General features: G+C 69.8%; 42 protein-coding genes and 7 pseudogenes. 28 read left to right on the top strand and 21 right to left on the bottom strand.

The genetic code is table 11. The features are described 5' to 3' along the window. Positions 1-998 (bottom strand): annotated as a pseudogene (locus tag QQM72_RS32610) (hypothetical protein); the annotation flags it as partial. Between the two features lie 450 nt (positions 999-1,448). Here QQM72_RS32610 and QQM72_RS32605 point away from each other — a divergent pair. Together QQM72_RS32605 and QQM72_RS32600 are read left to right on the top strand one after the other, a co-directional pair. After that, positions 1,449-2,432, top strand: coding sequence for a helix-turn-helix domain-containing protein (locus QQM72_RS32605; RefSeq protein WP_054243255.1), 984 nt, complete (start codon positions 1,449-1,451; stop codon positions 2,430-2,432). 71 nt (positions 2,433-2,503) lie between these two features. Then, positions 2,504-2,986 (top strand): DUF456 domain-containing protein, encoded by a 483-nt coding sequence (locus QQM72_RS32600; RefSeq protein WP_314224424.1) that lies wholly within the window; start codon positions 2,504-2,506, stop codon positions 2,984-2,986. Positions 2,987-3,090: 104 nt separating this feature from the next. Here QQM72_RS32600 and QQM72_RS32595 read toward each other — a convergent pair whose 3' ends face one another. The 5 genes from QQM72_RS32595 to QQM72_RS32575 form a co-directional block, all read right to left on the bottom strand. After that, on the bottom strand, positions 3,091-3,603 hold the full coding sequence (locus QQM72_RS32595; RefSeq protein ID WP_314224423.1) for a methylated-DNA--[protein]-cysteine S-methyltransferase: 513 nt from the start codon (positions 3,601-3,603) through the stop codon (positions 3,091-3,093). Further along, positions 3,600-5,105, bottom strand: a complete 1,506-nt coding sequence (locus QQM72_RS32590) for a bifunctional transcriptional activator/DNA repair enzyme AdaA (RefSeq protein WP_314224422.1) — start codon at positions 5,103-5,105, stop codon at positions 3,600-3,602. The genes QQM72_RS32595 and QQM72_RS32590 overlap by 4 nt, the downstream gene beginning before the upstream one ends. Positions 5,106-5,603: 498 nt before the next feature. Further along, the gene (gene rsgA, locus QQM72_RS32585) at positions 5,604-6,749 is read right to left on the bottom strand and encodes a ribosome small subunit-dependent GTPase A (RefSeq protein WP_314224421.1); all 1,146 of its coding nucleotides are present in this window, start codon (positions 6,747-6,749) and stop codon (positions 5,604-5,606) included. Between the two features lie 781 nt (positions 6,750-7,530). Continuing rightward, positions 7,531-9,027 carry a cellulose-binding domain-containing protein gene (locus QQM72_RS32580; protein ID WP_314224420.1) on the bottom strand — a complete coding sequence of 499 codons (1,497 nt, stop codon included), beginning with the start codon at positions 9,025-9,027 and terminating at the stop codon, positions 7,531-7,533. A gap of 341 nt (positions 9,028-9,368) precedes the next feature. Next, a complete protein-coding gene (locus QQM72_RS32575; RefSeq protein WP_314224419.1) occupies positions 9,369-10,688 on the bottom strand; it encodes a radical SAM protein in 1,320 nt (439 codons plus the stop codon). 149 nt (positions 10,689-10,837) lie between these two features. On the opposite strand from QQM72_RS32575, the gene QQM72_RS32570 reads away from it, so the two are divergent. From QQM72_RS32570 to QQM72_RS32515, 12 genes and pseudogenes are all read left to right on the top strand, one after another. Beyond that, complete coding sequence (locus tag QQM72_RS32570) at positions 10,838-12,082, top strand: FAD-binding protein (protein WP_314224418.1); 1,245 nt, start codon at positions 10,838-10,840, stop codon at positions 12,080-12,082. A gap of 149 nt (positions 12,083-12,231) precedes the next feature. After that, a complete protein-coding gene (locus tag QQM72_RS32565; RefSeq protein ID WP_314224417.1) occupies positions 12,232-13,485 on the top strand; it encodes an ROK family transcriptional regulator in 1,254 nt (417 codons plus the stop codon). 270 nt (positions 13,486-13,755) lie between these two features. Beyond that, entirely contained in the window at positions 13,756-13,944 is a 189-nt protein-coding gene (locus QQM72_RS32560; RefSeq protein WP_314224416.1) for a hypothetical protein, read from the top strand. 291 nt (positions 13,945-14,235) lie between these two features. Further along, positions 14,236-15,492: an ABC transporter substrate-binding protein gene (locus QQM72_RS32555; RefSeq protein ID WP_314224431.1), complete on the top strand. Its 1,257-nt coding sequence runs from the start codon at positions 14,236-14,238 to the stop codon at positions 15,490-15,492. Positions 15,493-15,512: 20 nt separating this feature from the next. Continuing rightward, positions 15,513-16,478: a carbohydrate ABC transporter permease gene (locus QQM72_RS32550; protein ID WP_314224415.1), complete on the top strand. Its 966-nt coding sequence runs from the start codon at positions 15,513-15,515 to the stop codon at positions 16,476-16,478. After that, on the top strand, positions 16,475-17,371 hold the full coding sequence (locus QQM72_RS32545) for a carbohydrate ABC transporter permease (protein WP_314224414.1): 897 nt from the start codon (positions 16,475-16,477) through the stop codon (positions 17,369-17,371). The genes QQM72_RS32550 and QQM72_RS32545 overlap by 4 nt, the downstream gene beginning before the upstream one ends. Positions 17,372-17,383: 12 nt before the next feature. Then, positions 17,384-17,656 (top strand): annotated as a pseudogene (locus QQM72_RS32540) (hypothetical protein); the annotation flags it as partial. 190 nt (positions 17,657-17,846) lie between these two features. Beyond that, positions 17,847-18,842, top strand: a complete 996-nt coding sequence (locus QQM72_RS32535; protein ID WP_314224413.1) for an ABC transporter ATP-binding protein — start codon at positions 17,847-17,849, stop codon at positions 18,840-18,842. Then, positions 18,842-19,645 (top strand): ABC transporter permease, encoded by an 804-nt coding sequence (locus tag QQM72_RS32530; protein ID WP_314224412.1) that lies wholly within the window; start codon positions 18,842-18,844, stop codon positions 19,643-19,645. The genes QQM72_RS32535 and QQM72_RS32530 overlap by 1 nt, the downstream gene beginning before the upstream one ends. After that, positions 19,645-20,451 carry an ABC transporter permease gene (locus tag QQM72_RS32525; protein WP_314224411.1) on the top strand — a complete coding sequence of 269 codons (807 nt, stop codon included), beginning with the start codon at positions 19,645-19,647 and terminating at the stop codon, positions 20,449-20,451. The genes QQM72_RS32530 and QQM72_RS32525 overlap by 1 nt, the downstream gene beginning before the upstream one ends. Continuing rightward, positions 20,448-21,095 carry a hypothetical protein gene (locus QQM72_RS32520; protein ID WP_314224410.1) on the top strand — a complete coding sequence of 216 codons (648 nt, stop codon included), beginning with the start codon at positions 20,448-20,450 and terminating at the stop codon, positions 21,093-21,095. The genes QQM72_RS32525 and QQM72_RS32520 overlap by 4 nt, the downstream gene beginning before the upstream one ends. Positions 21,096-21,297: 202 nt before the next feature. Continuing rightward, positions 21,298-22,626: a jacalin-like lectin gene (locus QQM72_RS32515; protein ID WP_314224409.1), complete on the top strand. Its 1,329-nt coding sequence runs from the start codon at positions 21,298-21,300 to the stop codon at positions 22,624-22,626. Between the two features lie 18 nt (positions 22,627-22,644). Here QQM72_RS32515 and QQM72_RS32510 read toward each other — a convergent pair. After that, positions 22,645-22,863 (bottom strand): annotated as a pseudogene (locus QQM72_RS32510) (antibiotic acetyltransferase); the annotation flags it as partial. Positions 22,864-23,345: 482 nt separating this feature from the next. Here QQM72_RS32510 and QQM72_RS32505 point away from each other — a divergent pair. Then, the gene (locus tag QQM72_RS32505; protein WP_314224408.1) at positions 23,346-23,951 is read left to right on the top strand and encodes a TetR/AcrR family transcriptional regulator; all 606 of its coding nucleotides are present in this window, start codon (positions 23,346-23,348) and stop codon (positions 23,949-23,951) included. Between the two features lie 5 nt (positions 23,952-23,956). Here the strand turns inward: QQM72_RS32505 and QQM72_RS32500 are convergent, their stop codons facing one another. Next, entirely contained in the window at positions 23,957-24,793 is an 837-nt protein-coding gene (locus tag QQM72_RS32500) for an isocitrate lyase/PEP mutase family protein (protein WP_314224430.1), read from the bottom strand. 265 nt (positions 24,794-25,058) lie between these two features. Here QQM72_RS32500 and QQM72_RS32495 point away from each other — a divergent pair, with 265 nt between their 5' ends. Beyond that, a complete protein-coding gene (locus QQM72_RS32495; protein ID WP_314224407.1) occupies positions 25,059-25,439 on the top strand; it encodes an antibiotic biosynthesis monooxygenase family protein in 381 nt (126 codons plus the stop codon). 261 nt (positions 25,440-25,700) lie between these two features. On the opposite strand, the gene QQM72_RS32490 is transcribed toward QQM72_RS32495, so the two are convergent. Beyond that, positions 25,701-26,072, bottom strand: a complete 372-nt coding sequence (locus QQM72_RS32490) for a VOC family protein (RefSeq protein WP_314224406.1) — start codon at positions 26,070-26,072, stop codon at positions 25,701-25,703. A gap of 211 nt (positions 26,073-26,283) precedes the next feature. Here QQM72_RS32490 and QQM72_RS32485 point away from each other — a divergent pair, with 211 nt between their 5' ends. Then, complete coding sequence (locus QQM72_RS32485; RefSeq protein ID WP_314224405.1) at positions 26,284-27,669, top strand: hypothetical protein; 1,386 nt, start codon at positions 26,284-26,286, stop codon at positions 27,667-27,669. On the opposite strand, the gene QQM72_RS32480 is transcribed toward QQM72_RS32485, so the two are convergent. Continuing rightward, positions 27,614-29,365 (bottom strand): DUF2264 domain-containing protein, encoded by a 1,752-nt coding sequence (locus tag QQM72_RS32480; RefSeq protein WP_314224404.1) that lies wholly within the window; start codon positions 29,363-29,365, stop codon positions 27,614-27,616. The two genes, QQM72_RS32485 and QQM72_RS32480, sit on opposite strands and share 56 nt — an antisense overlap. 90 nt (positions 29,366-29,455) lie before the next feature. Continuing rightward, a complete protein-coding gene (locus tag QQM72_RS32475; RefSeq protein ID WP_314224403.1) occupies positions 29,456-30,502 on the bottom strand; it encodes a rhamnogalacturonan acetylesterase in 1,047 nt (348 codons plus the stop codon). A 191-nt stretch (positions 30,503-30,693) separates the two neighbouring features. On the opposite strand from QQM72_RS32475, the gene QQM72_RS32470 reads away from it, so the two are divergent. Beyond that, positions 30,694-32,376 (top strand): rhamnogalacturonan lyase B N-terminal domain-containing protein, encoded by a 1,683-nt coding sequence (locus QQM72_RS32470; RefSeq protein ID WP_314224402.1) that lies wholly within the window; start codon positions 30,694-30,696, stop codon positions 32,374-32,376. A gap of 6 nt (positions 32,377-32,382) precedes the next feature. Here the strand turns inward: QQM72_RS32470 and QQM72_RS32465 are convergent, their stop codons facing one another. Continuing rightward, positions 32,383-33,795: an RICIN domain-containing protein gene (locus tag QQM72_RS32465; protein WP_314224401.1), complete on the bottom strand. Its 1,413-nt coding sequence runs from the start codon at positions 33,793-33,795 to the stop codon at positions 32,383-32,385. 511 nt (positions 33,796-34,306) lie between these two features. Here QQM72_RS32465 and QQM72_RS32455 point away from each other — a divergent pair. The 3 genes from QQM72_RS32455 to QQM72_RS32445 all read left to right on the top strand — a co-directional run bounded on the left by QQM72_RS32455 (position 34,307) and on the right by QQM72_RS32445 (position 38,131). Then, positions 34,307-36,511, top strand: coding sequence for an autotransporter-associated beta strand repeat-containing protein (locus QQM72_RS32455; protein ID WP_314224400.1), 2,205 nt, complete (start codon positions 34,307-34,309; stop codon positions 36,509-36,511). Positions 36,512-36,645: 134 nt separating this feature from the next. Continuing rightward, positions 36,646-37,587, top strand: coding sequence for a homocysteine S-methyltransferase (mmuM, locus tag QQM72_RS32450; RefSeq protein WP_314224399.1), 942 nt, complete (start codon positions 36,646-36,648; stop codon positions 37,585-37,587). A 67-nt stretch (positions 37,588-37,654) separates the two neighbouring features. Further along, complete coding sequence (locus QQM72_RS32445) at positions 37,655-38,131, top strand: LacI family DNA-binding transcriptional regulator (protein ID WP_314224398.1); 477 nt, start codon at positions 37,655-37,657, stop codon at positions 38,129-38,131. Positions 38,132-38,292: 161 nt separating this feature from the next. Here the strand turns inward: QQM72_RS32445 and QQM72_RS32440 are convergent, their stop codons facing one another. The 3 genes and pseudogenes from QQM72_RS32440 to QQM72_RS32430 form a co-directional block, all read right to left on the bottom strand. Beyond that, positions 38,293-39,975: a carboxylesterase/lipase family protein gene (locus tag QQM72_RS32440; protein WP_314224397.1), complete on the bottom strand. Its 1,683-nt coding sequence runs from the start codon at positions 39,973-39,975 to the stop codon at positions 38,293-38,295. Positions 39,976-40,070: 95 nt separating this feature from the next. Continuing rightward, positions 40,071-41,014: pseudogene (locus QQM72_RS32435) on the bottom strand (alginate lyase family protein); the annotation flags it as partial. Positions 41,015-41,062: 48 nt separating this feature from the next. Then, positions 41,063-41,876: pseudogene (locus QQM72_RS32430) on the bottom strand (Ig family protein); the annotation flags it as partial. 552 nt (positions 41,877-42,428) lie between these two features. On the opposite strand from QQM72_RS32430, the gene QQM72_RS32425 reads away from it, so the two are divergent. Continuing rightward, a complete protein-coding gene (locus QQM72_RS32425) occupies positions 42,429-43,442 on the top strand; it encodes a hydroxyacid dehydrogenase (RefSeq protein ID WP_314224395.1) in 1,014 nt (337 codons plus the stop codon). Between the two features lie 209 nt (positions 43,443-43,651). Beyond that, positions 43,652-44,746, top strand: coding sequence for a LacI family DNA-binding transcriptional regulator (locus QQM72_RS32420; RefSeq protein ID WP_314224394.1), 1,095 nt, complete (start codon positions 43,652-43,654; stop codon positions 44,744-44,746). Between the two features lie 454 nt (positions 44,747-45,200). On the opposite strand, the gene QQM72_RS32415 is transcribed toward QQM72_RS32420, so the two are convergent. Next, the gene (locus QQM72_RS32415; RefSeq protein WP_314224429.1) at positions 45,201-45,671 is read right to left on the bottom strand and encodes a hypothetical protein; all 471 of its coding nucleotides are present in this window, start codon (positions 45,669-45,671) and stop codon (positions 45,201-45,203) included. Positions 45,672-45,767: 96 nt separating this feature from the next. On the opposite strand from QQM72_RS32415, the gene QQM72_RS32410 reads away from it, so the two are divergent. Beyond that, complete coding sequence (locus tag QQM72_RS32410) at positions 45,768-46,814, top strand: IS701 family transposase (protein ID WP_314224393.1); 1,047 nt, start codon at positions 45,768-45,770, stop codon at positions 46,812-46,814. A 277-nt stretch (positions 46,815-47,091) separates the two neighbouring features. Next, a pseudogene (locus QQM72_RS32405) lies at positions 47,092-47,690 on the top strand (ABC transporter substrate-binding protein); the annotation flags it as partial. 31 nt (positions 47,691-47,721) lie between these two features. On the opposite strand, the gene QQM72_RS32400 reads toward QQM72_RS32405, so the two are convergent. Both QQM72_RS32400 and QQM72_RS32395 read right to left on the bottom strand, forming a co-directional pair. Continuing rightward, positions 47,722-48,129, bottom strand: coding sequence for a VOC family protein (locus QQM72_RS32400; RefSeq protein WP_314224392.1), 408 nt, complete (start codon positions 48,127-48,129; stop codon positions 47,722-47,724). Between the two features lie 8 nt (positions 48,130-48,137). Continuing rightward, positions 48,138-48,437: pseudogene (locus tag QQM72_RS32395) on the bottom strand (transposase); the annotation flags it as partial. 344 nt (positions 48,438-48,781) lie between these two features. On the opposite strand from QQM72_RS32395, the gene QQM72_RS32390 reads away from it, so the two are divergent. Together QQM72_RS32390 and QQM72_RS32385 are read left to right on the top strand one after the other, a co-directional pair. After that, positions 48,782-49,843 carry a LacI family DNA-binding transcriptional regulator gene (locus QQM72_RS32390; RefSeq protein ID WP_314224391.1) on the top strand — a complete coding sequence of 354 codons (1,062 nt, stop codon included), beginning with the start codon at positions 48,782-48,784 and terminating at the stop codon, positions 49,841-49,843. Between the two features lie 38 nt (positions 49,844-49,881). Further along, positions 49,882-50,094, top strand: coding sequence for a hypothetical protein (locus QQM72_RS32385; RefSeq protein WP_314224390.1), 213 nt, complete (start codon positions 49,882-49,884; stop codon positions 50,092-50,094). 246 nt (positions 50,095-50,340) lie between these two features. Here the strand turns inward: QQM72_RS32385 and QQM72_RS32380 are convergent, their stop codons facing one another. The 3 genes from QQM72_RS32380 to QQM72_RS32370 form a co-directional block, all read right to left on the bottom strand. Further along, positions 50,341-50,598 (bottom strand): hypothetical protein, encoded by a 258-nt coding sequence (locus QQM72_RS32380; RefSeq protein ID WP_314224389.1) that lies wholly within the window; start codon positions 50,596-50,598, stop codon positions 50,341-50,343. Further along, entirely contained in the window at positions 50,595-51,458 is an 864-nt protein-coding gene (locus QQM72_RS32375; RefSeq protein ID WP_314224388.1) for an isocitrate lyase/PEP mutase family protein, read from the bottom strand. The genes QQM72_RS32380 and QQM72_RS32375 overlap by 4 nt, the downstream gene beginning before the upstream one ends. A 168-nt stretch (positions 51,459-51,626) precedes the next feature. Continuing rightward, a complete protein-coding gene (locus QQM72_RS32370; protein WP_314224387.1) occupies positions 51,627-52,280 on the bottom strand; it encodes a ThuA domain-containing protein in 654 nt (217 codons plus the stop codon). A 405-nt stretch (positions 52,281-52,685) separates the two neighbouring features. Here QQM72_RS32370 and QQM72_RS32365 point away from each other — a divergent pair, with 405 nt between their 5' ends. Then, positions 52,686-53,318: a VOC family protein gene (locus tag QQM72_RS32365; protein WP_314224386.1), complete on the top strand. Its 633-nt coding sequence runs from the start codon at positions 52,686-52,688 to the stop codon at positions 53,316-53,318. Positions 53,319-53,501 lie beyond the last annotated feature (183 nt).

Here is a 53,501-nt window from a genome sequence, read left to right as displayed (position 1 = left end):
GTCGTCGGCGGTACGAGCGGGGTCGACGGCGGCGCGGGCGGGGTGGCCGGCGCCAGAGGTTCGGGGGCGTCGGGGGGCGTCTCCGTCGGCGCCAGGCCGCCGGTGGTGGAGGGGGCGGGGTCGTGGGGCGGCCGCTCGGCGAATCCCGGTGGCAGCGGGCGGGGCGGGAAGTCCGCAGGACCGGCGGGTGTGTCCGACGGCGGCTCCCAGGGAGCGCGGTGCCGCCCCGACGGGCCGGCGCTCCGCTCCGTCCTCACGGCGCCAGTACCGACGCCGACCTCACGCTCGGCGACCTCGCGCCCTGGACTGCGCCCGATACCGTCCCGCGCTGCGTTCCGTCCGGAGTCCCGTCCGGAATCCCGTCCGCCGCCGCGCCCGCCGTCCCGCCGGAAGTCCGGTCCGGAGTCCCGTCCGATGCCAGGCTCGGCATCGCTCCTGCCGTCGCGCTCGTCGCCGTCATGTCCGACACCAGCACCAGCACCAGCACCAGCACCAGCAGTCTGCTCGGGATCCTGCACGGCATCCGGCACGGCATCCCACGGGGTGTCCCGCCCCGCGTCCCGCCCCGGGGCGGACTCGGCGGCGGATCGGTTCCCGGGCGGCGGAACGGTGGTCTCCGGGGACGATGGCGCCCCTGCCGTCGTGGCGGCCGACGAGGACCACCAGTCGGTCCGCCCTGCGGAACCGGGCCGCTCGGCACGGGGTGCCGGCACCGGTCCGGCGCCGCCGGGCGCGTCCGCGCCGCCCGCCTGGCCCCCCGTGTCGCCCGCGCCCTTCGGGTGCCGCGGGGCCGCCGTGGATCCGGGGCCGCCGACGTCGTCCGGCGTACCCGCGCTCTCCGCCGCACCGCCGGAGCGCACCGCTCCGGCGGCCGAGGCGAAACGGTCGTCCAGGGAGTCCGCGGTGCGCGCGGGCCCCGCGTCCTCGGTGGTGTCGTCGTACAACTGCCCCCACCAGTCGTCCTCGTGACCGGTGGGCCTTCCCCCCTGCTGGCTCATGCCCCCGATTGTCCACTGCGCGGGCCGGATGAAAACGGGGCATCCGGAAAATGCGCCACCGCACGTGTGTCGAACAGCGGGCCGAGTGACGTCCTGAACGCCAGTGCGAAGCACGGTGCGACAAAGGTCGCCGGGCGGTTCCACCCCCCACGGGAGAACCGCCCGGCGACATGGGGTGACCCAGACTCATATCCCCTATGCGCCCCTGCGCGTCATGAGCCCGGATCACGTTCTCGAAAGATTTCCGCGCCGCGGTGTCGTGGCCGACCGGCCCGAGTCTGCACGGCGCTCCTGGACCTCCGCTGTGGATGATCAGTGGATGATCACGTGTTTCCGCCGTGGCCACACCTTGGCAGAGTGACCGGCGGTACGGCGATGATGTGCGGCGGCGGGTTTACGCCGTGGCTGTTTCCCGCCATTCACGGGACGTCAGAAGGAGGGAAGCACCCGATGCTGGGAGCGATAGGGCTGGACGGGACGCACGAGTCGGCGTACCGGGCGCTGGTTTCCGTGGGCGCAGCCGACGTGCCCGACCTGGCGCGTCGACTGGCCCTCGGCGAGCACGACACCGAACGCGCGCTGCGCCGGCTGGAGCGGCACGGTCTCGCCGCGCAGTCCTCGGGTCGCCCCGGCCGCTGGGTCGCCGCGCCTCCGGGCGTCGCCCTGGGCGCGCTGCTCACCCAGCAGCGGCACGAGCTGGAGAAGGCGGAGCTGGCGGCGGCCCTCCTCGCCGAGGAGTACCGGGCGGCGGCCGCCGAACCGGCGGTGCACGACCTGGTCGAGGTGGTGACGGGCGCCGCCGCCGTCTCCCAGCGCTTCCTCCAGATCCAGCTCGGGGCGAGCGAGGAGGTGTGCGCGCTGGTCACCGGCACCCCGGTGGCCGTGACCGGCGGCGAGAACGACGCCGAGGAGCGGGCGACGGCCCGCGGGGTCCGCTATCGCGTCGTACTGGAGCGGGCGGTGCTCGACCAGCCGGACGGCATGGCGGAGCTGACCGCCGCGCTGGGCCGGGACGAACAGGTGCGGGTGGTGGACCGGGTGCCGACGAAACTGGTCGTCGCCGACCGCTCGCTCGCCCTGGTGCCGCTGACCGGCCGCTCGGCGGAGCCAGCCGCCCTGGTGGTGCACGCCAGCGGGCTGCTGGAGCTGCTGTCGGGCCTGTTCGAGTCGGTGTGGCGGGAAGCGCTGCCGCTGCGCCTCGGCGCGGCCGGCGTGGTCGAGCAGGCCCCGGACGGTCCCGACGCCACCGACCTGGAGATCCTGTCCCTGCTGCTGGCCGGGATGACCGACGCGAGCGCGGCCAAGCAGCTCGACCTCGGGCTGCGGACCGTACAGCGCCGGGTGAAGGGGCTGATGGAGCTGACGGGAGTGACGACCCGGCTGCAACTGGGCTGGCACGCGTACGAACGGGGGTGGGTGGCCCGGGAGCACTGACCGTACGCGTCAGCGGCCCGAGGCCGTATGGCTGACCTGCGGGTTCTCCCTGACTCGGGCACCCTGGGCAGATGGGAGTGGGTCAACTCCTGCTGGTCGCAGTGGTCATTCTGCTCGGCCTGTGCGGAGTGCTGGTGCCCGGTGTGCCGGGGTCGTGGCTGGTGTGGGCCGCGGTCCTGTGGTGGGCGCTGGAGGATCCGCAGCCGGCCGCCTGGCTCGTGCTGGTCGGTGCCACGGTCACGCTGTTCCTGTCGCAGGTGGTGCGCTGGACGCTGCCGCCCCGTCGGCTGCGGGAGAGCGGCGCGACCCCCCGGATGGCGGCGTACGCGGGACTCGGCGCGTTCCTCGGCTTCTTCCTGCTGCCCGTGATCGGCGCGATCCCGGGCTTCATGGGCGGCATCTATCTCTCCGAACGTCTCCGCCTGGGCCGTCACGGCGAAGCCCGGGCGGCCCTGCGGACGGCGATGCGCTCGGGCGGCTCCAGCGTCCTCACGGAGCTGTTCACCTGCCTGTTGATCATGGGGGCGTGGCTGGGGACCGTCCTGTGGGGATGACCGTTGCGCGGGAATGACGGCGCTTCGGGGACGGCGCTTCGGGGACGACGGTTGCGGGGGTGACGGTTGCGGGGCTGCCGCACCGCCGACGGGCGGCCCCTCGGTCAGGCGGGAGTTTGGGACCGCTCCTCGAGCGAGCCCTCCAGCGAGAGCAGCCGCACCTTGCGCTCGAGCCCGCCCGCGTATCCCGTCAGCGAGCCGTCGGCGCCGATCACCCGGTGGCAGGGACGCACGATCAGCAACGGATTCGCCCCGATCGCCCCGCCGACGGCCCGTACGGCCATCCGCGAGGCGCCGACGCGGGCCGCGATCTCGCCGTAGGTCGTGGTCGCGCCGTAGGGCACGGAGTCGAGGGCGGCCCACACGCGCTCGCGGAACTCGGTGCCGTCACTGCGCAGCGGCAGCCGGAACTCCTTCAGTTCGGCGGCGAAATAGGCGGCGAGCTGCTCCTCGGCGGAGCGGAAGGGTCCGGGGTCGTGCCGCCAGCCGTCCTGGACGGTCCGTCCGCCCTTCTGTCCGGGCACGGAGAGGGAGGTCAGCGTGTCGTCGGCGTCGGCGGTGAGCAGCAGAGGGCCGAGCGGGCTCTCCACGCTGGTCCAGTACGTCAGGTCGGTCATCGTTCCTCCGCGGCGCGCAGGTGGTGCAGGGCGTAGGTGCGCCAGGGGCGCCAGGTGTCGGGGACGTCCACGCCGGGCGGCACGACGTCGGGGTCGCCGAGGGCCCGGGCACGGATCTCCGCGATCGTACGGGCGTCCAGCCCCGGCAGCGCGAGCAGCGCCTCCTGGGCGTCGTCCCGGTCGACGCCCGGGTCCAGCCGTACGGTGCCGTCGGCGAGAGCGGCGGTGAGGACGCCCAGCGGGCCCTCGGACCCGGCACCGGGCCCGGACCCGCACTCGGATCCGGACTCGGATCCGGACTCGGATCCGGACTCGGACACAAACCCGGATCCGGACTCGGACACAGACCCGGATCCGGACTCGGGCACAGACCCGGCCTGCGCCAGGACGGCCGGCTCGGGAAAGAGGTGGGTGAGGGTCCCGCAGGGCGCGTCGAGGGCCTTGCCATAGGCGCGAACGAGCCGCTCGGCCGCCGCCCGCCCCACGACCGCCCGCACCGCGTACTCCTCCGGGTCGGCGGCCCCCGGCGCACGCAGGCCGGGCCGGTCGGCGACCAGCGGGGCGAGCCGCGGATCGGCGCCGAGCCGCTCGTCGACGGCGTACGGGTCGGAGTCGAGGTCGAGCAGCCTCCGCAGCCGCTGGACGGCGGTGGTGAGGTCGCGGGGGTCGGTGAGATGCAGCCGGGCGTCGAGCCACCCGCCGGGGTGCACGGCCGAGGCCCGGGCCGGGGCACCCGCCCGCTCGTCCACGGCGACGATCCCGGTGCCGTACGGCAGCCGCAGCGTACGGCGGTAGGTGCGCCCTCCGGGCGGCCCGCTCACCTCCTCCACCCCGGCCACGGCCTCCCGTTCCAGCAGGTCGAAAACGGCGCCCGCGTGGTACGGACCCCGGTGGGCGAGCCGCAGCGGGATCCCGGCGGACGGGGTGGCGGTGCGGCGGGTCGCACGGACGGCGGCCCGCAGTCCGGTCGGGGTCGTCGCGTACACGGTCCTGACGGTGTCGTTGAACTGGCGCACGCTGGCGAACCCGGACGCGAAGGCGATCTCCGTGACCGGCAGGCCCGTGGTCTGGAGCAGGACCCGCGCGGTGTGTGCGCGCTGCGCCCGGGCCAGAGCGACCGGTCCCGCGCCGAGCTCGGCGGTGAGCTGCCGCTGCACCTGGCGGGCGCTGTAGCCGAGCCGTACGGCGAGCCCGGTGACGCCCTCCCGGTCGACGACTCCGTCACCGATCAGCCGCATGGCCCGGCCGACGACGTCGGCACGCGCGTTCCAGTCGGCCGATCCCGGCACGGCGTCCGGGCGGCACCGTCGGCAGGCCCGGAAACCCGAGCCCTGTGCGGCGGCGGCCGTCGCGAAGAAACGCACGTTGCGGCGTTTCGGCGTCACGGCGGGGCAGCTGGGCCGGCAGTAGATGCCGGTGGTCTCGACGGCGAAGAAGAACTCGCCGTCGAACCGGGCATCCCTGCTGCGGACCGCCTCGTACTGCGTGTCCTGGTCCGTCATGGACTCCAGTCTTGGCGCCCGGAAGAAACCGTGCTGGCGGAAATCGGACGTGACATTGGACCGGAAACGGGTTGCCGGTCAGGTAGGTGTTGCCGGACCACATGTGCGTAACCGGGACCGGAAAGCGCTTCCGGAAACGACGCGCGTTACCGGACCGGCACGCGTTACCTGGACGCGGGCCTGGGCCTGGGCCTGGGCCTGGGCCTGGGCCTGGGCCTGGGCCGGCAAGCCTTACCGGACCACGCACGCGTTAACCGGACCGGCAAGCGTTTCCGGAACATGCGCGCGCGGCCGGACCGGCAAACGTTACCGAAACAAGCATGCGTCTCACGACTCGCAAGCGTTACGGGAACAGCCAGGCATTTTCCGGAACAAGCGCGCCTTACCAGACCCGACAGGCGTTACCGGACCGCGCGCACGCAGCACCGGACCGCCTAACGCCGTGCCGGACCGCCCACACCGTGTCGGTCCGGCAAGCGTTACCGAGACAGGCACGTGTTACCGCGGAGGGGCGGGTCGCCACGGCCCGCGCCCTCGCTTCGCCTCCCCGGCGGCCCGGCCGGCGGCCTGCTTGCGCTTCCAGTCCTGGCGGATGTCGGCACGCATGCGGGCGTCGGACTTGGCGACGATCCACTGGTTCTCCCGGACGAGCTTGTGGTAGCTCTCCAGACGGCGCGTGGGCAGTTGCCCGTCCTCGACGGCCGCCCGCACCGCGCACCCGGGCTCGGACTCGTGCGCGCAGTCGTGGAACCGGCAGTTCCGGGCGAACTCCTCGATCTCCGCGAAGACCTGTCCGACCCCGGTGCCGGCGTCCCAGAGGCCGACGCCGCGCAGTCCGGGCGTGTCGATGAGGACGCCCCCGCCGGGCAGCGGCAACAGGTTGCGGGTGGTGGTGGTGTGCCGCCCCTTGCCGTCCATGTCGCGGGTGGCCTGGACGCCCATCACGTCCTCGCCGACGAGCGCGTTCGCGAGCGTCGACTTGCCCGCGCCGGACGCCCCGAGCAGCACGGAGGTGCCCCGCCCGAGGAGCGCGGCGAGTTCCTCGACGCCGTCGCCGTCGCGCGCGCAGACGGTGAGCACGGGCACGCCGGGCGCGCTCGCCTCGACGTCCTCGACGAGGTAGGACAGCGCGACCGGGTCGGGCACCAGGTCGGCCTTGGTGAGCACGACGACGGGCTGGGCGCCGGACTCCCAGGCCAGCGCCAGGAACCGCTCGATGCGGCCGAGGTCGAGTTCGACGGCCAGGGACATCGCGACGACGGCGTGGTCGACGTTGGCGGCGAGGATCTGGCCCTCGGACCGCTTGGAGGAGGTGGAACGTACGAAGGCCGTACGGCGCGTCAGAAGTGTCTGTACGTACCGCGGATCGGCTTCCTCGGGGTCGACGGCGACCCAGTCGCCCGTGCACACGACCTTCAGCGGGTCACGGGGAACGACGAACTCGGTGTCGGCGCGCACGATGCCCGCCACCGTGACGACGTCGCACAGCCCACGGTCGACCCGCACCACGCGGCCGGGCAGCAGGCCCCGCTCGGCATGGGGGGCGAACTCGGCTTCCCGGTCGGCGTCCCAGCCGTACGCGGCGAGCGGCAGCGGCGAAGCCGAGGAGGAGACGGAGGTGGAGGAGACGGAGGAGAAATGCAAGGGGGACCCTTCACAGGGGCGGCCCCGGCAGCGCTCGCGTACGCGAGGCGGAAGAAGTGGTCAGCCGGAGACCGCGGAGGTGGAGTGAACGAACGTCTGGTCGCTGCGAACAGCACCCTTCTCGGCGACAGTCATCGGTCACACCTCCCGTTCCTCAGGTTCCTCACACGACTGACGGCGCGGCCGTCGGCCCCGCCCAAAGCTCACTCAGGATAGGGGCGCGGGAAGCCGGTTGCCACCTATTTCCGGCCCACTCACCGACGTCGCTACGCGCGCGTGGCCGACGCGGCTGGGCGCCCTGCCCGGATCACCCCTGCTCAGGCCGGCAGGATGCCTGCCTCCCCGCCATCGGCGAGGAGGCTCGTGCCGGTGACGTAACCGCTTGCGGGACCGGCGAGGAAGGCGACGATCTCGGCGGTCTCGTGTGGGCTCGCCCGCCCGGCCCCGCCCGCCGACCCGGTCCGGCAGCGCGACCTGGCCGCCGAGCGCAGCAGAGGACCCGGCCCGTCCGCGGACCCGGCCCGTCCGCGGGGCCGTCCCGTCCGCGGGGCCGTCCCGTCCGCGGGGCCGTCCCGCCCTCCGGGCAGCCGCTGCCGAGGGGGTTCTCTCGGCAGCGCCCGTCGTGGGCGGCACCGCTGTTCCCGGCGGCGGCCGACGCCGGGAAGACCCCCGGATCGCCCTTCGCGCAAGGGTTCTCACGCACCCGGAGCGGGGGCGGGAATCCCGCCCCCGCTCCGTCCTGCGCTCCGCTTCCGGCCGCGCCCGGTTCAGCTCTCGTACGTCAAGAGCTCGTGCACGTCTGCCCGTTGAGGGTGAACGCGTACGGCGCGCTGTTCTTGTTCTGCCAGGAGGCGAGGAAACCGAAGGTGAGCGTGCCGTTCGCGGAGACGGACCGGTTGTAGTCGGCGGCGGTCGCGGTGACCCGTGAGCCGTTCTGGGCAAGGCTCGCGTCCCACATCTGGTCGACCTTCTGGCCGTCGCGGAAGGACCAGGCCACGCGCCAGGCGTCGAGCGTCACGGCGGTGGTGACGGTGACGGTGGCCTGGAAGCCGTCGGGCCACTGGTTGACGAGGTCGTAGGTGACCTCGCAGGCCGCCGTCTCCTCGCCTCCCCCGGCACCGGCGGTGGCCGAGGACGTGCCCTGGGGCTCGGGGTCGGGCTTCCCGGCGTCGTCGCCGCCCGTCACCGAGGGCGAACCGCTCGCGGACGCCGCCGGGCGGGACGAGGACGGCGCGGCGGAGGTGCCGGGATCCGCGGACGGCAGGACGGAGCCGGGGCCGGCAACCGGGGTGCTGTCCGCGGGGTTGCCCTGGGCGACGTTCTCGCCGCCGCTGCCGCCGGTGTCGCCGGGCATCATCGACACGGCGAGTGCCACCACGGAGACCAGGACGGCGGCGGCGAGCATGCCGCCCCGCAGCACGCGCGCCCTGCTCGCGGCGACCTGTTCCGCCGCGCCCTCGGCGTCCGGCGCGTCCGGACGGCCGGCGCCGAGGCGCACCTCGGCGGCCCGGCGGCGGCGCTCCAGGTAGGCCAGGCCGCCCCAGCCGATGACGCCCTGGGCGAGGGCGGCGGGCAGGCCGCCCCCGTGCAGCCGCAGACAGGCGGCGGCCTCCGCGCACTCCACGCAGGTGGCGAGGTGGCGGGAGAGATCGGGGGGCGTGTCGGCGGCGGGCGAGCGGGTGACGGCGTCCAGGAGCCGGACGTAGCTGCGGCACTCCGCGTCCATCGGCGTGTCGAGATGGTTGCGGTGGCAGCGGTCCCGGAACAGTCCGCGGACCTGGTTCAGTTCCTCCACCGCGGCGGTCGGGTCAAGACCCTGCCTGCGGACGACGGCGTGCAGCGGCAGCGCCTCCACCTCCGCAAGCCACAGCAGAGCGGCGTCCGGTTCCTGCATGTCACGCAGTCCGCGCAGGGCGATGGGGCGGCTCAGGGGCGGTCCGACGTAGCGCGCGGCCTTGCCGGAGTTGAGCCACAGGCGCAGATCGGGGTCGAGTTTGTGGCCCTGTCCCCGGGCCTCCCAGGCGGCGGCCGTGGTGCGTACGGCGGTCAGCAGCAGCGGGATCCGGGGCAGCCGGGACGAGCGGCGGCCGGCACCTCGTGCGGTACCGTCCTCGGCGGCGCGGGCCTCGCGTATGCCGAGTGCGAACGCCTCACGGGCCAGCTGGTTCGCCGCGGTCGAGCCGGACGTACACAGATCGGCGTACGACAGGACGGCGTCCCAGCACTCGGAGAACAGCGCGGCCTCGGCGGCGTCCTTCGGGGTCGGCAGGTCGGGCATGAGTCTCCTGCATCCACAAGCGAGGTCAACTCACCATGACGGCAATGGAGTTGGGGGGAACCTCGCGGCAGGGGCAGAGCTTTTCACGTTTCCAACACAACTGACAAGCGCCCTGTTCAGATGTCATGTCAGGACAGCAGGACAGACAGCTGAACGGGACGACGAGAAGGCGGCCGCGCCCGGTACTCCGGCCTCCAGTACGGACGCGGACCGCCCTGCGTTCACTGCCGACGCCATGTTTCGACATCGGTTTCGCGAACCTTTTTCGCGGATTGCTTCGTGGGGTGCCGCGCGGAGTGCTCCGTGGGCTGCTCCGCGGACCCCGGTGACCGTTGCGCGGACTATACGGTCGCCGGGTCCTCTGCCGGAAGGCTGTCCATGAAGGAGCTGACGGAGAACACCGCGCGGCCGGGTCCGGGCAGTCCGTAGCCGGGAGGCGAGGAGAGACCGAACTCGTCCATGGTGGCGCGGTAGGCCTCCAGCAGGCGGATGTGGTATTCCAGTGGCGCACCCTGGGGGTTGGCCTTGCCCAGCGGGGTGGTGGGCTCCGGGCACCAGGTGGTGAAGCGCGGCGTGATGCCCTGCGACATGAAGAAACGCAGGCCCTCCGTGGTGGAGGCGATGGCCTCGTCCACGGTGGTGAAACCGAACGGCTCGGCCATCTCCACCCCCGCGACGAAGTTGGGGATCACGTTGCGCGCGCCGAAGATCTCCGCCGAGTCGAGGATCCGCTTGTGCCACTCGTCGCGGCCCACGTAGCGCTCCTTGCCCGGGCAGTACAGCTCGAACAGCCGGCGGTCCCACACCTCGTAGTTGGGGTGGTAGATCTGCACCCCGTAGTCCTTGAAGCGCTGCACGTCGTCGCGGGGCAGCGCCTGGGCGACGACCTTGCCGATCCAGCGGCCCGGGAAGCGCTGCTCGATGGCCTTGGCGTAGTGACCGTAGAAGTCGGCCTCGTCCCGGCCGGCGACGGTCTTGGTGATCGCGCCGCCGGTGAGGGTGTAGGCGGTGGACGCCTTCTGGGTGTCGTACCGGTCGATGATCTCCAGGGCCTCGAGGACCTCCTCGACGTCCTTCACGCCCGTGTAAGGCCGGCCGGCCGCCTTGTGCTGGCGCCAGTTGTGGTTGATGTCGCAGTACTGGCACTCCTCCTTGGCGCCGAAGTACTGACACACGCGGAAAACGGTCAGATAGATCAGGTAACCCCACTGGATGGTCGGAGCGACCTCCATGACGGACTTCCCGTTGGAAAGCTTGTGCCGGTAGTACTCCGGCATCGGCGGCACGCCGACGTCGGCGATGCGCTTTCCGTCGAGGTAGAGCCCGAGCAGACCTTCGTCGTCCGCCGCGACGCGGTACGGGGAGGACGGATTCACCCGGACCGAGACGACCGTCCGGCGCAGGTCGTAGGGGCCGCCCGTGAGGATGATCTCCTCCGGCGGGCGGCGCAGCGCCGCCTCGCCCAGCTCGGGCAGGGTGCCGTGGTCGAAGGAGAAGATGAAGTAGGACTTCGGTTTGACCTCGCCCCCCTCGTTGTCGCTGAGGGCGGAGGGGTCGAAGGCCACGCCTCCGCGCAGCAGGTCCTCCTTGAAGACGGCCTCCCGCGGAACATGCGGAAACCGCTCCATCAGATCCTCGACCAGCGCGGTACGGCTGTCCATCCGTCTCTCCTCCCGGCTCAGGCGTACGACTCCTCACGGTATGCCCCCGGCCGCGCCGGGGTGGGGGCGGGGGCCTCGTGTTGCGGGCAAGGTAGGTTCCACCTGGGAATTCCGGGTTCTCGATCTCCTCGGGAGGGGCGAGCAGTCGCATGACCGAAACCGTTACCAACTGGGCCGGCAACATCACCTTCGCCGCCGGCGAACTGCACCGTCCGCGCTCTCTCGACGCGCTCCGCTCGCTGGTGGCGGGGAGCGGGCGGGTGCGGGTGCTGGGCAGCGGGCACTCGTTCAACGAGATCGCCGAGCCCGGCGTCGACGGGGTGCTGCTGTCGCTGGGCGCGCTGGCCGGTGACGTCGACGTCGACACGGCGGCCCGGACCGTGCGGGTCGCGGGCGGGGTCCGGTACGCCGAGCTGGCGCGCCGCGTGCACGAGCACGGGCTCGCGCTGCCGAACATGGCTTCCTTGCCGCACATCTCGGTCGCCGGGTCGGTGGCCACCGGCACCCACGGTTCGGGGGTCGGCAACGGCTCGCTCGCCTCGGCCGTCCGCGAGGTGGAGATCGTCACCGCCGACGGCTCCACCGTCGTCATCGGACGCGGCGACCGGCGGTTCGGTGGGGCCGTCACCTCGCTGGGCGCGCTCGGGGTGGTCACCGCGCTCGTCCTCGACCTGCAGCCCGGCTATGAGGTCGAGCAGCGCACGTTCACCGAACTGCCTCTGGACGGGCTGGACTTCGAGACGATCGCGGGGGCCGCGTACAGCGTCAGCCTGTTCACCGACTGGGACGCGCCCGGCTTCCGGCAGGTGTGGCTGAAACGGCGCACGGACGAACCGCTCACCGACTTCCCGTGGGCCACGCCCGCCGTGGAGGCGCTGCATCCGGTACCGGGGATGCCGGCGGTCAACTGCACCGAGCAGTTCGGGGTGCCGGGGCCGTGGCACGAGCGGCTGCCGCACTTCCGGGCGGAGTTCACCCCGAGCAGCGGGAACGAGCTGCAGAGCGAGTATCTGCTGGCGCGCCGGCATGCGCTCGAGGCGCTGTATGCGATCGACGGTATCCGGCAGACGGTCGCCCCCGTGCTCCAGGTCTGCGAGGTCCGTACGGTGGCCGCCGACGAACAGTGGCTGAGTCCCTCCTACGGGCGGGACACCGTGGCTCTGCACTTCACCTGGGTCGAGGACACGGCGGCCGTGCTCCCGGTGGTGCGGGCGGTGGAAGCCGCGCTGGAGCCCTTCGAGCCGCGGCCGCACTGGGGCAAGGTGTTCGAGGTGCCGGCCGCCGTGGTGCGCGGACGGTATCCCCGGATCGACGACTTCACGGCCCTCGCACGTGTGCTGGATCCGGCCGGGAAGTTCACCAACGCCTTCGTGCGGGACGTCCTGGCAGGCTGAGCGCGCGACTCCGGGCGACTTTATAAAGCCCCTTTCCTAACCCCTTGTCGAACGGTTCGGCAGCCCATAGCCTGGCGCGGCGCCGGTGCCGTCGCAGTGCGGGCCCGCCCGCCACGGAAAGGCACGGAAGGGATGAGGGGGCACGCTGCATGAAGCGCGGCACATCACGGGACATCCGCACCGCGAACCGCTACGAGGTGCTGCGTCAGATCATCGCCGCCTCGCCCACCTCCCGGCAGGAGCTCGCGGCCGCCACCGGTCTCTCGCTCGCCACCGTCGCCACCCTCGTCGGCGAACTGCTCGACCTGCGCATGATCACCGAGGTCGGGTTCGAGGACTCGGCGGGTGGCCGCCCGCGGGGCCTCGTGGCCGTCAACGCGTCGGGGGGCGCGTTGATCGGCGTGGACATCGCGGAGACCTACGTCCATGTCGAGCTCTTCGACCTCGCGCTGAACGTGCTGGCGCGGGCCGAGGAGAACATGCGGCCCGGCGAGAGCCGCCCCGAGCAGGTGGTCGGCCATGTCGCCGCGGCCGCCGGTTCGGTGGTCGCGCAGGCCGGGGTCGAGGCCGCCCGGGTGCTCGGCGTCGGGGTGAGCGTGCCGGGGCAGGTGGACCGGGCCACCGGCATCTCCGAGTACGCGCCCAACTGGGACTGGCACGATGTGCCGTTGCTCGACCTGCTCTCCGAACACATCGCGTATCCCCTGTACTTGGACAACCCGCTGCGGGCGGGCGCGGTCGCCGAGCTGTGGTTCGGGGCGGCCCGCGGGCACGGGGACGCCGTCGTGGTCAACCTGGGCACGGGCGTCGGGGCCGGTCTCGTTCTCGGCGGCGGGCTGCACCGGGGCGTCAGCAACAGCGCCGGCGAGTGGGGGCACACCACGCTCGTGCTCGACGGGCGGCTGTGCCGCTGCGGCAATCACGGCTGTGTGGAGACGTACGTCGGCGCGCCCGGCATCATGCAGAACCTGCGTGAACTCAGCCCGCGGAGCCCGCTGTTGCATCCCGACGACCAGACCGCCACCATCGACGCCCTGGCCGCCGGGGTCGCCGCGAACGACCCGGTCGCCGTCAAGGTCGTCCGCGACACCGCCCGCTACCTCGGCGCGGGCATCGCCAACCTGGTCAACGTGCTCAACCCCGAGGTGGTCGTCCTGAGCAGCTGGGTCGCCGCGCGGCTCGGCGAACCCCTCCTCGACGAGGTGCGGGAGGCGGTCGCCCGGCACGCGCTGAAACGGCCGCTGGCCGCCAGCCGGATCGTCCTCTCCCCCATCCCCACCGACCCGGCCTGTCTGGGCGCGGCGACGTTCGCGCTCGAAGGGGCGTTGCAGTCGGTGGGTCAGAGAAACGCCAAGCGCACCGTTTTCGCAGGTGCGCGGAGCCGTACCGCACCACCCGCATGAACCATGCGGAACCGCACCACCTTCACGACGACGGAAGGGATGCAGTGTTACGCGCACCGACAACGGCGCACGCCCTCTGCCCGAGGAAACTCCGAGAAACCCGGCGATTCGCCTGCCGTGACGGAGCACTTGCCGGAAAGCGTTCTCGTAATCCGCTGCCCGCCGACGCGGCCGGCGGCGCCGGCATCCCCGTTCGAGCGGCAGCGAGCGGCAGACCTGTCGTACGACGCGCAGCAGGCGTCCGGGGCGCCACCACACGGCCACCGGCCGGTGGCCGAAGCGACCGTCGTGCCCGCCGGTGACGGCCTCCTGCGCCGGTTGCCGACCGCCGGCGGACAGCGCGCCGACCGGACGAACGGAGAGCACTCCGGCGTCCGCGGCCGGGCGGTCGTCGACGGCTCGAAAGTGATCCCGCACGGCCGCACCCGCGAGGCCGACAGGGCCGCGACCAGGCGATAGCCGCCGGGAGCACCCCACTGACCGAGGGCCGCCGGCCCTGACACCGGCGGCCCTCAACCTCCCTGCCACGCACCCGCGTTACCCCTGCGGCCGCCAGGTCACACCCTTTGCAGCGGCCGCTCTCGTTCGCCATGCCGAACCGATCACAACGCTTCGAACAGACTTCGTCCAACCCCTTGCCGAAGGCTTAGCCGAAGGTTAACGTCCCGCTCCGCGACAGGAATTGAGCCACCTGCGCCGAGCCACAGAGCCGTAGCCGCACTTCGAGACAAGGACGTCGCCATGTCGGCAATGAGCAACAGCAACTGGTCCCGCAGGTCCCTCTTCCGAGCCGCCGCGGGCATGGCCGCCGCCGGCACGCTCGCCGCCTGCGGCGGCAACAACGGCCGCGGTGGCGGATCCGGTTCGGGCGTCGGCCTCACGCAGTACTTCCACGCGTACGGCGAGCAGGGCACCGAGCAGGCCATCAAGAAGTACGCGAAGGCCTACGACAAGGCCGACGTGACCACGCAGTGGATCACCAGTGCCGACTTCGAGAGCAAGCTCTTCGCGACCCTGCTCACCAAGAACGCGCCCGACCTCTTCGAGTTCCACCCGCAGATCCAGCTGATCAAGAGCGGTCAGGTGGCGGACCTGACCGACATCGTCACGCCCGTCAAGGACGACTTCAACCCGGCCGACATCAAGTCGCACACGGTGGAAGGCAAGATCTACGGCGTCCGTATGATCGACGACCCGCAGTTCTTCTTCTACCGCAAGTCGATGCTGGAGAAGGCCAAGGTCGAGGTGCCGACCACCCTCGACGAGCTGGCGGAGGCAGCCGCCAAGCTCACCACCGGCAAGGTCAAGGGCCTGTACATGGGCGACGACCTGCACAGCGTCATCGACACGATGATCTGGTCGGCCGGCGCGGATCACCTCAACGCGAAGAACGAGATCGCCTACCACACCCCCGGCGTCATCGAAGGCATCAAGAAGATGCGCAAGCTGTTCACCAGCGGCGACCTCCTCCTCGGTGCACCGACCGCCTCCTGGGACCCCTCCTCGCTCAACCAGGGCCTGTGTGCCATCCAGTTCTGTGGCATGTGGGCGATGCCGGCGATCCAGCAGGCGCTCGGCGACGACTGGGGTGTCTTCCCCTTCCCCAAGACCGTCGACTCTGGCAAGCAGTCGGTCTACAACGGCGGTTGGTCGATGTTCGTCAACGCCAAGGGCGAGAACGTCGAAGCGGCCAAGGAGTACGTCAAGTGGCTGTGGATCGACCAGAAGAAGTACCAGGAGGAGTGGGCCACGTCCTTCGGCTTCCACATCCCGCCGCGCACCTCGATCGCGCAGACGGCCACCAAGCTGAAGTCGGGCAACGCCGCCGAAGGCGTGCGGCTCTTCAACGAGTTCGGCCACTTCGACAACATCGGCTGGACGCAGGCCATGCGCACCTCGCTCGAGGACGTCTTCGCCAACAGCGTCCGCAAGGACATGGACCCGGAGGCCGCGCTCGACAAGGCCGACACGGCCGTCAACCGCGAACTCAAGAAGCTGTTCGGATAGGCCGCGGGACGGAACACGACATGTCGACGACCAAGACGCGCGACCTCGCGCGCCCCGCCGCGGCGAAGGCCTCACCGGCCAGGCCGCGGCGGGCTCTGCGGGGCAGCCCCACCTTCAACTTCTGGCTCTTCACGGCGCCGTTCCTCATCGGCCTGGCGGTCTTCGTCTACGCGCCGATCCTCTGGAGCCTCTGGCTCAGCTTCTTCGAGGCCCGCTTCACCGTCACGCCCGACAAGTTCGTCGGCTTCGAGAACTACACGTACATGCTGACGAACGACGACTTCGTCGGCTCGCTCGGCACCTTCACCGCCTTCGCCGCGTTCATCGTGCCCACCACCTGGGCGCTCTCCCTGGGCCTCGCCCTGCTGGTGAACCGGCTGCGCTTCATGCGGGCGTTCTTCCGTTCGGTCTTCTTCCTGCCGACCGCGTGCAGTTACGTGGCCGCCTCGCTGATCTGGAAGATGTCCATCTTCAGCGGGGTCCGCTTCGGCATGATGAACACGGTCCTCGGCTGGTTCGGGATCGAGAACATCGCCTGGCTGGTCGACCCCAACCCGCCCTGGTACTGGCTCGTCATCGTCTCGGCACGGCTGTGGCTGCAGTCCGGCTTCTACATGATCCTGTTCCTGGCCGCGCTGCAGAACATCCCGGGCGAGCTGTACGAGGCCGCCGCCATCGACGGCGCCAAGCCGGGCTGGCAGACCTTCCGGTACATCACCCTGCCCCAGCTGCGCGCCACCTCCACCGCGGTGATCCTGCTGCTGCTCATCGCCGCGTACCAGGCCTTCGACGAGTTCTACAACCTGCTGTCGAAGACCACGTGGGGTCGTCCGCCCCTCGTCGAGCTGTACTACAAGGCCCTGGGCGAGAGCCAGGACTACGGCGCCGGCAGCGCGGGCGCGGTCATCCTGACCGTGCTGATCTGTGCCGTGACCCTGCTCCAGGGCAAGTTCCTGGGCTTCGGAAGGGGTGAGGAGTCCAAGTGACCACCACGTTGCCCGAGGCACGGGAATCCGCGCCGCCGCAGGACAGGCCCCGCCGCGACAGTCGTGGCCGCGGCGTGATGAGCTCCACCGGCCTCTACATCGCCACCGGGATCGCCGGCTTCTTCTTCCTGGTCCCGTTCTACCTGCTGATCCGCAACGCCCTCTCCACCGACGCCGACATCACCGGAGAGAACTGGAAGTTCTTCCCCACGGACCTCCAGTGGGGCAACATCAGCGAACTGTTCACCGACGAGACGGTGCCGTTCGGCCAGTCCCTGTGGAACTCCGCGGTCGTGGCCACCCTGCACACCGCCGGTGTCCTGCTGGTGTGCTCGCTCGCGGGCTACGGTCTCGCCCGCATCCCCTACCGGCACGCCAACAAGGTCTTCTACGCCGTCCTGGGCACCCTGATGGTCCCGACGGCGGTCACCTTCGTCCCGAGCTTCGTCCTGGTGTCGTCGCTCGGCTGGGTGGACACCTACCGGGGTCTCATCATTCCGGGCCTGTTCAGCGGTTTCACGTGTTTCCTGTTCCGGCAGTACTTCCTGGGGTTCCCCAAGGAACTGGAGGAGGCGGCGCGGGTGGACGGACTGGGCTACTGGGGTGCGTACTGGCGCATCGTGGTGCCCAACTCGCTGAACTTCTTCGCGGCGATGGCGACCATCACCTTCATCAACGGCTGGAACTCCTTCCTGTGGCCGCTGGTCATCGGCCAGGACCCGAGTTCGTGGACCGTCCAGGTCGCTCTCTCCAACTACATGACCAACCAGACCGTCGTCTTCCATCTGATCTTCATGGCCACCGCCTTCTCCATCCTGCCCCTGGTGTTCGTGTTCCTCTTCCTCCAGCGCTGGCTGGTCCAGGGGATCGCGCAGACCGGCATCAAGGGCTGACCCAGGAGACCGATGTCCTTGCGCGCCACGGCCGTCGGCTACGTCGAAAACGTCTCGCCGGGCAGCGGGGCCCTTCCGCCCCGCGCCCGGTACGCCTCCTCGGACGCGAAGTCACCCGCGCTGAACGGACGTTGGCGTCTGCGCGTGTCGGCGACCGCCGACGCCGAGGACGACTCGTTCGCCGAAGACGGTTACGACGCCGAAGGCTGGGCCGAGGTCGCGGTGCCGGGCCAATGGGTCCTCCAGGACGACGGAGCCTTCGGCTCGCCCCTCTACACCAACCATCCCAGTCGTGCGGCCCGGGCCCGCTCCCGCGGTACTTCCTGAACGCCGAACCCGTCGCGTTCTCCTTCGTGTTCTCGGAGATCGATTAATTGATTGACCGTTTGATCGACATTCCGACACGGTGATGACGTCTCCCGCGACAGGCCGGCTCCCCCAGCCGGCCGGCCGCGCTTCACTGGAGGTTGAACTGGTGATCGGCAGCATCGAGGTACGCGATCTCTCCCGCACCTTCCACACCACCGTCCGCCGGCCCGGCCTCGCCGGCGGACTGCGCTCCCTGGTCAACCCGGAACGGGTCGCCAAGCACGCCGTCTGCGACATCACCTTCGATGTGGCCGCCGGCGAACTTCTCGCCCTGCTCGGCCCGAACGGCGCCGGCAAGTCCACCACCATCAAGATGCTCACCGGCATCCTCACCCCGACCTCCGGCGAGGCACGCGTCGCCGGCGTGGTGCCGTACCGGGAACGGGAGCGAAACGCCCGCAACATCGGCGCCGTGTTCGGGCAGCGCACCCAGCTGTGGTGGGACCTGCCGGTGCGCGAGTCGTTCGCCATCCTGCGGGACATCTACGAGGTACCGAAGGCCGAACATGCCACCCGGCTGAAGGAGTTCGACGCCCTTCTCGACCTGTCCTCCTTCTGGGACACCCGCGTGCGCCACCTCTCCCTCGGCCAGCGCGTGCGCTGCGACCTCGCGGCGGCGCTGCTGCACGACCCACCCGTCGTCTTCCTGGACGAGCCGACGATCGGGATGGACGTGGTGGTGAAGGAACAGGTCCGCGAGTTCCTGCGCCACCAGGTCGAACAGCGCGGCCGGACGGTCCTGTTGACCACGCACGACATGACGGAGGTCGAACGGCTCGCCGAGCGCGTGGTGCTGATCAACCACGGACGACTGGTCCTGGACGGCACCCTCGACGAGATCCGTCGCACGTTCGGCTCGACCTGGCAGGTGCGGGCCACCCTCGCCGACCCGCACGCCGAGGTCGTGGCCCTGCCGGGAATCGCGGTGCTGCGACGCGACGGATCCCGCGTGGTGTTCGGACCGGACGGACCCGGCGCGCCGACGGTGCACCAGGCGCTGAAGTCGGTCATCGAACGGTACGAGGTCACCGACATCGCCCTCGACGAGGCCGAGTTGGAGGACGTCATGCGGGCCGCGTACGTGCAGGCCGGGGACGCTTGATGGCGGTCCTGAGCGCCTGGCGCACGGCCCGGGTGACCCCGCTCGGCGAGTTGCACACCCCGCCCCGGATGACGGCCGCCCTGCTGCGACTGGCCGTCCAGGTGGTACTGGTGGCGTCGCTGTGGCACGGCCTGTACGCCCAGACGGGAACCACCGCGGGAATGACCCGAGACCAGGCGGTCACCTACGCCGTGCTGGCCGTACTGGCCTCCCGGCTGCGGGAGTTGGACCAGTACGCGGCCCGGGACACCGTGATCCAGCACATGCACTTCGGCACCATCGTCTACTGGTACCTGCGCCCGTTGTCGCCTCAGCGCTACTACGCCCTGCGTGCACTGGGCGAGCAACTGTACGGCCTGGCATGGGCGTTGACGGGCTACGTCGTCTGCCTCGCCGCCGGGGTGGTGGAGCCGCCCGGGTCGGCCGCCGTGGCGGCGGTGTTCGCGCTGAGCCTCCTGCTCGGCCAGTGGATCCTGTACTACGTCATGCTGGCCATCGACCAGCTGTGTTTCTTCACCCTGCGCAACAACGCGGCGATGCTCATCCTGATCTTCGCGCAGAACCTGCTGTCGGGGGTGTACGCGCCGCTGTGGTTCTTCCCCGACTGGTTCGTCACGCTGAGCGGTTTCCTGCCGTTCCAGGCCACGCTGAGCGTTCCGCTGTCGCTCTACGTCGGTCGCATCCCGGTGTCGGACGCCGCCCCCGCGCTGCTGGTACAGGCCGCCTGGGTGGCGGTGCTGGCCCTGTTCACCCGGCTGGTGTGGCGACTCGCCGCCCGGCGGGTCATCTCCCAAGGAGGCTGATGCCCTTGAAAGCCGTGCGTCTCGCGTGGCGCATCACCCGTCTCAACTTCCGCGCTCAGCTGGAATACCGCTCCGAGTTCCTGATGATGGTCGCGATCGGCGCCGTCTGGCAGGTCTCGGTCATCGTGTTCGCGACCGTGCTGCTGACCCGCTTCAGCGGGATGGGCGGCTGGGACAGCTCGGACGTGCTGCTCATCCCGGCGACCCGGATGCTCGCCCACGGTCTGTTCGTGCTCTTCCTGGGCCGCATGCACGGAATCGGTTACTTCATCCAGGAAGGACAGATCGACGTCTGCCTGGTGCGGCCCCTGCCGGTGCATCTCCAGGTCCAGCTGCGCGTGTTCCCCACCAACGCCATCGGTGATCTGACCGTCGCCGCGGGGCTGATGGCGGCGGCGCTCGGCCGCAGCCACCTCGACTGGACGGCGGGCCGGATCTCCTACCTGGTGGCGGCCGTGCTCGGCGGCATGCTGCTGGAGGCCGCCCTGTTCACGGCGGTCGCCTCCGCCGCTCTGCGTTTCCCGACGGCCGACTACTGGGGCCGCTGGCTGGAGGAACTCCTCGGCACGTTCGGCAGCTACCCGCTCAACGTGCTGCCCAGGGCGGTGGGCGGCCTCCTGACGTACGGCCTGCCCCTCGCGTTCGTCGCGTACTTCCCGGCCGCCGTGCTCACCGGCCACGGCCACGACACCGCAGTCCCCTACTGGCTGGCGGGGGCCTCCCCGCTGCTGGGGCTGCTGACGTACCTCGGCTCGCGGCTGCTGTGGCGGTGGAGTCTGGGGCACTACACGGGGGTGAACGGATGACTGGATACCGCCGGGTGCGGGCTGGGCCTCCGCACGGCTGGAGCACCCTCGGCCCGGAGGTGTCGATCACCGAGTCGGAGGTCCGCATCCCGCGCCCTGCTGCCCGCACCCTGAGGAGCGACGCCCGCACCGTCGAGATTCCGTCGAGGCGGTGCCTGATACAGGATGGGCTCATGTACGACTCCTTCGGCGCACCCCGCCTGCGTACGGTCGAGCCCGGCGAGTACCCGGTATGGGAAGAGGCGCTGGCTCTCGTCAACCACGACCTGAGCACCCTTCTACCGGACCGCGGCCCGCTGTGTCTGGTCGCGCTGCCCGCCTGGCCGAAGGAGTCGGCCGACGAAGAGCATGCGTCCGAGCATGTGTACGTCGCCCTGCCCGACGGCCGCTGGCACGGCAACGACCTGCCCCCGCACGCGGGTGCCGGACCCGGCCCCGCGCTCGCTGCTGTCGCCGAGGCCGCGCAGGACACGGTGCTGGAGTGCCTGTGGCAGGTGTGGCCGGTCTGCGCCGAGCACCGGCTCGGGATGCACCCGGGTCAGCAGGACGGGCAGGTGGTGTGGAGATGCGCGGGCCGAATCGACGAGGGGGAGCCGGGACACGTACAGGCGCCGGTCGGAAAGCTGGAGGAGTCGTGCCGGTAACGGAGGGAGCGCCGCAAGCAATACAAAGAGATCAAAGAAGGAGCAAGCAGAACAAGCAGAACAAGCAGAACCAGCGAGGGTAAGCGTTTTCTCCTCCGCACTCACTGTTTCCTCAACAACCCTTGTGCGTCACTCCGGACGGCCTCAATCTGAGCTTTGTTCAGCTCCTTCGCCGCTCTTCCCCCACCGGAGACACCCCCACATGAGACGACTCATCGGCACCCTGGCGGCCGGCGTTCTGGCCCTGACCGGTCTCACCGCGACCGCCGCAGCCCCCGCCCAGGCGACCACCGCCGCCACGTCCGGCACCTTCAACGTCCTGACGTACAACGTCGCGGGCCTGCCCGAGGGCCTCAGTTCCGGCCACCCGGCGACCAACACCCCTTTGATCTCACCGCGGTTGGCCGCCTATGACATCGTCAACGTCCAGGAGGACTTCAACTACCACGCGGCGCTCTACGCGGGTGACAACCACCCGTACCGCACCGCGACCAGTGGCGGAGCAGCCATAGGCGACGGCCTCAACACGCTGTCGGACTACGCCTTCGAAGACTTCGAGCGGGTGCGCTGGAACAACTGCACGGGGACCAACTGCCTCACCCCCAAGGGTTTTACGCTGTCCCGGGTCCGGTTGGCCGAGGGCGTCTTCGTGGACCTCTACAACGTGCACACCAACGCGGACGACTCGGACGACGCGCTGGCCGCCCGGCGCGCCAACATCGAGCAGCTGTCGGACTTCATCCAGGCGAACTCGTCCGGCAACGCGGTGCTCGTGATGGGCGACACCAACACGCGCTACACCCGCGCCGGCGACAACATCCGCCTCCTCGCCGACGAGAACGGTCTGACGGACGCGTGGGTACAGCGGGTGAAGGGCGGCACGCGGCCCACCCAGGGCACGGACGCACTGCTCTGCCCGACGACCGCGCCGGCCAACGACTGTGAGGTCGTGGACAAGGTCTTCTACCGGGGCAGCAAGCTCCTGAGCCTGAACGCAACCCGTTACGACAACGAGTGGGCATCGTTCCTGGACTCCGCCGGCGGCAACCTGTCGGACCACTTCCCGCACACGGTCGACTTCTCCTACACCCTCAACTCGACACTGCGTGCCAGTGACTTCCTCGGCGGCCCGCACGGTACCGCGTTCAACGACGCTGACGACCTGCCGGCCACCCCGGCCCCGCGCACGCTGACCCTGCGGGGTGGAGCCCGCCTCGACGCGGTGGCACTGACCCACGACGGCGGTACGACCCTCACCCACGGCGGCACGGGCGGCACGGCGACATCACTGACGCTGGCGACGGGCGAACACCTCACCTCGGTGAAGCTGACGCAGGGCCAGAAGGACGGCCGTACCAGGATCTTCTCGGCGGCCTTCACGACCGACAAGAGCCGCACGCTGTCCTCCGGCACGGCGACGACCGACGCCACCACCTTCACTGCCCCGTCCGGCTGGCAGATCGTCGGGTTCACGGGCCGCGGGGGCGACGAGGTGGACAAGCTGGGCGTACTGTACGCGCCGATCAGCTGATCCGCGTCCGTGTCCGTGTCCCTGTCCGCGTCCGCGTCCGCGTCCGCCCACCAGTTTCTCCGGACCGTAGTGGTAGAGCACGTTGCGCGTCTCGAACGCGGTGGCGTCGTCGGGATCGTCGTAGTACGTGTACTCCCCGATCTCGATCAGCGCGGACTTCACCAGCGCCCTGAGCAGTACGACCCGCGGCTGCTCGGGCATGGGGTGCAAGGCGGTGGGGTCGGCGGGCACGGGCATGCGATGCGTCCTCATGGCGCTCGGGGGCCGACGACTCGGGGCTGGGCGCCGATTCCGGGTTCCTGGGCTGGGACCGGGTTCTGGGGTTGGGCGCTGGGGTTGGGGTCAGGGGGGATGGGGTTGGGGTTGGGTGGGGCCGTGTGCCGTGTGCCGATCATGTTCCCAGTGCGTGCCGTTCCGTGCCCGTCATTTCTTGGGTGGGCGGAGCGGGTGCTGAGCGGCGTCGGCGGGATCCGTGCGCCGGGGCGGGCCCTGACGCCCCGGCCCGCGCGCCCCTCGGCCCCGGACCCGGACCCGGACCCGGCAAGATGAGCTGGGTCGGGGCGGGAAAACGGTTGCGGAGCGGTTCCAGGGCTCAGGGCCCGGCGGCCCTGGGCCCGGCCCCGGGGCAGCGGCTCCACCCACCGTCCGCCGTCCCACCTGGGAGACCCTTAGGATCCTGCCTGATACTTCCAGGTCCGAGCGCACGCAAGGCGGTTCCCATGCCACGAGTCGGCCTCACCACCGACCGCCTCGTCGAAGCCGCCGCGGAGCTGGCCGATGAGGTCGGTTTCGACAACGTCACCATTTCGGCGCTGGCCCGACGGTTCGGCGTCAAGGACGCGAGCTTGTACTCGCACGTCAGGAACCTCCGGGAGCTACGGACCAGGCTCGCGCTGCTGGTCGGCGGCGAGATGATCGACCGGATCGCCGTGGCCGTCGTGGGGCTCGCAGGCAAGGAGGCGCTGGTCGCCTTCGCGGGGGCGTATCGGGAGTACGCCCTCCGGCACCCGGGCCGATATGCCGCCACCCAGATCCGGATCGACCAGGAGATCGACCGGGAACTGGCCGCCGGGTCCCCCGCTCCGCGCCGGACCGTCGAGATCACCTACGGGATGCTCCGCGCCTACGGCCTCGACGAACCTGACCTCACCGACGCCGTCCGCCTGCTGCGCAGCACCTTCCACGGGTACTGCACGCTGGAGGCCACCGGCGGCTTCGCCGCGCCCCGGGACGTGCGGCGGTCATGGGACAAGGCGATCGACGCCCTGCACATGGCCCTGATCCACTGGCCGCGAGAGAGCGACAGCGGCGACGCCGGTAGCTGACGCCCTCAGCAATGGCTTGCTGCGTCAGCGCCCATTCTCCGTATGTCCTCGTACGCCGGCGTACGGCCAGCCGGCCTGTGCCCTTCCCGGATCTCGTCGAGGGCTTCGAGCGCCGCACCCATCGCTCGCCGGTACAGGAACGAGCCGAGGCTGACACGGCTCACCCCCAGGTCGCCGAGTTGGGGGACCGTGGGCCCGGTCGGCGAGTACAGGATGTTGAGGGGGACGTCCAGTCGTGCGACGAGCGCGGCGATCTCGCCCGCATCGGTCAACCCCGGGACGAAGACCCCGTCCGCCCCCGCCTGTTGGTAGGCATCGAGGCGGGACAGCGTTTCGGCTCCGCCGCGTTCCCCGCGTTCCCCGTGTTTCCCGTGTTTCCCACCCTCGCCCCGCTCGCCGAGCCAGTACGTGTCCGTACGGGCGTTGACGAAGAGGCCGGGCGCGGCGGCCTTGACCGCGGCGATCTTCGCCGCATGCCGGTCGACCGGCCCCAGGGCATCCTCCAGGTTGATGCCGACGGCTCCCACCGCCACCAGCTGACGGGCGAACTCCCCCACCTCGTCCGGATCTTCGCTGAAACCGCTTTCCGCGTCGACCGAGAGGAAGAACGGTTGCGAACCCAGAATCAACGCGAGCCGTAGAGTCTCGTCACGAGTAGCCGAGGCTCCGTCCGGCAGCCCCACCGCCGCCGCCACCGCGAGACTCGTCGTGCCGATCGCCCGGAAACCCTTTCGCGCCATGGCCATCGCGGTGGCCTGGTCCCAGGCGTTGGGCAGGAGCAAGGGGGTATCGGCGTGGTGAAGGTCGGCGAAGGAGTTGTAAGTCGCCCTGAATGCACGCATGCGGTCCACGCTAGGGGCGCGTCCTTTCGGCCGCCGCCGAACCGTTCCTGCTGATCTGCTTCCGTCGGGCTGTTTCCTGCAACTTTCCCAGCGAACCGTTTCCGGCGGATTTTCCTTCTCCACCGGCCCCCTGCCCGGCAGCTGGCGCCGCATCAGACAACGCCCACCCGATCCCAGACTGTTCCTTCCGAAGGCCCGCTCCCTCTACTGTCCCGCTCGGGAAAGACGCTGGATCGTCGGGCTCATCCCGCCCTACGGTGGCGCCATGAGCAATCACTCGGAAGCGCCTGTCACGCCTGTCGAGGCCTATGAACCCCCCTACTACGTGGCTGTCTTCACTACGGTGCGCACCCAGGAACAGAGCGGCTACAGCGAGACCAACGCGCGCATGGAGGACCTGGTGAAGGACGTCCCTGGGTTCCTGGGGATGGACCACGCACAGACGCCCGGAGGGCTGTCCATCACCGTCGGATACTTCCGCGACGCCGACGCCCTCACGGAGTGGCGGTGCAACGCCGAGCACCGTGCGGCGCAAAAGCGCGGGCAAGCCGAGTGGTACCAGAGCTACACACTGCATGTGGCGAAAGTGGAGCGGAGCCAGGGGTTCGTCCGGGCACAGGCCCCACAAGGCCCGGCGGCAGGCTGACCAGCCGAAGCCACCTCGGCGACCGCTCTGCCAGGCGGTTTTGGGGAGCGGAACGGGTAGGCGTCCCCGAGATCGATGACAACGAGGTCAAGCGCCTGGTGCGATGACCTGGATCAACCAGTGCCGAAGGCCCACATCCGGCGGCGGTGTCCCCGGCGCAGGATGTGGGGCGCGTCGTCGCCGGCCGCCCACAGGACAACTTTCTTCTGACGTGCTACTGGCTACCAGCCGTCCGTCTTCGTGCCCTGCGGCCGCGCCGCCTCAGCCTGCGGCCCTCTCTGCCGCGCTGCGCTCCACGCAGAACTCGTTGCCCTCCGGGTCCGCGAGGACCGCCCACCCCGTACCGTCGGGCCGACGGCGGTCGTCGACCAGTGTGGCGCCGAGTGCGAGCAGACGCTCGACCTCCTCCTCGCGGGTGCGGTCCTGCGGCTGGAGATCGAAATGGATGCGGTTCTTCCCGCTCTTGGCCTCCGGGACGGTGACGAAGAGCATGCCCGCGCCCTCGATCAACGCCTCCTCGTCGCCCGGCTTGTCGTCCTCGTGAAGAGGCTGGCCGAACACCTCGGACCAGAAGCTGCCCAGGGCGTAGGCATCGGAACTGTCGATGGTCACGTGACGGAGTGCAGAAGTCATACCCGGATTCTTCTGCACTCCGTTCCCGCAGGGCAACGGAGATTCCCCCTTCGCCGGCACGCACTCGTTGCGGCGCGCCGACCGAGCCACGTCCACCGGGCCGGCCCCCTTCCGGTCTCACCCTGGTCACATCCGCCACGTTCGCCACGCCAGTTCCATCCCTGCCCACCCGGCACGGCAACCTTTTCCTGCGCAGCGGCGACCACCGGCCATGACAACTGCACGACGCACGACGCGCCACCGCCGTATGCGCGCGGCTCGCAAGCCCGCGATCGGTGCCCTCGCGGCTGCCGGGGTGCTCGCCGGCGCCTGGTGGGGCACCGCCGGGGCTGCGACGACCTCCCCGAACCTCTCCCCCACCACCACCGCCGTCACGCTCGCCGCCAAGTTCCCCTACCTGTCGGCCGGTTACAACAACACCAGGGAGTGGACGCGGACGACGACCGCGGTGGCGCCGAACGGCACGCTCCGCGTCGCCTGGCCGGCGGCGGACGGCGTCCACGTCACCCCGCTCACCGCCGCCGGGAAACGCTCGGGCGCCGACACGGTCGTCAAGGGCGCCAAGGAGGTGGGCGGCATGGTCGCCCACAACGATGGTTTCGCACTGCTCACTCGAGTCGCCGACACGAACAAGTGGAAGGAGACGGCGGCCGCGATCGTCCGCTACACGAGTGGCAAGCGGACCTTCCTCACGAAACTCACCGGAACCGCTTCCCACGACACCGCACCGCTGCTCGACGGGCAACTTACCTGGAACGGCACGAAGTACGGCGCCTACTTCGTCGTGCACGGAGCCGGCGGCTTCGCCGACGGGCACTACGGGGACAAGATGGCGTACCTGAGTGCCAAGGGGGCGAGGCTCACCGGAGGCTGGAGCTGGGGGTGCAGCCACAACGAGGGCATCGCCCTGCACGCCGAGACGACCGGCTCCTTCACCTCCCTGTGCTTCGACGACTGGCGCTCGGGGCTGTTCGTCTCGACCGGCATCGGCGCTCCGGACACCGCCCCCGTGGTACAGCGCGAGCAGTGCTGGGCCGGATACTGCGGCGGCACCTTCCCCAGCCGTACCGGCGACCTCGTGAAGTCCTCCACCGGCCGTTACGCAACCGCCTTCGCGTCCCGCGGCGCCGTCTCGGCCAAGAAGAACCCGGACGACGCCAGCGGCCGCGGCTGGACCGTGAAACCGAGGACGGGCACCCATCAGGTCGCGCTGGCCTTCATGAAGAACCGCAGCTCCGGTCCGGGCAAGGCCGTCTACCTCACCAGCGCCGTCGGCACGGAGAACGTCAACGTCCATGTCGCCCCCTACGGCAAGGACCGCCTCCTCGTCTCCTGGGAGTCCCTGAAGGGCGCCAAGTGCGCCGCCGGTACCTGCACCGGCACCTTCACGGGCACCCACCTGCGTCTCGTCGACTGGAACGGCAAGTTCCAGAGCCCGGACAAGGTGGTGAGCACCCGCATCGCCGGTGACCTCGCGGTCCTCAAGGACGGGACGCTGACCTGGGCGTACGCCCCCGTGACACCGTCCTACGCAAAGCCGCTCACCGGGGCTTCACCGACCACGACGACGTTGCGGATCGCGCGTCTGAAGCCGTGAACCGGAAATGGCGCTCCGAACCCGTCGGCCGGCGGACACTCAGGTCGTACGCGCCGTGATCGCTGTCGGCATCCACCCTCTGCACCTCCACGGACACCAGTTCCCGCAGGGGCAGGGGGTCGGGCTCGGCCGTGAGGCGGGCCAGCGCGACGAAGAGAGTCGCAGGGCCTTCGCCCAGCACACCCGACAGGGGGGACGTGCCCGCCAGCCCGTGCGCGGGCACCAGCTCGGCCCGCTCGTCCCCGCCTTCCACCGGCGTCCAACCCGTGAGGTGCACTTCCGTTCCCGGCTCCGCGCCGGCCACCAGGTGGGCCCGCACCTCCACCGCGCCCTCGGCCACCACCAGGCTGGTGACTTCGGCCCCGGAGCTCAGCACGTACCGGGAGGCCGCCCAGTCCTCTCCCACTCCGAGCGGGACGATGCCCTCGCGACGCGGGTCGCCGCCGACCGTGACGACGTTGTCCGGTGGCGCGTCCAGCGGCCGGGTGACCGTGGAATACGCGAACCTCGTGTAGTACGGGTCGTAGCGGACGTCCTCACTGCCGTGGTTGTGCAGGCGGACCAGCCCGTCCGAACTCGTGGACTGGATAAGCCAGTTGGGAGCAGCAACGGGGGTAACCGCATTCTCCCGTTCCACCGGCCCCGGCTCCTCCGTCGCCGTCCACACCTCGTGTTCCGGTGGAAGCAACAGCCCGAGGAAACCCTTGCTCGCCCAGTAGGGGGAGGCCGGTCCCGAGTAGCCCTGGAGGACGGACTCGTCGGGGCCGTGCCAGCCGAGCGTCAGCAGACCGTGTTCGTCGACCGCACCGCGTTCCAGGAAGTACTTCAGCGCGCCCGAGGCCAGGCGCCGGGTCTCGCCGGCGGCGAGCGGGGTGTGGCCGGTCAGGGCGCCCAGCCACAGGGGGGCGGTGGTGGCGAAGCGGTAGGTGAGGGAACGGCCCTGGTGCAGGGGGGCACCGTCACCACCGAACAGGCGCGCGTAGTCGTCGAGATGCGTGCCGAGCCGGCCGCCGTAGAGGGTGAGCAGTTCGGGGTCTTCGGCCAGCCAGGCGTGCAGGACCGGGTAGAGGTGCATCGCCCAGCCGTTGTAGTAGTCGAAGGCACGGCCGGGGCCGTCGCTGTACCAGCCGTCGGCGACGTACCACTGCTCGATGCGTTCCAACCCGCGGTCGATCGCCTTGCGGGAGGCCTCCGGCTCATGGCCGACGGACTCCAGGAATCCGCCCACCGTCACCGGGAACAACTCCCAGTTGCAGGGCCAGGCCTCGGCGGTCAGCGCGCCTGTGAGCCAGGCCGCGGCGCGCTGTCGGACACCGTCGTCGAGGCGGTCCCAGAGGAGCGGACGGGTCAGTCGCAGCGCGAGGGCGATCGACGCGGCCTCGACGAGGGGCTGACCGCGGTCCTCGATGCGGGGCCAGACGCCGCTGACACCGGCCGCGAGACCGGTTGCGTAACGCTCCAGGGCCGTCTCGTCACGACGGAAGGCCGCCAGCAGCAGCGTGCGGGCGTACCCTTCCAGGCCGTCGGAGAGGTGGCCCGACCAGCTCTCCCGGTCGCCGGGAAAGTGGTAGAGAGCGCGATCCTCGGTGGCGTACGGCTCTACCGCGGCGAGCAGCGCGTCGGCGGCGGCCTCCCAGTGGGCGCGGGTGTAGCCGGTCCGGGGGCTTCGGGCGAGGTCGGGCGGGGGCAGGTGCATCTGCTGTTTCTTTCCTTCGCGGCCGGTGCGGAGCCTGGAGGTGCCAGGACCTGGGGGCGTCCCGGTTCCGGTCGGGGCGCCCCCAGGCGTTCATCCCACCCGCACGGTGCCCCTGGGCACCAGATGCTGGGCGACGAGTTCGTCGCGGACCAGGCCCGCGTAGACCGTTGCTCCGTGCACGGAGGTGTGCGTGTTGTCGCGTTTCTCGTTGTAGAGGTAGAGCGCCTTGGAGTCCTCGACGCCCAGGGACTCCACCAGCGCCTTGGTCTTGGCGGTGAGATCGATCAGCGGAACCTCCAAGGTGGCGGCGACCGAGCGGATCACCGCCGGGTGGTCGACGCCAAGTCCGTTGACGAGCAGCGCGGTTGCGTTGTTCAGCGTGCCGTCGGCATTGAACCACCGGCGCACGATGGGGGTCACCAGGACCGGCCGACCGCCCTTCTCCCTCACTCCCGCGACCAGTGTCTCGAGATTCGCCCGGTAGGTGGCCTCGTCGGTCGTCTTGTCGTTGTGGGCGAGTTGGACCAGGACGAGGTCGCCGGGGCGGATCAGCGGCTGAACCGTCGCCCAGAGCAGCGGGTTCCCCAGATAGGTGACCGTACTCTCCCCGGAATCGGCATAGTTGGCGACCGAGACGCCCCTGCGCAGATACTGCGGCAACTGCTGGCCCCACCCGGTGTACGGGTCTCCCGGCTGGTCGCAGACAGTGGAGTCACCGACGAGGAAGACCTGCCGTGCGTGCCGCGCGCGGGTGACCCTGATGTCGGCCAGGGCCGGCGCCGAGCCGCCTACCGCCAGGTCGAGGCCGGCGGTTCCGGCCGCACCCGTCGGTTCGCCTTCGGGGGTTCGGACGTCCACGGTGAAGCTGCGGACCAGCCGTTCGCCGGCGGGAGCGGCGACCTCGGGGAGCAGGGCGCGCCGGGTCTCACCGCTGATGGCGGTACTCGACTCGTCGTCGCCACCGAGGACGACTTCGACGTCGTAGGTGCCGGGCGGGACGTCGAAGTGGCACGCGGTTGCGGTGCAGTTGTCGATGCCGAGGGGTGCGCGACCGCCGTGCGCGTGAGCGGCGGGTACCGCGGTCAGACCTGCGGTCAGGGTCAGCGCCGCCAGCACGGCAATGTTGAAACGTCTCACTTGCGGCTCCTCCGTCACGGCAACAGGGGCTGGCGGCTGGACCGTACCGCCTCTGGCAAGCGCTTTCTAGACCTGGGACCGATTTCACGGGATTGCCAACCTCCAGCAAGCGAAAGCCCTTTCGCGAAATCGATTCAACTGTCACTCTCTCAGGCACCCGCACCCCCACACCTCCCGAAGGAGGCACCCCCATGTCCGGATCCGAGAACCACCGGCCGATCCGACGCCGCACCTTCGTCCTCGGCGCCGCCGCCACAGCAGGTTCGGCCGCCCTTGCCGGACCGCTCGCCGCACCGGCCGCAGCAGCAGCCTTCGGCTACACCGACGACGGCTCGAACTACGTCGTCGACACCGGCGCCAACCTGGTCTTCAAGGTCAGCAAATCCACCGGCGATCTGACCTCGCTGGCCTACAGGGGAACCGAGTACCAGGGCTACGGCGGCATGAACTCGCACATCGAGTCGGGCCTCGGAAGTTCCACCGTGACGATCACACAGTCCGGCTCGACGATCCTGATCTCGGTCACGCACGGCACGCTGAAGCACTACTACGCGGCCCGAAGCGGCGAGAACAACGTCTACCTGTGGACCAACAAAGCCGACACATCCGTTTCGGCAACCCGTTACATCGTGCGCGTCAAGGCGGGCCTGTTCCTCAACGACGAGCCCGACTCCTACACATACACGACCAGCACGATCGAGGCCTCCGACGTCTTCGCGAAGTCCGACGGCCAGACCCGCTCCAAGCACTACTCCAAGCTGCGCGTCATCGACTACAACTACATCGGCTGGACGACCGGCAGCGTCGGTCTCTGGATCGTGCGCAGCAACCACGAGAAGGCCTCGGGCGGCCCCTTCTACCGCTCCCTCCTGCGCCACCAGAGCGCCGACGGCGGCGGCCTCTACGAGATCCTGTACTACGGCCAGAACCAGACCGAGGAGCAGCGCTTCGGCCTCCAGGGCCCCTACGTCATCGCCTTCACCGACGGCGGCGCCCCCTCCTCGTCACTGTTTCCGGGCACCCTGACCACCTCGTGGGCGGATTCGCTCGGCATCTCCGGCTACGTCGCGGCGAGCGGCCGGGGCCGGGTCGCGGGAGTCGGCATCACGGGACGCAACACGGCGTACCCGTACACGGTCGGGCTGGCCAACTCGGCCGCGCAGTACTGGGGTTCCGCACGGTCGTCCGACGGCTACTTCTCGATCACCGGGGTGCTCCCTGGGACGTACACACTGACGGTCCACAAGAGCGAACTGGCTGTATACAGTACGCAGGTGACCGTATCCGCAGGCGGGACGACCACGCTCAACTCGATCGCGATCCCGTCCTCGAACGATCCGGGCAACGCGAGCGCGATCTGGCGGATCAACGACTGGACCGGCACGCCGAGCGGCTTCAAGAACGCCGACCTGATGACGTACGCGCACCCGTCGGACGTCCGGGCCGCCGCCTGGACGGGGAATGTGGTGATCGGCAGCGGCAGTGAGACCTCGGCGTTCCCCTGCTACATCTGGAAGGATGTCAACAGCGGTCTGCTCGTGTACTTCAAGCTCACCGCGGCCCAGGCCGCCGCCGCGCACACCCTGCGCATCGGCGTGACGACGGCCTACGCCAACGGCCGGCCGCAGGTCGTCGTCAACGACACCTGGACCTCGGCCATCCCCTCCCCACCCACACAGCCGAGCACCCGGTCACTGACCAACGGGTCCTACCGGGGCAACAACTACACGTTCACCTACAGCGTTCCGGCGAGTGCATGGCTCACGGACACCAGCCAGTACAACGTGCTGAAGATCAACGTGGTGAGCGGTTCGGGGACGACCTCCTACCTCAGTGCGGGCACGTCGATCGACGCGGTCGATCTCCTCGCCTGACGTAGATCAGGTTCCGCGCGTCCACTGCTGGTTGGTCCCTCCGTTGCACGTGTAGGTGATGAGGGCTGCGGAGTTGGCGGTGGACGCGCCGTTCACGTCCAGGCACTCGCCGCTCGCACGGGACTTGACGTTGACATAGCTGCCGGAAGTCGTCAGCGACCACTGCTGACCGGTGGCTGCCGCGTCGCAGTTCTCCTGACTGACGGAGCTCGCGTTCTCCTGCACGCACAGAGAACTGTTTCTGACGACCAACTGGTAGTAACCGCTTCCGACGGACTTGAACCAGTACTTCTGGTTGCTACCGCCGTTGCAGTCGTACTGCTTGATCTGGGCACCCGCCCAGAGGGACTGACTCGTGACATCCGCGCACTTGCCGCTGTGCCGGGCAATGAGCGTGTTGTACGTGGCACTCGTTCCGGTAACCGTGCCGGCCGCCGTGTCGACGGTGACCTCGGGTGACCAGGACATCGACAGCGAGGTGGTCGTGGGGAAGGTCAGCGGCAACCAGACGTAACGGGAGTCGTTGACGGTCCCGCCGAAGGAGTTGCCCCAGCGGTCGCCGAGGTAGAGGTACGAGGTCCCCGAAGCGCCCTGGACGGGCAGCACGTACGCGGTCTGCGAGCCGTACGCCGTCGAGTCACCGACGTTCGTCATGGCCGACCAGGGACCGGCGAGCGAGGTCGCCGTGGCGTACTGCTGCTGGTTGGGGCTCCATCCGGTCGCGCCCGAGGTGAGCATGAAGTAGACGCCGCCCCGCTTGAACAGCGCCGGCGCCTCGCGGTGGCCGCCGTGCCAGGGGTCGGCGACCAGACTTGCGATACCGGTGTAGTCGGCGGTGAGCCGGTAGATCTGGAGGTCGTAGTTCTCGCGTGCGGCCGAGATCATGTACCCGGCGCCGTCGCTGTCCACGAAGACCGTGATGTCACGGGACATGTGCTGGTCGAGCGGACGGAAGCTGCCCTGCCAGGTGTAGTTTCCGTCTACGGTGTCCGACACGGCGACCGCCGCCCGGGCCTCGCTGTAGTCGGCTCCGTTCTCCTTGTGCATCCACATCACGAACTTGCCGGTGGACGCGTTGTACATGACCTTCGGGCGTTCGATGTTGGCGCTGGCCAACTCGGAGTCGCTGGACTGGGTCAGGACGTGATTACGGAACTCCCAGTTCTTCAGGTCCGTGGATCGGTAGGCGTCCACGTACCGGAAGGTGTTGTCGGCGTTGCGGTTCTCGCCGAACCAGTAGTAGTAGGAGCCGACTTTGAGCACTCCGCCGCCATGGGCGTGTACGGGACTGCCGGAACTGTCGGTGAACTGAGTGCCGTTGGCGATCGTCACGGTCGCCGCCTGGGCGGATCCCGCGGTCGCAAGAGCGCCCATCAGCACGAGACACAGGGCGAGCAGGGTCGTGTACGCACGTCTCATCTCACGCACTCTCCTTCACGGTGTCGGCGACGGAGACGCCGAAGTCGGTGGTGCCGTCCGGGTGCGGGCCGAATGCCTGGATCCGGGTGTGTCGGCCGGGGTCGCTCAACGGAGCGCTTGCGAATCGAAGTGCCCCACTGGCAAGTACATTTGACGAACTGTCAGGTGCATGGATCACCCATGGAGGAGCGAGGACTCGCCGCGCTCCGGTCCTCGCGGGAGGAGTGGGGCTGCGCCTGGGGGGCGGCACGGCGGAAGACGAGCGGATCGGGGCGCAAGCGGCTGCCTCTCGAGAGAGGGACGTTCGGAACTCCGAACGACATGTGGAATGACGAACGCCGAAAAGGTAAGGGCGTGTTACGGGCAGGTCAACGGGTCTGACGGGACTTGATGGAAAGCCCTTTCCGGAAGTTTCCGGTGGGAAGGTTGCTTTCCGGGTGGGCCGATCCCCCGGCGGAACCCGGGGAGGCAAATTTCTGTTATCGGTGTCGCGCCGACGCGTCTCCGATCCGTGCGCAGCCCTCTCCACACCTCAGCAGCGGTCGTCAGTGCCCTCGCGACCGTCGCCGCCCTCACGGCCACCGCTCCCCCGGCCGTGGCCGCCGACGCCCGGGACGTCACCGCCGACGTTCTCGCGAACCGGGACGTGACGCTCGGGGGCGACACCGTGGTCACCGTGCCCTCCGGGACGACGACCTACGACGGCGTTTTCCGCGGCCGGGGAACACTTACCGTGCGCGGCGGCGGAACGCTGGTGCTGAGCAAGGACAGCGACTTCACGCTGCCAAGGGCGCGCCGGCGGCAGGTGGTACGCACCCAGGGCGGAAACCATCCCTACACCACGGTCGGCAACCCCGACCCACCCGCGATCACAGTGGAACGCGGGACGACCCTCCAGTACGGCACGGGCGGGGGCACAGGGCTGATCGGGCACTTCCCCTACGACACTCCCGGCTACCGGCTCAATCAGCTCAACGTCCGCGTCGACGGCACGCTCCGGCTCTCGCTGACCCGCACGTTCAACATCGGCACGATCAGCGGCTCCGGCCTCGTCACCCAGCCCCGCGGCATGTGGGGCACCCTCGACCTGGCGGGCACCCACCCGTTCTCCGGGGTCATCGACAACGGCACCGGAATGGCCGTCGGCCGCCCCGAGTACCCGGTGTCGCTCCCCAACACCCGGGCGATCCTCAACCAGGGCTCCTGGATCATCGACACCCCGCTCCACCAGACGATCACGCTGCGGCAGGACTTCTATCAGCGGGAGTACGGCAGCGACGTCAACGTCCACTCAAGACCCGGCAGCAAGGTCGTCCTCACCGGCCAGTACAGCTACAGCGACCAGGGCGGCGACGCCCATCCGTCGCTCAGCGACCCGGACATCAACTGGCGGTCCCTCGCGCACCAGTTGAACAAGCGGGGCACCAACATCGAGGGCGCCGAGGTGCAGTGGGGCGACGGCACCACGCACAAGATCTTCATGCCGGGAACAAAGGACACCGTTTACATCAACCTGCACGAGGCCGGCGGACGACGGTCCCTGCTGACCTTCGACTACAACGGGCCGGTCACCTTGGGTGCGCCGATCGGCGGCGGCAAGTACCACGACACCCTGGCCGTGCCCGGCGCCGGTGACGTGGTCATCGCCGGGACCGAGGGCAACGACGTCACCTTCGCGGCCGCGCAGTACTACGACGGTTCGACGACCGTGCGAGAGGGGGCGGTCCTGCGCCTGGGGTCGGCACAGGGAGACGGCTCCCTGCTCCTCGGCACCGACCGGCGCCGGATCGTGAACGACGGCACCCTCGTCGTGCACAACGCGAAGAGCGCGATCTCCCTCTCCCGGCTCGGCGGCAGCGGCTCGCTCGTCCAGTCCGGAGACGCCACGACGACCCTCACGGGCGCCGCGGTGACGTACACCGGGACGACGACGGTCGAGCAGGGAACCCTCGCGCTCAGGGACGGGGCGACTCTCGCCAACAGCAGGGCGGTCCGGCTGACATCGGCGGGAGCGCGGCTGGACACCGGCGTCTCGGCACTGCGGGTGACGAGCGCACTCAGCGGAAAGGGCACCGTGAAAGGCGCCGTGACGAACGAGGGCGTGGTCACGGGCGGGCTGACCGTGACCGGCGCCTACACGCAGAACGACAAGGGACGACTGGTCCTCGCGGACAAGCCCCTGAAGGTGGGCGGCAAGGTCACCCTGAGCGGTGGACTCGACCTGTCCGCGGCAGGGACGGCCACCACGACACCCGCGGCCGGTACCGCTCACGGCACATCCTCCGCCTCGACCGGAACTGACAGCGCTTCCGGCAACGTTTCCCCCGCAGCCGGAAGCACGGCGGCCGGGGAGATCACCGTGCTGAACCACACCGGGGACACCCCCACCACCGGCGCCTTCGACCAGCTGCGCGAGGGAGCCGAGGTGAAGCTCGCAGACACCGTTTACCGGATCAGTTACAAGGGCGGGGACGGCAACGACGTCGTCCTCACGGCGACAGCCGTGAGCCCATCGGCAAGCGCGCACGGGCAGACCTCGTCGGGGTCCGTGACAGCCAGGACGCGCAGTGCGAGCGCGGCCGAGAGCGGCGCGTTCGGCTGGTGGCCGTACGTGCTGGCAGCCGGGTTGTTCGGCGGGCTGCTGGTCCCCGCGACCAAGCGCACGCGGGTCGGCAGCCGCCGCCGTGGTGGACGGCACTCGGCGCACGGGCGATGAGCCGGAGCGTGTCACCCGGGCTTGGAAGAAGTGAACGAGGGCCTGGCCGCCCTCTCGTATCCCCTACCGTGATCACCCTGTTCATTCACCGGACGGGTCCGACCGTCCGTCGTCCGGTCGACTAGCGTCGTGACATGACCAGCGACATCCCTGCTCCCCTCGCCGAGACCTCCCTCACCACGGCTCTCGCCGCCGGAGCCGTCGTCCTTGACGGCGGTATGTCCAACCAGCTGGAGTCCGCCGGGCACGACCTGAGTGACGAACTCTGGTCGGCACGGCTGCTCGCCGAGCAGCCCGAGGCGATCACCCAAGCGCACCTCGCCTACTTCGAGGCGGGCGCGAACGTGGCGATCACCTCCAGCTACCAGGCCACGTTCGAGGGCTTCGCCAAGCGCGGCATCGACCACGACGAGGCCGCTCGGCTGCTGGCGCTGAGCGTGGAACTGGCCCAGGAGGCGGCCCGGCAGGCCCGGAACAAGGGCCTCGCCCACCCGCTGTGGGTGGCTGCTTCGGTGGGGCCGTACGGAGCGATGCTCGCGGACGGCTCCGAGTACCGGGGCCGATACGGGCTGAGCATCGCGGACCTGGAGCGTTTCCACCGTCCCCGGCTGGAGGTCCTGGCCGCCGCGGCGCCCGATGTGCTGGCGCTGGAAACGGTTCCCGACGCCGATGAGGCCGAGGCACTGCTGCGCGCGGTGCGCGGGCTCGGCGTCGCGGCCTGGCTGTCGTACTCGATCGCCGGTGACCGTACGCGTGCGGGGCAGCCGTTGGACGAGGCGTTCGCCCTGGCCGCCGACACGGACGAGGTGATCGCGGTCGGGGTGAACTGCTGCGCCCCGGAAGACGTCGAAGCCGCTGTGACGACCGCGGCTCGGGTGACGGGCAAGCCGGTCGTGGTCTATCCCAACAGCGGCGAGGTGTGGGACGCGGAAGCCCGCGCCTGGAACGGCCGATCCACGTTCACCGCCGAACAGGTCCTGGGGTGGCGGGAGTCGGGGGCGCGTCTGATCGGCGGCTGCTGCAGGGTCGGTCCGGAGGCGGTCGCATCCATCGCTCGGACACTGACCTCCACATAGATCTCTGGCCTCCCGCCCACCGCTGCTGGCCTCCGCTCGGGGAAAGCGTTTGCAGCCGGATTTCGCCATGGACTGCGAAGCGCAACGGCTCGGGCATCCGTTCCTGGTGTGCGGCACGGAGGGCGGTGTACGGCACGAGCCGGACTTCGTGGAAACGATGCGGGCCAAGCGAGCCGCCGCCGCCAATCTGGTGGGCGGAACCGCCGGCACACCGGGATACGGCCGGCGGACCCGCCGTATCGCTGACTCGCTCGCCTCCGTCGGCTCACGGCTCGTCCCGTGCGGACCGCCGCCATTGGGCCCGGGGACGCCCGTGACCATCGTCGAGTACGACAACGTGAGCGGCGCCTTCGCCCTGGCCGCGCACGTTCTCGCACAGGGCCACCGACGGGTGCGCTTCCTCGGGGACAAGCCGGACCGCACCACGGCGCTGGGACGGGAAAGCGGTTACACAGATGCCCATCGGGCGCGGGTCATGTCGTGGTACGGGACTCGGTCGCCGGCGCCGCGAGGAGATCCTCGGCTACGAGGTGACGGCGGGTGACCTGGTGGGCCTGCCGCGCCGCCCTGCACGCCCCTGACACAGCGGCTGGCACTGGCACTGGCACTGGCACTGGCACTGGCACTGGCAGGGTGACTCGGTTACCGAGGCAGCAGGGGAATCGCGACGCGTACCGACTTCCGAGGGCCGAAGCAGCCCAGCGGTCAGCGTCCCCTCATTCCCCCGGCCCGGCGCAGTCGGCGCACCGCGGACCTGAGCTCCGGGCCGCGCAGGGTCCTGCCGAACAGAGGGTCGGGCGCCGCCGTCTCGTCGACGGGGTCTCCTGGCGGAGCGGTCGCTGACTCCGCGGTCCACAGGGCCAGCTCGCGATCCCGCAGACCGTATGCGGTATACGACATACCGTCGACCTCGTACGGAATGCCACGTTCCTCGTACCGCCCGCGGTCCGCGTAGCCGAAGATCCGCACGGGATGTGCCGGTCCCCAGGCCTCCCAGCCGGGGTCGCCCGTAGCCACGAACCGTGTCCACGCCCCGTGCATCGCGTCGGCGAGTTCCTGCGGCGCGCCGCCCCCGGCGAGTTTCGCGGACTCGGCCGTATCGCCGGTGTCGAAGACGAAGCCGAGCTCGAGGGCATGGCAGGCGCCGAGGCCGGGCTTCCGTGAGGGCCAGGCGAACTCGTACACATACGACGCCCCGGAGCGGGCCTCGGCCAGCCGTTGCAGGGGTCCGCGCAGCAGGTTGTCGGTGACCATCTGGCCGACGATCTCGGCGGTGCCGGCCTCGGGGTGCAGGACGCGGTAGCCGCGCGGCACCTCGTGGCCGCAGTGACAGCGGGCCATGGCGCCGGCGAGGGCGACGGGCCCCAGCCGGTCGACGCGCTCGACCAGACCGCCCGGGACCAGCCACAGCCGGTACTCGTCGCGAGTCCAGCCCAGGAGCAGGTCGACGCCGGGGGCCGCGTCTGCGTCCACGAGTGCCTGCAGGGGGTCGCGCGGCACGAGGTCGCCGTCGACGACGATGCCGAAGGCGGGCCCGCCCAGGACAGGGCTGCTGAGCCTGCCGACCTCCGCCTGGGTACGCAACAGCAGTTCCCGGTCGACGGCGGCGAAGGCCTCGGCGGTGGCGGGGACCTTCAGGCGGGTCGCCATACGGCGGACCATGCGCCGGACCTTGTCCCGTTCGAAGGCCTCCGGCGGTCCGCTCTGGAGGACCGCCCGCCGGAACAGGCCCTGTGCCTGGGGGGCCGCGATCAGGGCTCCTGTGCTGATGGCTCCGGCGGACTGTCCCGCCAGGGTGACCCTGTCGGGGTCACCGCCGAAGGCCGTGATCGAACGATGCACCCATTCCAGCGCGGCAAGCTGATCACGCAGGCCGGAATTGGCGGGGGCGTCCGGGAACAGTCCGTAGCCCTCCACCCCCAGCCTGTAGTTGATCGAGACGAAAACGATTCCATCGCGTGCGAAGTTCCGTCCGTCGTACACCGGCACTGCCGAGGATCCCCTGGTCAGGGCGCCACCGTGCAGCCAGACGAGGACGGGAAGCCGGGCTGCGGGGCCGGGCTCAGGGGTCCAGACGTTGAGGTTGAGACAGTCGTCGCCCGCCACGACGGGGTCGGACAGATACTGGGCGAAGGCCTCGGAGTACGGCGGTTTCGGCGGTGTCGCGCCGAAGGCGCCCGCGTCGCGTACCCCGTCCCACGGCTCGGGCGGCACCGGCGGCCGGAACCGGCGGGCCCCGAAGGGGGGTGCCGCGTACGGGATCCCTCGGAAAGCGGCGATACCGTTCTCGTACCTCCCGCGTACGGCCCCGTAGGGGGTCATGACGACGGGATCGTGGGCGGGGTCCGCCTGGGCCTCGGCACGTGGGTCCGTCTGGTCTGCTGCCATCTGCTCACCAGCCCTTCGCCGCGCTCGCGCACCGGTATGACCAGAGCACCACAACAGCGCGCAATATTCCGGTGCGCGAGCCTGCGGCAGGGCTGTTTGGCGTACATCAGGGTGCCGAAGCCGAGCTGGTCGTAGCCGCCGCTGGTGGACCCGTAGTCCCCGCCGCCGCCCTCGGGGGCGGGGACTGAGAAGCACATCTGGGAGACGTACCTGTCGTCCAGGGAAAGGCGCCTGTTGTAGTGGTAATGGCGCAGCGCCCACACCGGACGGACCTGCCCGCGCGAGGCGGCGGAGATGGCGGTCTGAGAGTTCTGCGCACAGTTCTGCCCGCTGCCCCAGGTGTAGGCGCTGAACGGCATCTCGTTGCCGAGGTCGTATGTGGCGACGTACTGGGCGGCTTTCAGGAACCGCTTGCTGTCGTAGGAGTAGAGGTCGTCACCCTGGTTCCAGGCCATCCCGCAGATCGCACCCATCTGTCCCATGCCCATCACGGTCTGCCCCTGGTCCCGTCCTGATTCCTGCCACTGACCGAGGCCGTAGCCGTCCGCGTCGGTGTACAGGTAGGGAACGGCGTGCGCGACGGAACCGTTTCCGGCACCGGACTTGGCATAGGCGACTGCTTGGTCGTACTTGGCCGAGTCCTCGTTGAGGATGCCGATCGCCAGGACGGAGGCGGTGTTGCAGAGGTCCCAGTTGGCCCAGTGCCGCCGCGGACGACCGTCGCTGTCGCCCCGGGCGTCCAGCCCGACTGGGAATGGGAGTTGGCGGCCAGTCTGTTCCAGCCGGACAGCCAGGGTTCGGTGCCTGCGGCGACCCTGACCTTCGCGCGAATGATGTCCCCGGCGTTGTGCAGCATGCCGGGGTGGGTGAAGGCGGTCGGCGCCGCGACCACCGTCGTGCCGTCGTGCCGTCGTGCCGTCGTGCCGTCGATGACGCTCGCACCCAGGGCCAGTGCGGCGGTGAGACCGGCGGTGGACTTCAGCAGTCCTCGGCGGCTCACATGACGGTTGTCGTGGTGGTGGGGGGATGTGCGGCTCATGGGGTGCGGCTCCCGTCGTGACGGATCCCTGGCGGATCCCGGGTTTGGCTATGCCGAGGTGGCGATCACCTCGCCGAACCGTGCTGCGCCGAGGGCGAGCGGGCTGCGGGAGCAGAGCACCAGGCCCACGTGGTAGGGGGCATCACCGAGGGCGGGGATCGAGCCCTCGGCGAGGGCGGTCCAGGTGACACCGTCGTCGACAGAGATGGAGGCGGTGAACGTGGTTCCCGTGCGTTTCAGCCGCAAGAGGAGAGGGAGTCGGACGTCGACCGAGCCGGAGAATGCGGAGGGACCGGCCACCGCGGGGCGCAGCATGAGCTGCGCGGTCGTGCCGCCGGTGACGATCAGACCGGCAGCTTGATCGAACGGCGACAGGGATTTGGCCATCAGCAGACCGACCCGGTCGAGGGCCGCCCCCTCGCGGGAGAGCAGGCGCGCGGTGATCTCGCCGTCCCCGGACATAGTGCGCCGGACGAACTGCCCCTTCGTCCCCTGCGAGTTGACGTTGAGGTCGACACCCGGTCCGCGTACGACGAAGGTCCCGGTGTCGTACACGGTGTCGCCGGGCGTGAGGACGGCCACGGCGCCGAGAGTTCCGTAGTCCCGCCGTTCGAGAACCACATCACCGAGATCGCCGTACGTCCAAGGGGGATGGAAGAGGCTTGGCTTCGACGCGTATCGCCGTGGCGGAGGTGACGGAGAGGGCCGGCGCGACAGCCCTGCTCGGCCTCGAACGCGGTCCCTGTCCGGAGGAGTTGGTTTTGGAAACGACGTAGTGGTACGTCGTCCCGGCGGTGCCGCTCGCGTCGGTGTAGCGGATGCGCGTGCGAGCTGTCGCAGTAACAGGGTAGGAACCGGTTGCTATAACCGAGTGGCCAGAGCCTCTTCCGCTCCCGGTAGCCCGTCAAGGGCCCTCACAGACTTTCGAAAACTCTGTGCCCGGCCCAACTACGAATCTGCACGCGGACCGTTGGCACGCCGACTGCGGGCCTCAGCCCCTTGAACTGCACAGATCAAAGGGACCGCCCTGAGGAAGGCACGCAAAAGCCGCCCGGCACATGCGGCTGCCGCGATCGGCCCCAGTGCGCAGCCTTCGACGAGGCCGTGACAACCGGCTGTCGATCCAACCGTCTTCCGCACGGAGACCGACACGGCACTCACGCCCCTCTTGCCCCTCGCGCCCCTCGCGCCCCGCGTAACTCACCGGTCGGGAAACAGATCTCACCTGCCCTCCCGTCCGACGAGGCCGGTCCTCATCACCACCTCAACAACCGCTCTGAAAGGGCAATTTGGTGGGTGGCCGAGCGAAAGGTTTCCACCCAGGTGATCGCGCGACTGATTGACCACGCCTCTGCGCCAGATCTACGGTAGAAGACGCTTTCAGAAAATGTTTCCCACGCACCTCAGGAGGGTCATGCCCAGCGCCCAGCTGCCCAGGGCCGTGTTCGCCATGGATCCGGTGCACCTTCCCCTGCTGTTTCCCCCGCCGCTCGTGACCCGGCTGCGGCAGTCGGCCGAGATCGACCCGACGCTTGTCGTATGCGATTTCACCGATCCCGCCGCGGCGTCGGCGCTGGCCGACGCCGAGATCCTGATCACCGGCTGGGGGTGTCCCCGCCTCGATCCGGAGGTCCTCGATGCGACACCTCGGCTCCGTACGGTCCTGCACGCTGCTGGTTCGGTGCGCTCCCTGGTCGGAGAGGCCGTGTGGAGCCGAGGGGTGACCGTCTCCAGCGCGGTGACCGGCAACGCCGTCCCGGTCGCCGAGTACACACTCGCGATGATCCTGCTCACCGGAAAGGACGTTTTCGTCCACCGTGAGCGATTCCGGCGCACCCACGCCCAGCCGACCCCCGCCGAGACCGCGACCACCGGCAACCTCGGCCGCCGGATCGGAATCATCGGCGCCTCGCGTGTGGGGCGCCGCCTCCTGGAACTTCTGCGCCCTTACGACTTCGACGTCCTCCTGCACGATCCGTACGTGGACGCGGCGGAGGCCGTCGAACTCGGCGCACAGCTGCTGTCTCTGGAAGATCTTCTGCGACACAGCGACATCGTCAGCCTGCATGCGCCCGACATCCCCGAGACCCGCCACATGCTCGACCGCGCCCGCATCGCCTTGATCCGTGACGGTGGAGTGCTGATCAACACCTCTCGAGGCGCCCTCATCGACCACTGCGCCCTCACCGACGAGCTGGTCTCCGGTCGACTGCATGCGGTCCTGGATGTCACCGAACCCGAACCGCTGCCCGCGGACTCTCCTCTCTATCGGTTGCCCAACGTGTTTCTCACCCCCCATATCGCCGGCTCCCTCGGAAACGAGCTGGAAAGGCTCGGCCGCATCGTCGTCGAGGAGCTGGAACGACTGGCCGACGGGCTGCCCCTCGCCCACGAAGTACGCCACGCCGACCTGGCCCGGATGGCGTGATGAGCGGGTCCGGCCCGTTGTCGACGCCTCCGGCCACGGCGATGGCCGGGGTTATCCACAGGCCGATCCACCCGGCGGACCCTTGGGATACGGTTCCCGCACCGACGGGGGGCCTGGCCCCTGCAGTGCTGATCAGGCCACGGCAGCGGCCGCGACCGTGGCCTCCATGACACCTCGTCGGCGCCCACGAACAGTGAAGGAGCCGCAACGTGAGTCAGCGCAGGACGACGGGTGACGCCGGCCGGGCGACCATACGGGATGTGGCGGAACGCGCGGGTGTGTCCGTAGCAAGCGTTTCCCGCGTGTTGTCGGGCAACTACCCGGTCTCCGAGGAACTGCGGCGCCGCGTGATGAAGGTCGTCCGCGACCTGGACTACGTCACCAACGCGCACGCGCGCTCGCTGGCCGGGGGCGGTACTCCGACGGTGGCGATACTGATCAACAACATCACCGGCGCCGCGTTCGCCCACGTGGCGAAGGGCGTCGAGGGTGCGGCCGCCCTGCGCGGCTGGCTGTCGATCGTCGGCACCACAGGCGACGACCCCGAACGCGAACTCGCCCTCGTCAACCTGATGCGCCAACAGGGTGCCGACGCCGTGGTTCTCCTCGGCGGCGCCTACGACTACGACGAGTACCAGCTGCGGATGGCCCGGTTCGCCCGTTCCCTGGACGCGGCCGGCTCGCATCTGGTCCTGGTCGGCAGGCCACCGCTGGAGGGGGACGTCCCGGCCACGACGATCGACTACGACAACGAGTCCGGCGCCTACGCCATGGCCAGCCACCTGCTCTCGGCCGGTCACCGACGGGTCCTGGTCCTCCCCGGCCCTGCTGAACTCACGACCGCCCAGGGGAGGTTGAAGGGCGCCCGCCGGGCCTTCGAGGCTTACGGGGTACCGTTCGACCAGGGGTTGGTGCGGCACGGCCCGTACGACGACGAGCACGGGTACACCGCGGTGCAATCGGCCCTGCACGAGACTCCGGACTTCACCGCTGTGCTCGCCGGCACCGACATCGTCGCCGCGGGGGCCATGCAGGCGCTGCGCGGGGCAGGTCTGCGGGTGCCGGACGACGTGTCGATCACGGGTTACGACGACATCCCCCTGGCGTCCCAGCTCACCCCCCAACTGACCACGGTGCACGTCCCTTACGAGGAAATGGGCCGGGTCGCCCTGCGCGCGGTGGCCGACCGTCGGCAGGGTCCCGGGGGCGGCACCCGACGCAAAAGCGGAGACGCCGAGCACCTGGTCCTGGGCACCCATGTCGTCGTACGGGACTCGGTGCGGCCGCCGAAGCGGCAACGCTGAACCGCAGCGTCCTCACAGACGTGGTGCGTGAAGCCCAGGGGCGATACAGCCCATGTGACGTGGCGCATCGATCATTTTCCGTAAGGGTTAACCCCATGTCTTCGGTGGTGTGCGGGGCTCTCCGAGAGCTCCGCCCCAGACCTCGGCACACCGCCGAGGACCGCCCCTGAGCTGCTTCTCTGCAGGTCTCCACTGCCTCTCTCCGTCACGCGGAACGACGCTCTACCGCGTCGCACCGGCGCAGTATCTTCCTGCACGCCCCTTGATGCGACCGAAGCCATCGTCCTACCGCCGCAGCAACCGGTTTCCACAACTTCCGCTACGCCGACGCCGTCCGGCCTTGCAGCCGCCGTTCCCGGCCAGTACCTAGTACTCCAGCTGTAGATCGTGATCTTCATGTCTGCTCGCCGTCGGCATGGAGCAAGTCATTCCAGGCGGCGGGGTATGGGCACTGTCAGGTGTTGGCGCTGAAGTATGCAGCGGCAGCGTCGATGAAGCGGTCGTGTGCGGCTCGTGCGGTGTCCTGCGCTGCGGTCAGCTCCTCGATGCTCGTGGCGGCATCGACCATGTCGTATGTGGCGACGACCATCGCCTGTGCGGTGGTGTGGACAGCCGGGTCGGGCACGAGGAGCCGCAGCGCAACCAGGGGGCGGGTGATGGCGGAGCGTGTGACATGAGACCTGGCTCGCAGTTCTTCCAGCTCAACGTCGCTGACGCCGCGCAGCCGAGCCTCCCCACGCATCCACAAGGCTCGACGGTGGTCGGAGCCGGCGGAGGCGAGTGTGGTCACCGCGTCGAGCCGGTCGCGGCGCAACTGCTCGGCGGCGGCTGCGCGCTCGGCGCGGCCGGCCGCCAGGTGTTGGAAGGTACCGGTGACAACCGATCCGAGGAGCGTCCCGACGACGGCAAGGACGGTGGCGATCATCATTTGCTTTCTTGGTCAGGCGACTGGCCTCAGGGGTGCGCAGACGGGTGCGGCCACCGTTGATCATCGTGAGTTGTGTGGACTTACGAAGAGACGGTGGCCGCGGGCCACAGCATAGATCCCGGCCGTTGGCGGGCGGCGTTCGACGTGGCCATGGGCCGGATTGCGGGCCGGTTCGCCAGGGTTGAACCCAGGCTGCGGGCCGGGCGGTTGGTGCTGGGGCTGCTGTCGGACCTGCCGCGCAAGAACTGCTGGACGATCGCGGAGTGGGCCGGGGAGAAGGCCCCGTACGGCATGCAGCATCTGCTGTGCCGGGCCTCCTGGGACGCCGATGCCGTGCGGGACGATGTTCGCGAGTACGTCGTCGAGCACCTCCACGACGAGGCCGCGGTGCTGGTCGTGGACGAGACGGGCGACGTGAAGAAGGGCACCCACACCGTCGGCGTCCAGCGCCAGTACACCGGCACCGCGGGCCGGATCGAGAACTCTCAGGTCGCCGTCTATCTCGTCTATGCGGGCGAGCGTGGACACGCGGCGGTCGACCGGGAGTTGTACGTCCCGCGTTCGTGGACGTGCGACCCCGGTCGCTGCCGGACGGCCGGGCTTGGCGAGAACACCGTCTTCGCTACCAAGCCAGCTGGCCCGCGTGATGATCGAACGGTTCCTGGATGCCGGGCACCGGGTCGGCTGGGTGACCGGCGACGAGGTCTACGGCGGCAACCCGAAACTGCGATCCGCCCTGGAGGAACGCGCCTGGGCTATGTGCTCGCGGTGGCCTGCTCGGCCGAAGTAGCCACCAAGGCAGGAATGTTTCGCGCCGATGCGCTGGCGGCGAAGTTGCCCAAGCACGCCTGGCAGAAGCTGTCGGCCGGACGCGGCGCGAAGGGCCACCGCTTCTACGACTGGGCCGTCATCGACCTTGCCGAGGCGGCGCCGGGGCACCGTCAGCTGCTGATCCGGCGCAACCGCGCCACCGGCGAACTCGCCTACTACCGCTGCCATTCCGCCCGACCGGTGCCGCTGAGCACCTTGGTCAGGACGGCCGGCTCCAGGTGGCGGGTGGAGGAGACCTTCCAGACCGAGAAGGGACTGGCCGGGCTCGATGAGCACCAGGTCCGCCGCTACCCGTCCTGGATCCGCTGAGTCACCCTCGCGATGCTCGCCCACGCCTTCCTCGCCGTCGTTCGCGCCGACGAACACGCACACCGACCAGGACCCCACGACCTGATCCCGCTGACCTGCAACGAGATCCAGCGCCTGTTCCTCGCATTCGCCGCCTGGCCACGCCACGACCTCGCACACCGGCTTGGCTGGTCCGAATGGCGACGCCGCCACCAGGCACGATCACAGACCAGCCATTACCGGCGACAAGCCGCATCCCAGGCATGAAGATCACGATCTACAGCTGGAGTATTAGGCGTCACAAGGTGCGCTCGCCGACATCACGAAGTACGTCGAGCCGAGCAAGGACAAGTTCAACGCCGGTTCCAGGGCGGCCGGGCAGGTGCAGGGCAAGGTCTACGGTGTGCCGACCGATTCGGCGCCCGCCTTCACCATCTACCGCACGGACGTCTTCGCCAAATACGGCCTGAAGGCACCCACCACCTGGGACGACTTCATAGCCGTCGGGAAGGTGCTGAAGGGGCACGGCGTCAAAATCACCAACTATGCCGGCGAGGACCCCAGCACCCTCGAGGTGCTCGCCATGCAGGCCGGCGCCCACTGGTACGCGATCGACGAAAACTCCTGGAAAGTGAATTTCCAGGAGGCGGGCACCCTCAAGGCAGCGAAGGTGATCCAGGAGATCGTCGACAACGACCTCAACTCCACGCTTTCCTTCGCCGGTACGCGGCCGTCCAACGCAACTACGACAACCGCAGCACCGCAACCCGCCGGATCTCCACCTGGCAGATGGCCGGCATGGTACAGAACTTCACCAAGTCCTTCGGCAAGTGGGCGCTCTCGCCTTGGCCCACTTTCGCCGACGGGGCGGCCAAGACCCCCGCGGGCAACCAACAAGTAATCGTCGATACCTGTGGATCAGTTGATCTCACATTTGTTCGGGTGGGCTGATCGCGACGAGTTCGACCTCGAAGCCGTCGTCGTTCTCCAGGTAGGCGGCGTAGTGCTGTCCGCCGCCGGCGTGCGGGTGCCGTTCGGGGAACATCAGGCGCCAGCCGTGCTGGGCGGCCTCGACGGCCAGCTTCTCGACAGCAGCGGCATCCTCGACGTGGAACGCGAGGTGGTTCAGACCGGGGCGATGGCGGTCGTGTCGGTCGGCGGTGAGGGCCGGAGACTGTTCGAGGACGAGGTAGGTCGGCCCGAGCAGCCAGCTGCGGCCGGTGGCCCAACTCTCGGAGATGGTGTAGTCCAGCGTCGCCAGCAGCCAGCCGAGCGAGGCGAGTGCGCGGTCGAGGTCGGGCACCCAGATCTCGACGTGGTGCAACGCTCCATGCATCGGCCGGTTCACCCGGCCACCGCCTCAGGGCGCTCGACGAGGTGGCCGCGTTCGAAGTGGGCTCCTGCTCGGACGAGGGAGACGATATGGGGCGAGTTCACGGCCCGCCAGCGGGCCTGCGCGGACTCGGCGAGCTTGAACACCATCGCGAGCGCGGCAGCACGGCTGCCTGCACCCTTGGTGACCTTGGTCCGCAGGCGAGCGGTCGCGAAGGTCGATTCGATGGGGTTCGTGGTCCGCAGGTGGATCCAGTGTTCTGCGGGGAAGTCGTAGAACACCAGCAACTCGTCCTCGTCGTCGACGATCTTCTCTGACGTGCATACCGGCATGACGACACCAGGTCGCCCGGGAGCCCCGCCATCGGCCCTGTCGCATCTGCCGACTCGGCGCACCCGCCCCCGTCAGGCGCCCGTCTCCGCATCAGGCCGCCCGGATCGCGTCAGGGCGCCTGCCCCCTCAAGCCGCGCCGAGTGTCCGGGGTTTCGAAAGTTCCGGCGCTCAAGATCCCACGTTTTCCGGAGTCTTCACGTCACGCCGAGGCACACCTAGGATAGCAAGCGCTTTCTGTGAGCTGTCTGTTTCCGAATCGGCTCCGAAAGGGCGCTGGTCGAACTTTCGCCGGCCTTCGGGCGGGCCGGAGAGGTGGTTCCCGATGGTGCGCACGGCAAGTGCGAACGCGAGCGTGACGGCTGGGCCGACCCTGGCGGTCGTGGCCCGCGAGGCAGGGGTCTCGGTACCGACCGCGTCCAAGGTGGTCAACGGCAGGGAGGATGTCGCTCCCGAGACCAGGCGCCGGGTGACGGAAGCGCTGGACCGGCTGGGTTACGTGCGCAGGCCGCGCTTCGACGCGACGAAGCCGCCCCGGCTGATCGACCTGGTGGTGCACTCGCTGGACAGTTCCTGGTCGGGCGCGGTGCTGCACGGCGTGGAGGAGGCGGCACACGACGCGGGTCTGGACGTCGTCGTCTCCGCGGCCTTGTCCCGCACGCGCGTCGGCCGCCCGCAGCGAGGCTGGTTGGACAAGCTGACGGTGCGCGGATCGGCTGGAGTCCTTTTCAACCTCACGGAGTTGACGGGCTCTCAGTACGCCTGGCTGGAGCAGCACCACACCCCGTTCGTGCTGATCGACCCGGTGGTCGAACCGCCGCCCGGGGTGGTGTCGGTGGGCGCGGCGAACTGGCAGGGCGGGGTGACTGCGACCGAGCACCTGCTGGCGCTCGGCCACGAACGCATCGCCGTGATCGCCGGCCCGCGCCGCAAGATGTGCAGCAGTGCCCGGGTAGCCGGTTACCGCTCGGCCCTGGCGTCGGCAGGGATCACTTACCGCCCCGAGTACCTGCGCAACGGCGGGTTCGACGAGTCCGTCGCGCACCGGCGCATGCATGAGCTGCTCGATCTGCCCGAACCGCCGACGGCCGTCTTCGTCTGTTCCGACCACATGGCCCTCGGCGCCTATCTGGCCTTGGCAGAGAGGGGGTTGAGCGTCCCGTGCGACGTCAGTGTGGTCGGTTTCGACGACTTGCCGGAATCCCGGTGGGCCACCCCCGCTCTCACCACCGTGCGCCAGCCGCTGGCGGAGATGGCGGCAACGGGGTTGCGGTTGTTGCTGCGGATGATGGACGGGGAGCACCCGGAGGGAACGCGGACAGAGTTGTCGACACGGCTCGTGGAGCGGGCGAGCACGGCTCCACCGCGCCGGCGGGCAACGACGTGAAACGGTGACCTGCCGGCGTTACTGATCGTTTTCCGGGCATGAGCCTCAGCGCGCGCGCCACAGTCCTGTTCCTCGTTGTGTCCGCCGTACTCATCACCGTCATGGGGACAGCCCAGGCCACGACTCCCGGTGCCGTCCCTCGGGACGCCACCGCTCACGCCGCCCTCGGCGATCCCGGTGACGAGACCGCCGACGAGCCCGAAGACGTCGAGCTGGACGAGGCCGGACGCCCGGACTTCGACGAGGACTGACGCGCCGTTCGGCACCCCCGGTCGCCCGGGCCGGGCCGCTCGCGTGGCGTCGGCACGTCCCGAGCGTCGCGGCCGCGACCGGGGCCCGACCGTCGCCGTGGCCATCGCTGCGATGCGTTTCTTCACCGTCAGGTGCCTCGCCCGGCAGCGGAGCGCTCGCTCGGGTGGCCGAGAAAATCGTCGTAACAGGCAGCGGAAGACCGGGCGCCACCATCACGGTGACTCCCGGCCGGTGATCTCCGGGCCTCAGTCCTCACCCCGGTCCGGCGCGCCGACGAGCACCTCCATGACGTCGACAGCACTTCCGTCGTGGTCGCTGCCCGCGGTACCGCTGCTCCCCTGCTGGACATTGGCCGCCCGGTCGACCTCGAGGATCGAGTCGGCATGCGAATTGTCGATCACGGTGATCAGGCTGCCTTCGGCGCCCGCCGGCGCCGTGGCGGCGCCCAGCAGGGCGGCCGCCAGGACCGTCGCCGTCCTGAGCCGGGGCGCGACCGGACTCACGCGTTCACGCTCTCGGGCGCGGTGCGCAGGCGCGCGATGTTCCGCTCCAACAGCTCGGTCGAGGCCCGCACGCCGATGCCGGTCGCCGCGTCCACCTCGGGGAGCCTGCCGTCGGCGCGCTTGAGTTCGGCGAGCGCTGAGTCCATCGCCGCGTGCGCGGCGAAGAGACACGGTGTGCTGTAGATGGCGACGTTCACGCCCAGGTCGGACAGTTCACTCAGCGAGAGCCTGGGAGACTTGCCGCCGGCGATCTGGTTGAACAGCAGCGGCTTGTTCCCCACCACGTCACGGATCCGGCGGATCCACTCCACGGTGCGGACACCGTCGACCAGGATCACGTCCGCGTCGGTGGCGGCCAGCGTGGCGGCCCGCCGCAGGATGTCGTGCTCGTCGGTGGCGTCCGTGCGGGCCACCACGACCAGGTCGCGCCGGGTGGCCAGCACCATCTCCAGTTTCGTCAGGTACTCGTTCAGTGGCAGTACCTGCTTGCCGTCGGCGTGCCCGCACCGGCGTGGCCGCTTCTGGTCCTCCAGGATCACACCCGAGGCCCCGATGCGCTCGAGGCCCTCCACCACATGACAGGCGACCTCCGGATCGACGTACCCGTCGTCGATGTCCACCAGCAGATGCTGCTGCGGGAACGCGCCCCGCAGCCGCTGGACGAACGCCAGCATGTCCGGCCAGGCGATGAAACCGATGTCCGGCAGCCCGTAGTGCGAGGCCGCGAAGCCGAAGCCCGAGACGAACATCCCGTCGTAGTGGTCCGCCGCGATCGACGCCGAGTACATGTCGTACACACCGATCAGCGGGGTCGTTCCCGGGTCGGCGATCCGCGCCCGCAACTTGTTCCCGTAAGTCACCGTCCGGCTCCTCCAATGGAGTCGAGGGGTCAACACACCAGGTGCAAGAAAGCCGTTGCGACACAACAGCCCTTTACGGAGACAAAAGGATCTCTATGTCGACGCGCGGCTTCCCTCATGTGAAGGCCTTGCTCACCCCGATGGCGCAACGGGTTCACCGGAGAAACGTCACTGGTCTCGCAGCCGTGCCGCCCAGGCGATGCCACCGCTCAGATGGGCACGGAAGCAAGGGTCGGCGTAGGCCTGCGAGGCGTGCCCGAGGGCCGTGTAGAAAACGCGTCCCCGGCCTTGCCCACGGCACCAGACCAGCGGGTGGTCGGCTCCCATTCCGCCCCCCGTGTAGGACGACTCGTCGGCGACGGCGAGAACACGTACTCGCCCGCGCGGGTTGGCGCGGAAGTCGTACCACTCGTCGGTGAAGTCCCAGACGGCCGGCAGCGAGCGGGTGGCCGGGTGGTCGTGGTCCTCGATCACCACCTTACCCGACTGGTACTCGGGATGGCGGGCGAAGCGGGCGCCGAGGAGTTCGCCGTAGTACGGCCAGTCGTACTCGGTGCAGGCCGCCGCGTGCACTCCGGCGAAACCGCCTCCCGCCTCGACGTAGCCGACGAGACGTTCCTGCCCTGCCGGGGTCAGCACCTCGCCACTGGTGGAGAGGAAGACCACGGCCGCGTACCCGTCCAGTGAGGCCTCCAGGGCCGCCGGGTCCTCGGTGTGGTCGACGACGAACTCACCCAACCCGCGTACGGCGGCGACGGCATCCGGGATGGAGTCGTGGCGGTAATCGGTTGTGCGGGTGTACACGAGCAGGCGGACGGTCATGGGGACGAGCCTAGGCGGACGGGAGTTCGGGTCACGGAAAGATGATCAGGACGAAAATTTCGAGGGGTGCGCGTTGTTCTCGGAATCGGCGTGCCGGGCTCGGCCCTGAGCCGGACGTCGGCGTCAAGCCGGCGAGACCCGCGCGTATGCGTCGCCAATCGTCCGGTCGACGCGCCCGGCCGCGGAGAACGTACGCGGGTACGCGGGTACGCGGGTACGCGGGTACGCGGGTACGCGGGTACGCGGGTACGCGGGTACGCGGGTACGCGGGTACGCGGGTACGCGGGTACGCGGGTACGCGGGTACGCGGGTACGCGGCAGTGTGTGGAATCCGCACCCCAGCCTGCCGCACAAGCGCCCATGGGCCCGGCCGTTTCGGAGGCCGGGCGCGTAGGCTCGGACAGGATGAACACCATTCCCGCACACCTCGACCACATCGTCCTCGCAACGCCCGATCTGGCGGCGTCGGTCGCCGAGTTCACCCGGCGCACGGGAGTGGCCCCGGCGCAGGGCGGGGTGCATGTCGGGCTCGGCACCCGCAACTACCTGGTCGACCTGGGGCATCGCGCATATCTGGAGATCATCGGCCCCGATCCGGAACAGCCGACGCCTTCCTACCCGCGTCCGTTCGGCGTGGACGCGCTCGCCTCAGCGCGGACGATCACCTGGGCCATCAGCCCGCCCGATCTGGACGCGACGGTCGAGGCCGCCCGCTCCCAGGGCTACGACACCGGTGACGTACGGGAGATGAGCCGGCGTCGACCCGACGGCACCCTGCTGCGTTGGCGGCTGACCGACGGCGGCTCCCCACATCCGTCCGGGCTGGTGCCGTTCCTCATCGACTGGGGCAGCACCACCCATCCCTCCGCCTCGGGCCTGCCCGTCAGTCCCCTGCTGGAACTGACCGCCACCGCTCCCGCCCCCGAGGAGATCCGCCCCGTGCTGAGCACCCTCGGCACCGACCTCGCCCTCACCGAGGGCCCGGCGGGATTCTCGTTCACGGTGGACACACCCAACGGACCGGTGACCTTCGGCTGACCGCGGGGCTCCTGCCCTCCCTCAGATGGAGCCGTCCGCTCTCGGCCGCTCCAGGGAATCGGAGCGGCCTGGTGGAGGTCGGCATCGGTGAACCTCGCGGCGGCGACCGTCCGCTCCCCGTGCGGACCCGGAGCCAACGACGGCAGACTCCTTCCGCCCCTGGTCGGGGGCTGTCGGTGCGCT

Source organism: Streptomyces zaehneri (assembly GCF_032248645.1).
GTDB lineage: Bacteria > Actinomycetota > Actinomycetes > Streptomycetales > Streptomycetaceae > Streptomyces > Streptomyces coriariae.
This window is presented reverse-complemented; position numbering and strand designations above follow the sequence as displayed.

Excerpts from the sequence above, each read along its gene's own strand:
- QQM72_RS32605 (WP_054243255.1), top strand. The coding sequence starts at position 1,449 with ATGCTGGGAGCGATAGGGCTGGACGGGACGCACGAGTCGGCGTACCGG.
- QQM72_RS32600 (WP_314224424.1), top strand. The coding sequence starts at position 2,504 with ATGGGAGTGGGTCAACTCCTGCTGGTCGCAGTGGTCATTCTGCTCGGC.
- QQM72_RS32595 (WP_314224423.1), bottom strand. The coding sequence starts at position 3,603 with ATGACCGACCTGACGTACTGGACCAGCGTGGAGAGCCCGCTCGGCCCT.
- QQM72_RS32590 (WP_314224422.1), bottom strand. The coding sequence starts at position 5,105 with ATGACGGACCAGGACACGCAGTACGAGGCGGTCCGCAGCAGGGATGCC.
- QQM72_RS32580 (WP_314224420.1), bottom strand. The coding sequence starts at position 9,027 with ATGCCCGACCTGCCGACCCCGAAGGACGCCGCCGAGGCCGCGCTGTTC.
- QQM72_RS32575 (WP_314224419.1), bottom strand. The coding sequence starts at position 10,688 with ATGGACAGCCGTACCGCGCTGGTCGAGGATCTGATGGAGCGGTTTCCG.
- QQM72_RS32570 (WP_314224418.1), top strand. The coding sequence starts at position 10,838 with ATGACCGAAACCGTTACCAACTGGGCCGGCAACATCACCTTCGCCGCC.
- QQM72_RS32565 (WP_314224417.1), top strand. The coding sequence starts at position 12,232 with ATGAAGCGCGGCACATCACGGGACATCCGCACCGCGAACCGCTACGAG.
- QQM72_RS32555 (WP_314224431.1), top strand. The coding sequence starts at position 14,236 with ATGAGCAACAGCAACTGGTCCCGCAGGTCCCTCTTCCGAGCCGCCGCG.
- QQM72_RS32550 (WP_314224415.1), top strand. The coding sequence starts at position 15,513 with ATGTCGACGACCAAGACGCGCGACCTCGCGCGCCCCGCCGCGGCGAAG.
- QQM72_RS32530 (WP_314224412.1), top strand. The coding sequence starts at position 18,842 with ATGGCGGTCCTGAGCGCCTGGCGCACGGCCCGGGTGACCCCGCTCGGC.
- QQM72_RS32525 (WP_314224411.1), top strand. The coding sequence starts at position 19,645 with ATGCCCTTGAAAGCCGTGCGTCTCGCGTGGCGCATCACCCGTCTCAAC.
- QQM72_RS32520 (WP_314224410.1), top strand. The coding sequence starts at position 20,448 with ATGACTGGATACCGCCGGGTGCGGGCTGGGCCTCCGCACGGCTGGAGC.
- QQM72_RS32515 (WP_314224409.1), top strand. The coding sequence starts at position 21,298 with ATGAGACGACTCATCGGCACCCTGGCGGCCGGCGTTCTGGCCCTGACC.
- QQM72_RS32505 (WP_314224408.1), top strand. The coding sequence starts at position 23,346 with ATGCCACGAGTCGGCCTCACCACCGACCGCCTCGTCGAAGCCGCCGCG.
- QQM72_RS32500 (WP_314224430.1), bottom strand. The coding sequence starts at position 24,793 with ATGCGTGCATTCAGGGCGACTTACAACTCCTTCGCCGACCTTCACCAC.
- QQM72_RS32495 (WP_314224407.1), top strand. The coding sequence starts at position 25,059 with ATGAGCAATCACTCGGAAGCGCCTGTCACGCCTGTCGAGGCCTATGAA.
- QQM72_RS32490 (WP_314224406.1), bottom strand. The coding sequence starts at position 26,072 with ATGACTTCTGCACTCCGTCACGTGACCATCGACAGTTCCGATGCCTAC.
- QQM72_RS32485 (WP_314224405.1), top strand. The coding sequence starts at position 26,284 with ATGACAACTGCACGACGCACGACGCGCCACCGCCGTATGCGCGCGGCT.
- QQM72_RS32480 (WP_314224404.1), bottom strand. The coding sequence starts at position 29,365 with ATGCACCTGCCCCCGCCCGACCTCGCCCGAAGCCCCCGGACCGGCTAC.
- QQM72_RS32470 (WP_314224402.1), top strand. The coding sequence starts at position 30,694 with ATGTCCGGATCCGAGAACCACCGGCCGATCCGACGCCGCACCTTCGTC.
- QQM72_RS32465 (WP_314224401.1), bottom strand. The coding sequence starts at position 33,795 with ATGAGACGTGCGTACACGACCCTGCTCGCCCTGTGTCTCGTGCTGATG.
- mmuM (WP_314224399.1), top strand. The coding sequence starts at position 36,646 with ATGACCAGCGACATCCCTGCTCCCCTCGCCGAGACCTCCCTCACCACG.
- QQM72_RS32445 (WP_314224398.1), top strand. The coding sequence starts at position 37,655 with ATGGACTGCGAAGCGCAACGGCTCGGGCATCCGTTCCTGGTGTGCGGC.
- QQM72_RS32440 (WP_314224397.1), bottom strand. The coding sequence starts at position 39,975 with ATGGCAGCAGACCAGACGGACCCACGTGCCGAGGCCCAGGCGGACCCC.
- QQM72_RS32425 (WP_314224395.1), top strand. The coding sequence starts at position 42,429 with ATGCCCAGCGCCCAGCTGCCCAGGGCCGTGTTCGCCATGGATCCGGTG.
- QQM72_RS32415 (WP_314224429.1), bottom strand. The coding sequence starts at position 45,671 with ATGATCGCCACCGTCCTTGCCGTCGTCGGGACGCTCCTCGGATCGGTT.
- QQM72_RS32400 (WP_314224392.1), bottom strand. The coding sequence starts at position 48,129 with ATGCATGGAGCGTTGCACCACGTCGAGATCTGGGTGCCCGACCTCGAC.
- QQM72_RS32390 (WP_314224391.1), top strand. The coding sequence starts at position 48,782 with ATGGTGCGCACGGCAAGTGCGAACGCGAGCGTGACGGCTGGGCCGACC.
- QQM72_RS32385 (WP_314224390.1), top strand. The coding sequence starts at position 49,882 with ATGAGCCTCAGCGCGCGCGCCACAGTCCTGTTCCTCGTTGTGTCCGCC.
- QQM72_RS32370 (WP_314224387.1), bottom strand. The coding sequence starts at position 52,280 with ATGACCGTCCGCCTGCTCGTGTACACCCGCACAACCGATTACCGCCAC.
- QQM72_RS32365 (WP_314224386.1), top strand. The coding sequence starts at position 52,686 with ATGAACACCATTCCCGCACACCTCGACCACATCGTCCTCGCAACGCCC.